Origin of the sequence: Leptolyngbya boryana PCC 6306, from assembly GCF_000353285.1 — a bacterium.
GTDB classification, from domain to species: Bacteria; Cyanobacteriota; Cyanobacteriia; order Leptolyngbyales; family Leptolyngbyaceae; genus Leptolyngbya; species Leptolyngbya boryana.
Map to the genome: position 1 here is coordinate 2,694,109 of NZ_KB731324.1, position 57,328 is coordinate 2,751,436.

Consider the following 57,328-nt stretch of genomic DNA (forward strand, 5'->3'; position numbering starts at 1 on the left):
AGCAACGAATTCACTTCCCACCGCCCCCTTCGTCCTCCGACTCGTCGGCATCATTATGATTGTGTCGTCGATGGTGGACTATATTTCGGTTCTAATTCCGCCGAATTTCTCTGATAAAGCCTGGTTCGCGAACGTTGTCACACAAATCGTCGATCGTGGAATCATCCCACTCGTCGGTTTTGCCTTCCTCTTCGCCGGTGCATTCCTAGAAAGCGGTTCTTTCAATCTCGGAGAGCGCGTTAAACCTGTGATGTCGTTCCGGTTCTGGGCGATGCTGCTGTCTTTGCTCCTCGGGTTGGTGTTCCTCATTGCTTTCCCGCTGCACTTAAACAATACCCGTCAGGTTTCGGATCAGGCGCTAGAGCGCATCGATCGAGAAGCAAAAGACGCAGAAAATCAACTCAATACCCAAGTTCAACAGCGTCAAGATCAGATCACTGCTGCGCTGCGTGACCCGAATCAGAGCAAACAATTGGATGATCAACTCAAACAAATTGATGCAGCGATCGCCAGTGGTCAATTAAAAGGAGATCAACTCACTCAAGCCCAACGAGCGCAGAAAGAACTGCAAGCGCTAAAAGCGAATCCCAATTCGGTTGCCGATCGTGCAAAAGAATTCCGCAACACACAATTGACTTCAATTCGCGAACGGCGCACTCAAGCCGAGAATCAAGCGAGAAACGAATTCTGGAAAACTGGAATTCGAGTCGGGATTAGCAGCTTACTGCTTTCGCTGGCGTACTTCGTGATCGGGTGGTCAGGATTACGCGAGTTGGGTGTAATTGGTGGGAAGCGCAAGCCTGTAATGCGATAAAAATCTGAGACTGCTTGCAAGATTAAAAAGGCAAATGGGGAGAACTAGAAGGTGATCCCCTTTGCCTTTTTTTACGGTTATGTTTTCTATTTTCATCCTGACGCACAACGAAGAAGTCGAAATCGCTGCATGTATCGAATCAGCGTTGTTGTCAGATGATGTAATCGTTGTCGATTCTTGTAGCGATGATCAAACGATCGCGATCGCAAATTCTTATCCCGTTCGCGTGATTCAACATCCGTTTGAAAGTCACGGCAAACAGCGCACCTGGATGCTGCAATCTGTCCCTGTGAAACACGAATGGGTATACATCCTCGAAGCCGATGAGCGGATGACGCCGGAACTGTTTCAAGAATGCCTCGACACAATTCAAACAGCCGAGCATATCGGCTATTACGTGGCAGAGCGCGTGATGTTTATGGGCAAATGGATTCGCCGCAGCACGCAATATCCGAGATATCAGTTGAGACTCTTTCAGAAAGAAAAAGTTTGGTTTACCGATTACGGACATACTGAACGCGAAGTCGTAGACGGAACCACTGGATTTCTCAAAGAAACTTATCCGCATTACACCTCTGGTAAAGGCTTCAGCCGCTGGATTGATAAACATAATCGCTATTCGACAAATGAAGCGATCGAAACGATCCATCAACTTGAAACCGGAGGCTTAAATTGGAGCGCGCTATTTTTTGGCAAATCTGAAGTCGAACGGCGACGGGCATTAAAGGATCTGTCGCTGCGACTGCCTTTTCGACCGTTGATTCGATTTTTCTATATGTATCTGCTCTTAGGTGGGATGTTTGACGGCTATCCAGGATTTACCTGGTGTATGCTGCAAGCGTTTTACGAATATTTAATTACGCTGAAGGTTTGGGAACTCCAGCATCAGCCTGTAGACTCTCCCAAACTCGTCACACCGATCCTAGAAAATGTTAAATAATATACAGATCGTGTTCGGATATGTCGAGCGGGGATCAATGATTAAATAAGAAAGCTTAGAAATTCCTCAAATTCTCAACCTTTCTTTACAATATTAATAAACAGAGTAGATGCTGATTGCAAGATTTTTTGAGGAGCGTTCCTAATTGCGATTCAAGAATCGAAATCTACTTTTAAGGTAACGTCTACACTGAATGGCATAGCTGCCGTTAGATGAAGGAGATATCTGTGATCCATCGTCTTAAGCAAGATCTAAAAAACGACCTGATCGCCGGATTACTGGTTGTAATTCCGTTGGCAACGACGATTTGGCTGACGTATACGATCGCGAATTGGGTGATCAATTTCCTGACGCGCGTTCCGAAACAATTGAATCCTTTTGACGGCTTACATCCGCTCTTAGTGAATCTGCTCAATTTTATCGTAGGGCTAGCGGTTCCTCTGTTCAGTATTCTGTTTATCGGTTTGATGGCACGGAATATCGCGGGGCGTTGGCTCTTGGATGTCGGTGAGCAAGTTTTGCAGGCAATTCCGCTAGCGGGTGCGATTTATAAAACGCTGAAACAATTGCTCGAAACGGTATTACGCGATTCGAGTGGAAAGTTTCGCCGCGTCGTTTTGGTGGAATATCCGCGTGAGGGAGTTTGGTCACTAGGATTTGTCACGGGTGCGATCGGAGCCGAGGTGCAATCGCATTTCAAAACGGATATGCTGAGCGTCTTTATTCCCACGACTCCCAATCCGACCACGGGCTGGTATGCCGTTGTGCCTGAGAATTCGGTGATTAATTTGTCGCTGCCGATCGAAGATGCGTTCAAGGTAATTATCTCAGGTGGGATTGTCAGCCCAGACTCAATGAATGTGATTACGACTTCGACAACTACGAAACCTCCTTTAGTTGAAGCAACGGCGGACGAGTAGTACGCTTGAGGGGAATTTGAGGAGGTTGTATGCCGGGTTCCCCTAGTGTGTTGGCGTTAGATTTTGATGGTGTAATTTGTGATGGTCTGAAAGAATATTTCCAGACCTCTTGGCAGGCTTACGCGCAAATTTGGCAGACGGATACGACGCCGAATGAGCAGATCGCACCTGCTTTTTATCGATTGCGTCCGGTGATTGAGACGGGCTGGGAAATGCCTATTTTGATCCGATCGCTGGTAGTCGGTGTGCAAGAAGAAGAGATTTTGCAGAATTGGCTGACGATCGCGACTCAAACGATTGAGAAAGAGCAATTAAAACCGTTAGAGATCAGTGCAGCGGTCGATGGAATTCGCGATCGCAAAATTGCAACCGATTTAGACAACTGGCTGGCAGAGCATGAATTTTATCCGGGCGTGATCGATCGACTGAATACAATTTTGAATAGCTCAACTGATTTTTTCATCATCAGTACAAAAGAAGGACGATTTATCAAGCAGCTTCTGAAACAGGAAGGGATTGAGTTAGCAGATTCGCAAGTGTACGGCAAAGAATCGAAGCGACCGAAACCACAGGTTTTGAAAGAACTCCAACAGGTTTATCAGGGTGCGATCTGGTTTGTTGAGGATCGATTGAAAACCTTACAGGCAGTTGAGCAGCAGGAATCGTTGCAAGAGGTCGAATTATTTCTAGCAGATTGGGGATATAACACGCGATCGGAGCGAGAAGAGGCGCAGAATAGCGATCGAGTTCATCTAATTTCTTTGCAACAATTTGGACAAGACTTTCCGAATTGGCTGTGATGCTTATTCAGTTTGAAGCTGTTGTACCTCAGTTTCAGTTAGCCCTGTGATCTGACTGACTTGCTCGATCGACATTCCTGTTTGCAGGAGATTTCGAGCAACTTGCAGTAGTTGAGATTCTGCTTGATTGGCGCGTTGCCGTTCTTGCTCTGCATCAGTCAGTATCCAATTGCCTTGATCGTCGTACCACCGTAACCAAGACCGACAAATTCCCTCAAATTCGCCTTGCCACAAGCCCAGTCCGATTTCCAGTTCTGGAATCCAAATCCGAGAATTTTCAGGATCAAGGGGTTGTGCTTGATATTTTCCACCCACCAGTTTGAAGAAATGCACCTGATCGTCATAGCGACTAAACACAATGTAGTAAGGAACGCGCAAAATCTGCTCGTAAACCTTCCATTTTGAAGGAGGTTTCTCTGACTTTTGACCTTTCGCTGTCGGCGTTTCAGATGCTTCTCTCACAGGTTGAAGGGGTTCCAACTCGATCTCTGGAGTATCAGCATAGGAACCCAAATCTTCTTTTTCTGTCCCAGGTGACAACAGTTCAACGACCACAAAGGGCGCACGTCGTTCTTGCCAGATCACATAGCTATTGCGGAGATCTCGCCCTTGATACAGACGCGGAACTCCGATCGACAAAAACCAATCTGGGCGCTTGTACCATTGCGGATGTGCGCTGTCGTAATACAGGTTTAACTCTGCTCCCGTAAAAAATTGATCAGTTACGGATTGGCTTAGTCGCAAGGTGCGGCTGAGAAGTTGAGGTTGAAGATCGTGAAATTCGTCGGGCAAACCAGGCTCCTCTGGATTCTCGCTGGGCAAATCATACATCGTTGGGAGCGTTTGCCAGGGAGGAAGTGGTGGATCGGGCTGGGGAAATGGTGAAGTCATAATAGATCAGCGATCGATGAGACTCTACTCTCATATTGTGCCGGATTATTGGGGAAGGCACGAACGCGATCGCTCTCGAAAGATAAGTTGTTTTATCAACCTAATTACGAGATGGAATTACGTAAATTACGAATTTGTGTCATATAAAACAGGAATAACCGCTTCTACTCAGTAATATCCCTGATATTTTTTCATCACAATGATACTGTGTGCAATAGTCGATCGATTTCATTGCAAACGTTGCTTGATGTATAAGAGGGGCAAAAATGAGGAACATGGGTTCAGTCTTTTTAGCACTTGCCATAGGGACGACATTGACAGTTTCTGAGGGGGCTTCTGCACAATCTACACCACCAGCAGGGCAGCAAATTCAGTACACTGGTTCTTTTACAAATGCAACTCATAATCTGAGCGGTGAAGTCCTCATTAATCTGAGCTTTGGCTCCGATGATCAGGTCTCCGGCTATATCAACTTTACAAATTATCCTAACGCTCGTGCGCTATGCGGAGCAGGTAAGCTTACTGGGCGCAGACAAGGTAAAACATTGCAGTTTAGATTTGTCTCTGATGATCCAGATCCAGGTTGTGGTTTCGATCGAGGTTGGATATTTACAGGTAGCGCTACGCTTTCAAGCGATCGCAGTGCGATCGAAAATGGAACTTACCAGGTTATCCTTAGAGGGCGACGTGTTGAGAGTACTGGCATCTTTAGAGCCACTGCTCAGAATGTTGATCCGGTTGCGACTCGGATGCGGCAACTATCTTTACGGGAACAAGTTGGCTATCTGACCCAACTTATCAAAACTGGTAGTGAATAAGACCAGGCTAAAGCAAGAGAGATTTTGAAAACAGCACCCCCCGATGCAATTCCCTACTTAATTCCCTATCTGAAAGAGTCATCACCAGAAGTTCGCAAGGTTGTTGTTCTCTCCTTTGTTGGGATGAAAAGGTCAGCAGAACCAGCAATTCCCCACATCATTCCGCTACTAGAGGACTCAGATGAATGGGTGCGGGCTTACTCCGTCATGGTTTTATTGAATATGGGAGAATCATCCAGTCCCTTCATTCCGCAACTGACGCGATCGCTGAAAGATCCATTTGTGACAGTTCGTTATTTATCGGCGCAGGTATTAGGAGAGATAGGAGTCGCCGCTAAGTCTGCAATTCCTCATCTCATTCCGCTGTTGAAAGAGTCCAATGTCTTTCCTCGTTCTGCGGCAGTAAATGCTTTAGGAAAGATGGGAGAGTCTGCACGAGTTGCGATTCCCCAAATCATTCCGTTGTTGAAAGACAAAATGATTCGGGAGGATGCTGCTCTTGCTCTAGGAAAGATAGGAGAGCTTGCACGAGTTGCGATTCCCCAAATCATTCCGTTATTGAAAGATCCAGACCCAAAAGTTGTGGATGCAGCGAGAGCTGCGCTAAGAAACTTGGGGTATCAGGAATAGTCTGAACGAATCGCATGCTGCAACAAGTAGGCAAATAAAACAAGAAGTCCAGCTTTTCAAATCGGCTGGACTTCTGAAAAATTGGGTCGATCGCGCTAAATTTTCGCGCCGCAATTTGGACAGAACTTATTCGTCGGAAGATTTTCAGTGCCACAACTTGCACATTGAACGGTTTCCGCCGCCCGTTCTAGCAATTTCCGCTCAGGGAGTCCGATCATTTGAGCATTGCTCTTACCGGATGGAACCATCGGATAACAGTTCTCATTCTTCTTGACGCGGACATCCATCAGAACGGGGCCTGGATGAGCGATCATTTCAGCGATCGCACTCTTCAACTCTTCGCGCGTTTCGACAATCATGCCTTTAATGCCAAACGCCTCTGCCAATTTGACAAAATCCGGCGTTCCCACTTGCATGTTGGAATTCGAGTAGCGCTCATCATAGAAGGCTTCTTGCCACTGCCGCACCATCCCTTGCCAACCGTTGTTGACAATCACGGTCTTCACATTGATGCCGTACTGTGCCAGAGTTCCTAATTCTTGAATGTTCATCTGAATACTGGCATCGCCACTGATACAGATCACTTCTTCATCGGGAACTGCCACTTTCGCACCCATTGCCGCAGGCATACCAAAGCCCATCGTGCCAAGCCCCGCACTGGAAATCCAACGACGTGGTCCATTTTTCAAGAACTGTGCTGCCCACATCTGGTGCTGTCCGACATCTGTCGTGTAGAAAGCATGAGGTGCTTGTCGTCCGACTTCTGCAATGACTTCTTGGGGAGAGAGAACACCTGGATATTCGGGAACCACGAGCGGATAATCTTCACGCCAACGATCGATTCGTGCAAGCCATGCCTCTGTCTGATTTGGATTCGCCGGATCATTCTCGTCTGCACTGCGCTCTAACAAGTCGGTTAAAACTTGTTTCACATCGCCCACGATTGGCACATCGGGCAAGCGAACTTTACCGACCTCTGCCGGATCGATATCAATGTGAATGACTTTTGCACGAGACGCAAATTCGTCGAGTTTTCCGGTCACACGATCGTCAAATCTCGCCCCAACTGCAATCAGCAAATCGCATTCCGTGACCGCAAAGTTTGCATAAGCTGTGCCATGCATCCCCAACATGCCGACCGAAAGCGGATGATGCTCATCAAATGCGCCAATGCCCATCAAAGTTGTCGTCACGGGCAGTTTGAAGCGTTCAGCCAGTTCTTTTACTTCTGCATGTGCGCCTGCTGCGATCGCGCCACCACCCACATAAAGCAGAGGTTTCTGAGCCTGACGAATCAATTTCAAAGCTTGTCCAATTTGGCGCGGATTGCCCTTCGTCGTCGGGCGATATCCCGTCAAGCGAACTGATCCGGGATCGATTGGCTCATACTCAAATTGCTCAACGCCGACATCTTTGGGCACGTCGATCAACACAGGACCAGGTCTGCCCGTGCTAGCGATAAAGAAGGCTTCTGCCACAATGCGCGCCATGTCGCGAGGGTCACGCACCACATAGGAATGCTTGACGATCGGTAAAGTAATGCCGTAGATATCTGTTTCCTGGAAAGCATCACTGCCGATCGCAGGTCGAGGCACCTGACCGGTAACGATAACCATCGGAATCGAATCCATGTGAGCCGTAGCGATTCCGGTGACGAGGTTCGTCGCTCCGGGACCTGAGGTTGCGAAACACACACCGACTTGACCCGTGGCACGGGCATAGCCATCTGCGGCATGTGCTGCACCTTGTTCGTGGCGCACAAGAATATGCTGTAGAATTCCGGCTTTTTCGGCACGGTAAAGCTCATCGTAGATCGGGAGAATTGCTCCGCCTGGGTAGCCAAAAATATGTTTAACACCGTGGCGACTGAGACTATCGATTAAAGCAAAAGCACCCGTCACCCGTTGGACTGCCGATCGTTGCTGCAATTGCACTGGGGGAACCTCGTCAAGTATTACGCGATTTGGATAAATTGGAAGAAATTTGTATCGTAGGATGCAAGCAATAAGAATATAGTGTAAAACTGATCCCTATTTGTGTCGAGAGAATTGACTCAAGATATTTTCAAAATGCCCGATGACTGGGGAGTTTGAGCAATCTGAGTGTGAAAAAGCGGTCAGAAAAGCCTGACAATACCGAATTTTTGGGTTGAATCTATTGTCGATCGCGGGCCAATCGGATTCGGCATCGAAATAGACAAAACTTCTAAAACCAACCTTAAGACTGAAACTGAGTGATACCTGCTTTCTCAAGGATAAAGGTTGCAGCCGTCGTGACACGATTTGGGGTTCGATTTGAAAAGTCAACGTAGCCACGAACCAGATGTGGAGAGTGCCACATGGTCAGATGGTCAACGGCTGGATCAGCATAAAAGCTTTCTCCGCCTCCAAGCAGCTTTGAACTCCAATGTGTGAATTGATCGTGGCTCACCCGGTAGATTGGAAAATCTCCAAATAATGGAACTCCCCAGCCATCGATCGCGATCAAGGCAGAAATTGGAATATTGCGATCATACCAAGTTCGAGTGGCAGCGATCGCGCCTACAACTCCTGCACTAAAAGCAATCATCACAACGGGGGCTTGCGGTTCAAAGAAGTCAAGTACATGCTGCGGAGAGTAAACGGGCTGATCTGCTGGAAAGATTAAAACTTCCTGTTGCGACAGTCCTAACGCTGTAACAAATTGCGTCGTTAATGTTGGCGAATGTATGCCCGGACAAATAAAAATCTGCATTGCTGAAGTTTCATCACAATCTACCGAGGGATAGCACCATCCCCCAGTAGGGGATGTTAGCCTAATGCCTAAACCTACTCGATACATTCTTTAGGCAAGGAGCTTTAATAGTGGTTGCAACTCCAGACAAGCTCGAACATTCTCATCATCTCGCATCTTCAGGCTCAGAACGAGTTGCGGTTTTATTGATGGGATATGGCGAAGTCGAAAGTTACGAAGATTTTGCAAATTATAATGAACAAGCCTTGAATCTGCTGACTGCTAAATTTGCACCCGTTCCAACTTGGGTCTATCCCCCTTTGGCAAAACTTTTAGCGGTGTTTGATCTGCATGAGTGGGGTCATCAGCATGGCAACTTTATTTCTCCACACAATGCGATTTTTGAGCGGCAACGCGCCGGGGTAGAAGAAATTCTGCAAGAGAAATGGGGCGATCGCATTCAAGTCTTTAAAGCGTTCAACTTCTGTAAGCCTTTTCTTCCAGAGCAAGTGCTTGCCGAAATCAAAGCGCAGGGGTTTTCAAAGATCTTGATTTATCCTTTGCTCGTTGTGGATTCGATTTTCACGAGTGGAATTGCAGTGGAGCAAGTCAATAAGGCTTTGGCGAATTCGGCAGACGAGGGAGAACATTGGCTGAAGGGAACGCGGTATATTCCTTCTTTCTTCGATCGTCCGGAATATCTCAATCTGATGGCGCGGATGGTTGAGAAGCAGATTCAATCAGATTTAGCGGAGCGCTATCTCCCGTCTCAAATTGGGATTGTGCTGATGAATCATGGCTGTCCTCATAAAGCGAAAGGCTTTACCTCTGGGATTACCGAGAGTCAGGCGCTTTATGATAAGGTTCGCGATCGCTTAATTGACAAGTATCCTTTGATCTCGGTCGGTTGGCTCAATCATCAAACTCCGTTGATTGAGTGGACGCAACCGAATGCGGATTTGGCCGCAAAGAATTTGATCGAATTGGGTGCGAAAGCGATCGTGTTTATGCCGATCGGATTTGCGACTGAAAATCATGAAACGCTGTTAGATGTTGAACACATCATTGAGAAGTTGCATCGCAAATATTCTGATGTGAAATACGTGCGGATGCCTTGTGTGAATGACGACGCAGACTTCTTGAAGATGGTGGCAGATTGGGCGAATCCACAGATTGATTCGCTGTTGACGGAAGAGGCGTTAGCGGTGACTCCAGTCCACGGTGAGGTACATCATCATCACCATCATGGGCACGATCATGACCATGATCACGCGCACGATCACGAGCATGCTCATCACCATTAATCACGGGTTCGCATTGTTTTGATAGATGAAATCCCGCTCAATCTCCCCAAATTTGGAGGATTGAGCGGGATTTCTGAATTAGAACCAGAGCGATTTATTGATCCTTGCGTTTCCAACCGGGTTTAACGACTTGGCGGGCACGCGCGATCGCTAAACAATCATTCGGCAAATCTTCGGTGATCGTCGAACCTGCTGCGGTTGTGACATCTTCCCCGATCGTAATTGGCGCGACCAAACAATTATTTGAGCCGATTTTGGTACGATCGCCGATTGTAGTTGGATATTTCTTCACGCCGTCATAATTGACGGTAATCGTTCCGGCTCCAATATTGACGCGATTACCGATCGTGGCATTGCCCAAATACGACAAGTGCGCCGCATTCGTTTTCTCACCTAGTTTCGTATTTTTCAATTCCACAAAATTTCCGACTCGGCAACCCTGTCCGATCTCAACTGGCGCTCTCAAATGCGAATAAGGTCCAATCTGGGCATTGTCATGAATCACACTGCCCGCTACGACTGAAAACAGAACCGTTACGTTCTCTCCAATTTGGCTGTCTTCAATTAAGCTCCCAGGTCCGATGCGGCTTCCAGTCTTGATCGTTGTCTTGCCACGTAAATGGGTTTGTGGCTCGATCGTCACATTGGCTTCGAGTTCGACCGTATCGTCGATCGTGACGCTATTGGGGTCAATGATGGTCACGCCTTCTCGCATCCAGCGATCGCGAATTCGTTTCTGCAAAATCGCATAAGCATCAGCCAGTTGAGCGCGATCGTTAATCCCCAAAACCTCTTGATAATCCGGGACATCAACCACAGTCACTGCATCAAAGAAGTTAATCGCATCTGTGATGTAATACTCTTTCTGCTCATTATTAGAGTTCAGCTTGGGCAAAACCTGAACCAGATCTTTCCAGCGAAAACAATATGCGCCTGCATTCATGCGATCGTTTAATCGCTGCTCAGGGGTACAGTCTCGATCCTCGACAATTTCGGTCAAAATCTGATTCTCGTCACAGAAGACTCGTCCATATCCAGTCGGATCAGGAACATGGGCTGCAAGTAAGGTTGCTGGATTACCTTTTGCGCGATGGGTTTCAAGAAGCAGAGAAAGCGTTTCGGGGCGTAAAAGTGGGAGATCGCCATTTAAAACGATGAGATCATCGTCAAAGTTTTCTAGAGATGGAATCAATTGTTGAATTGCGTGACCTGTTCCTAACTGTTCGGTTTGGTCAACAAACTCGATCTCGTCTGGATAATCTGCTAATGCTTCTCGAACTGAATCTGCCTGATAGCCAACAATCACTAATCGACGAGAAGGCGCGATCGCAGTTGTGCTGCCCAAAACTCGTTCAACGAGCGATCGACTTCCCAACTGATGCAACACCTTGGGTAAATCCGATTTCATCCGTGTTCCGCGACCTGCTGCCAGAATTGCCACCGCTACCATACGTTTTCTACTTGCTCAATACGAGAGGGAGTATACCGTGAGTCGGTTATTCCTTCATCTTCTAATGAATCTTCACCGGGAAGTTTTAATTTTTAATCGGACATAATAGTACAATTGCTTTGATTTTCCCTCGTTTTCTATGCGTCGCGATTCGATCTTTTATGCGCTGTTTCGGCAATCTCCCTCGCTTCTGTTTGAGCTTCTAGACTCCCCACCCCTGAATGCAGAAGCTTATCGATTCGACTCGGTTGCAGTCAAAGAGCCAAAATTTGAGATCGATGGCGTATTTCTGCCGCCTGATTCTGAGGCTGCTGGAATTGTCTATTTCTGCGAAGTGCAATTTCAAAAAGATGAACTGCTGTATGAAAGGTTATTTAGTGAGTCGTCTTTTTACTTCTACCGAAATCGGACGAAGTTCTCAGATTGGCGAGGAGTCGTAATTTATCCTTCACGCAGCACTGAGCAATCAGATACTCTTCCGTTTGAGGATCTATTAGGAGGGCATCGGATTTGTCGAATTTACTTGAGTGAATTAGGCGAGATAGAACAGTTGCCGTTGGGAATTGCACTGATGGTGCTCACGACGATCGCTGAAAATCGCTCCTTTGAATCTGCTCGTGGCTTGCTCGATCGAGTGCAGCAGTCCGAATTTTCAACACAAAAAAGACGTGACATCATAGAGATGGTCACTACAATTCTCGTTTACAAATTCACAGACCTAGGTCGGCAGGAGATTGAACAGATGCTAGGAACTTCACTTCAACAGACACGGGTTTATCAAGAGGCAAAAGAAGAAGGTAGAGAAGAAGGCAGAGAAGAAGGTAGAGAGTATGAGTGTCGATCGCTTGTCTTACTTCAACTGAATCAGAAACTTGGGTCGCTTTCAGAAGAAACGATCGCTCAAATTTCCACCTTGACTCTTGACCAATTGGAATCCTTAGCGATCGCTCTACTCAACTTCACAACAATGCGCGACTTGACAGCCTGGTTAGAACAAATTTGTTAGTTTCTCAAAGTTCATACAAAAATTTAGGGATTGCACGAAAGTCTCGATCGAAGAGCGTTATGATCGGAAATCTTGGAAGCGCCCGATTCGTGATTGAGCCGTCTCAGATTGTTTTACCCCTTGATTCGCGTCTCGTTTCACTGCTCAATCGCGCGACTCGAAGGACGACTTCCGAATCGACGAATTAAAGGAATTAGCACTGTGACTCAATCAGACTTTCTCGCTAAGAGTGACCCCGCACTCGCCGAAATGCTTCAACAAGAACTCCAACGCCAACGCGATCACCTCGAACTGATCGCCAGCGAAAACTTCACATCGCCAGCGGTGATGGAAGCGCAAGGTTCAGTTTTGACCAATAAATATGCAGAAGGCTTGCCCAATAAGCGGTACTACGGTGGCTGCGAATTTGTCGATCGCGTCGAACAACTCGCGATTGATCGGGCAAAAGAACTCTTCGGAGCAGCTCACGCCAACGTTCAACCTCACTCTGGGGCACAGGCAAACTTCGCTGTTTTCCTCACGCTGCTCAAACCGGGTGACACGATCATGGGCATGGACTTGTCCCACGGCGGACACTTGACCCACGGATCGCCCGTCAACGTCTCAGGGAAATGGTTCAACGTTCAGCACTATGGCGTGAGTCAAGCGACCGAGCAATTGGATTATGACCAAATTCGGGATTTAGCCCTTCAGCATCGTCCGAAATTGCTGATTTGCGGCTATTCGGCTTATCCACGTGTGATTGACTTTGAAAAATTTAGAGCGATCGCAGATGAAATCGGCGCATACTTACTCGCTGACATTGCTCACATTGCTGGATTAGTCGCCACTGGACATCATCCAAACCCGATTCCGTTCTGTGACGTTGTAACGACAACAACTCACAAAACGCTACGTGGGCCGAGAGGCGGTCTGATCATGACTCGCGATGCTGAATTGGGTAAACAACTCGATAAAGCTGTCTTCCCTGGAACTCAAGGCGGACCTTTGGAGCATGTGATCGCTGGAAAAGCTGCAGCGTTTGGGGAAGCATTGAAGCCCGAATTCAAAACCTATTCGGGTCAGGTGATTGAGAATGCCGCAGCAATGGCATCTCAGTTGCAAAATCGCGGCTTCAAGATCGTTTCAGACGGAACTGACAATCATCTAATGTTGGTAGACTTACGATCGATCAAAATGACCGGAAAGATTGCCGATCAACTCGTCAGCGGTGTCAACATCACGGCAAACAAAAATACGGTTCCGTTTGACCCGGAATCGCCGTTTGTCACCAGTGGTCTAAGACTGGGATCGCCTGCCATGACGACCCGCGGTATGGGAACAGCAGAATTCACCGAGATCGCAAATATTATTGCCGATCGCTTACTCAGCCCAGAAGACGACACCGTCGCTCAAGATTGCCGTCGTCGAGTGGCTGCATTATGCGAACGCTTCCCGCTTTATCCGCATCTTGCGGCTCAAGTTCCAGCGCTGGTCTAGGGAAATGATAGGGAGTCGTAGTTCACTACCATCAATTGGATAGCGGGATAGGGAGTAATCTGTATCTGAGTTCTCCCTATCTCCCTACCTCCTCACAGGATTGCTTCCAATCCTTCCTGATTCGAGTCGAGTGCGCCGAATAATCGTGACAAAGGCATCCTGAAGGGGATGCCTTTCGTTGTGTTTGAGTGAACAAATCTTGCGATAGATGATAAATATCAAAATAAATTTATGAATTAAATAGTCAACCGTGGTTCATAATTCTTTGCGAAGGATTCGCGAATCCGTAGTACACTCTCCCTGAAGCTTCTGTTCTTCCTACCTACGATTTCTAATGCCGTCGTTTTTTGCCGCATTCCTGATTTCTTTCCTCGTTGTTATCGTGACAACCCCCATCATCAACCGCTATGGCAGGCGAATTGGCTTGGTCGATCAGCCCAACCATCGCAAAGTTCATCAACGTCCCATGGTGCGACTGGGTGGCGTTGCCATGTTTATTGGGGTCGTGATGGCGATGTTGGTCGCTTGGGGAATGGGAGGATTTGATTTCCTCAGACCTGGAAAAGAGTCAGAGGTCTTAGGAGTCGCGATCGGTGGAATCGCCTTCTTTTTGATCGGGCTGGCTGATGACTTGTTTAACCTCTCACCGAAAACCCGATTAATCCTGCAAGTGGTCGTGTCCGGGCTGGTTTGGCAATCCGGTGTTCAGATTGATTTCTTGACGAACCCGCTTGCCGGATTAGGATTGTCGGCATTGCCAGAATGGGCAAGTCTTGCCATTACCGTGGTCTGGTTGGTGGGAATGGCAAATGCAATTAACTGGATTGATGGGTTAGATGGCTTAGCAGCCGGAGTGTCAGGCATCGCAGCTTTTGTGATGTTTTGGACTTGTCTGTTTATGGGACAGCCTCATGCCGCATTATTTGCAGCGGCTTTGGCAGGAGCAGCGTTTGGATTTTTACGCTACAACTTCAACCCAGCTCAGATTTTTATGGGTGACGGTGGGGCGTATTTTATCGGGTTTACTCTCGCTGCTGTGAGTGTGATTGGTCTTGTGAAAAGTGTCACGACTGTCGCAGTCTTGTTGCCTTACGTAATTTTGGCGGTTCCGATTTTGGATATGTCTGCTGTGATTCTCGATCGCTTACGGCGCGGAAAATCTCCGTTTGTGGCGGATAAGCGACATTTACATCACCGCCTTCTTAAAGCAGGACTCTCGCAACGGTTGGCGGTTTTGTTTATCTACTCGCTGACGCTTTGGGCAGGGAGTTTGGCGATGGCAGTATCAGGAATGCCAAGCGGAGTGGGATATGCGATCGCGGCGACAGTGATCTTAAGCGTAACGAGTTGGCAAGTTTGGCGCACCGCACGATGAACGCAGAAATTATTAGCGTCGGCACAGAGATCTTGCTCGGCGATATTCTGAACTCGAATGCTCAGTTTTTAGCGCAGCAGTTTGCGGAATTGGGCATTCCCCATTACTTTCAAACTGTGGTGGGAGATAATCCTGAGCGGTTGAAACGGGCGATCGCGATTGCCAGCGATCGCGCAAATTTGATCGTTTTCACAGGCGGATTAGGACCGACTCCAGACGACTTGACGACCGAAACGATCGCCGATTTTTTCCAAACGCCTCTGGTTGAAAAGCCAGAAATCATCGAAGACATTCAGCAGAAATTTGCTCAACGCGGTCGGATGATGACCGATAACAACCGCAAGCAAGCCTTGATTCCGGAAGGTGCAAACATCTTGTGCAATGCGATCGGCAGTGCGCCCGGTATGATTTGGCAGCCGCGCGCTAATCTGACCATTCTGACGTTTCCAGGGGTTCCGACTGAGATGAAGTATATGTGGCGTGAAGTCGCTGTACCTTATCTCAAATCGCAAGGCTGGGGAAAAGACATCATCGTGAGTCGAACGCTGAGATTTTGGGGCATTTCAGAATCCGCACTGGCTGAAAAAGTTGCACCATTTTTTGATTTGCAAAATCCCACTGTTGCGCCGTATGCCAACTATGGAGAAGTAAAATTAAGAATTTCAGCGAAGGCTGCTTCTGCTGAAGCTGCCCAAGCGTTAATTACGCCGATCGAACAGCAATTGAGCGAGATTGCAGGCATTGATCAATATGGCGCGGATCAAGATACGTTAGCTTCTGTAGTCGGTGACTTGCTGAAATCGCGTCATGAAACCCTGAGCGTTGCTGAATCTTGTACAGGTGGCGGGTTAGGACAAATGCTGACTCGTGTTTCAGGAAGCTCAGCCTACTTTTGGGGCGGAATTATCTCTTATGACAATTCAGTTAAAGAAAAAATGTTAGGCGTTGATCCAAGTGCGATCGCCGAGCAAGGAGCCGTGAGCGCAATTGTTGCCGAACAGATGGCGATGGGAGTGCGTACTCAACTGAATACAACTTGGGGCGTGAGTATCACAGGTGTCGCAGGACCAGAGGGGGGTACGGACGCGAAGCCCGTGGGACTGGTTTATATTGGCTTAGCAAATGCTGAAGGCGCGACAAGCCAACCGTATCGATTTGGCGATCGCGGTCGAGAATGGGTTCGTCAAGTCAGTGCTTGCAGCGCCTTGGATCAACTCCGGCGGCGGTTGTTAAACAAGTCTTAAGTTTTATAACTTGCGTTTAATCTATCTTTCGGTATGATGTTTAAATAGCCGATCTTCCTACTCCGGGATCATTGGTTTTCCAAAATCCGCCTGATAAAATTAGGTTACGCTTCAATCGCTGATTGAGCAAAATTTAGACCCTATCAAAGGAGCCGTCTGACTGATGGATTACGTTGAAAAGGTATTAGAAAAGCTTAAAGAATGGGCACGTCGCTTGATCGAAACCCTCTTAGGTCCTGAAGAAGAACCTGAAGCAGAGTTGATCCCAATCCCCGTTCACGACCGCCCTCGTCATCGCTAGTTTGACGCTACTTACGAGGCAAGTGAGTTGGACAGCATTTTGGTTCTCCACGGACCAAACCTGAACCTCCTGGGTAAAAGAGAACCTGGAGTTTACGGGGTTGCTACGCTGGACGAAATTAATCAGGCTTTAGAAAAGGAAGCTCAGTCGCTCGGGTTTGAAATTGCCACAGCGCAATCGAATCACGAAGGCGCGCTTGTTGATCTTATCCACGATGCGATGGGTCGTCACGCTGGGATTTTAATTAATCCAGGTGCATATACGCATACGAGTGTTGCCATCCGAGATGCGATCGCGGGTGTGAATCTGCCAGCGGTTGAAGTGCATCTCAGCAATATTCATAAGCGCGAAGAATTTAGACATCATTCTTATATTGCTCCAGTCGCGATCGGACAAATTTGTGGATTTGGAGCCGAGAGCTACCGTTTAGGATTGCAAGCACTTGTACACTACTTAAGACAGAATATGTAGTCTCTATCAGTTTCAATGAATAGTGCGGTGCGCTTAGCGGTCAATGGTACATTGATGCGCGGGCTTGAACTCAATCAAAACTTATTAGCGATCGAGGCGAAATTTCTGCGAGAGACGCAGACTGAGCCAGCCTATCGAATTTGGTCAATTGGCGATCGTCATCCGGCAATGTTGAAAGTCAAAGAAAAGGGCGTTGCAGTGGCGGTCGAAGTGTGGGAAGTTCCCGCCAGTGGATTAGGAACGCTATTGATGCAGGAACCGCCTGGATTGTCGATCGGGAAAGTTCGGCTGATTGATGGCGAAGAAGTATTAGGCGTATTGGGCGAGCCTTTTCTGTGTGAAGGGCAGGTCGAGATTACTGAATACGGCGGGTGGCGAGCTTATACCGAGGCAAAAAAATGACGAATGACCCAGAGAAATTTGTCGAGGTGATGTCTGAAGTGGTTGCGATGCCGATTCCGGACGAGTATCGAGAGAGTGTCGTTGCCAACTTTCAGCGAATTCAGACTGTTGCGCAATTGGTGTTAGAGTTTCCGCTTCCCGAAGAGATTGAAATTGCCCCGGTGTTTGAACCATGACGATTCCTGATGCGACCCAAATTGCGACTGCCGTTGCAAACCGCGAAGTTACCGCAAAGTCTGTGACAGCAGCGGCGCTGGCTCGAATTGCCGAGGATAATCAAACTTATAACTGCTTTACAACGGTTTTGGCAGAGTCAGCGATCGCAGATGCCGATCGTATCGATCAAAAAATTGCGGCAGGAGAAGAAGTTGGAGCCTTAGCGGGGGTTCCTTTTGCCGTGAAAGACCTCTTCGATGTTGCAGGAATTCCAACGTTAGCAGGTTCTAAAATCAATGCTGACAATCCACCCGCGACAGAAGATGCAACGCTAGTGGCTCGATTGAAGCAGGCGGGTGCAATTTTAGTCGGCGCGCTCACAATGGATGAGTTTGCTTACGGGTTCACGACTGAGAATGCACACTATGGAGCAACCCGGAATCCGCATGATTTAGAGCGAGTTGCAGGAGGGTCATCCGGCGGCTCAGCGGCAGCCGTAGCAGCAGGGCTTGTCCCGTTTAGCTTAGGGTCTGATACGAATGGCTCGATTCGCGTTCCTTCCTCGTTCTGCGGGATTTTTGGACTCAAGCCAACTTATGGAAGGTTACCGCGATCGCGTACCTATCCGTTTGTGGGCAGTTTGGATCATCTCGGTCCGTTTGCGCGATCGACTCGTGACATTGCACTCCTGTTTGACCTGATGCAGGGGTACGATCCGAGCGATCCAGTGTGTACCCAAAGACCGCCCGAACTTTGTTTACCCGAACTGGCAAAAGGCAGTGAAGGATTGAGAATTGCGATCGCGGATGGTTACTTTGCCAAAGGTGCTGAGCCAGAAGTCTTTGAAGCTGTTCAGAAAGTGGCAGAAGCGTTGGGGGTGACTGAGCGCGTGATCTTGCCAGAGGCGCATCGGGCAAGGGCAGCCGCATTTGTGATGACGGGGGTAGAGGGAGCGAATTTGCATTTTGAGCATCTATGCACTCGTCCCCAGGATTTTGATCCGGCTGTGCGCGATCGCTTGTTGGCGGGAGCATTGATGCCAGCGCAATGGTACTTGCAAGCGCAGCGATTTCGGCAGTGGTTTCGCGATCAAGTCCGCGAAGTTTTTCAGTCAGTCGATATTATTTTGGCTCCAGCGACTCCTTGTGTCGCGCCTCGGATTGGACAGCAAACGATGGTTTTAGATGGGCAAGAGATGCTCGTGCGCCCGAATATTGGCATTTTTACACAACCGCTTTCATTCATTGGATTACCAATTATTTCGGTTCCAGTGAAACGAGAAGGATTGCCGTTAGGAGTGCAAATTATCGCTGCTCCTTATCAGGAAGCCTTAGTGTTGCGGGTTGCAGCAGAATTGGAAGCGAAGGGTGTTGTCTCACTGAGTTAACTTTTTCATGTGTTAACTCTTTCAACAAAAGCGACCAGAGAAATCCACAACCGGGTATCTATGATCTTGGTGAATGTGTCAATTTAGCAAGACATAGGAGAAAAACTTTGCTTTACTCATTACTTCTTACGGCTGCACCTCGGACGATCGAATGGTCACCGGGTGTCGGAATTACCATGACGCTGTGCTGTTTGTTTTCAGTTGCGATCGGACGTTTTGCGATCAAAAATCGCGGAGTTGGCGCGAAACTTCCCGTTAGCACTCCTGCATTGTTTGAAGGATTCGGAGTTCCTGAACTTTTAGGAACGATGAGCTTTGGACATGTTCTAGGTGCTGGTGTAATTCTCGGACTGAGCAACGCAGGCGTGCTGTAAGCGAGAAGATGACAAGCTTCCTCACCGATCGTTTTGACTCAAAAAGAGTTGACTCAAAGCGATGGGTGAGGAAGTTATTTTTAGGTTGAGATGCAGAGACAGAAGAACTACTTGTCAACACTCCCTACTCCCCACTCCCCACTCCAGTTTCAATACTTCACCGCCATAGACACATGCGAGAATACCTGCCATCCGCTAAGATTGCTGCATCCGTTCCCTTACCTTGACGTTTATCATGGCTCATCGTGCGCTACTTCTGGTTAATCGCAATGCTCGCAAAGGTCAGCAACAACTCGAAGCAGCGATCGCTCAACTGCAATCGGTTGGCTTTGAACTGATCGAAGCGCCGATTGATCGTCCTAGCTTACTGCCACAAGTGATTCGAGACCATCGCGATCAGGTTGATTTAGTGATTGTGGGTGGAGGAGACGGAACGTTGAATGCAGCCGTACCGGGTATTGTGGAAACGCAACTCCCACTGGGAATTTTGCCGCTTGGAACTGCAAATGATTTGGCTCGAACTTTGGGCATTCCGTCCACTTTAGCGGAAGCGTGTCAGGTCGTTGCAGGTCGGAAAGTGGAGCATATTGATCTAGGTTGGGTAAATGGTCACTATTTTTTCAATGTGGCAAGTTTGGGATTGAGTGTGCAGATTACGCGCGGTTTGACGAAATCAGTCAAACGGCGCTGGGGTGTGCTGGCTTATGCAGCGACCGCGTTGAAAGTGCTTTGGAAATCGCGGAGATTTAAAGCGGAAATTGTCATCAATGGTCAGTCTCAGAAAGTGAAAACCATTCAAATTGCCGTGGGGAATGGGCGTTACTATGGCGGGGGAATGACTGTCGCAGAAGATGCTGCCATCACTGATGGTCGTCTAGATCTGTATAGTCTTGAGATTGATCATTGGTGGCAAATGCTGGCTGTCTTGCCTGCATTGAGACGAGGAACACAAACCCGATCGCCTTGGGTGCAGACTTGGGCGGGAGAAGAGTTTTTTGTGTACTGTCCTACCCCAAAATCGATCAATACGGATGGGGAAATTACAACTTCAACGCCTGCTCACTTCAAGGTGATTCCAAAGGCACTGCCTGTTTTGGTTCCGTAAGGCTTCTGAGGTAGAGGGTTCCAACTGTTGCTAAGAAGGTGAAGTATGCGATCGCTTCTGCCCAGTAAAAGCGATCGACATAACCAAACAAGGTATGCAAAATCACGCCCGGAAATTGTTTTTGAGGTAGGACTTGCGAAGTATCCCAAATCAAGCCGCCTAAAATGCAAGAATCTTGATTACAGGGGAAGTTTGGATTGAGCACTAAACTTTTATTCAGATGTGCGAGTACTCCAATCACTAAGCCCGAAACAATCAAGAGTAAAAAGATTCCCATGACTTGGAAGAACTGCTTGAGATTGATTTTAATGCCGAGTTTGAACAATAAAATCCCGATGATCGTCGCCCCACAGAGTCCACCAATTGCACCAATCACAGGTGAGCCACCTTGCTGAAATTGGGCAGCGATAAACACAACAGTTTCAAAGCCTTCTCGCAGAACTGCAAAAAAGATAATGCCAAAAATGCCCCAAGCGGCATTGGTTTGAATGGCGCGATCGAGTTCGTGTTCGACTTCACCTTTTAAGGATTTTGCTTGTCGGGTCATCCAGATCAGCATCCAACTTAAAAGCGCGATCGCGATCAGTCCAAATATCGCTTCGAGCAATGGTTTTAAATACAGTTGATTAGTCGTGTCTAAACTCGATAACGTTCCAATAAATATGGTTCCAATTGCAACGCTTGCGAGAATTCCTGCTGCAATGCCAGCGTAAACCCAAGGATTCAGATACGAGCGATTCGCTTTGTTCAGATACGCCAACACAATTCCGACAACGAGAGCAGCTTCTACACCTTCTCGCAGGGTAATCACAAACGTCGAAAGCATACATTCAAACCTGAAGAACTATGACTTATTTTAGAAGCTCGATCGAAGCTATCATCGATTTAGGAGGAAAAAGCGATGACTCAAGCCAAGCCGAGATTTAGAACGATCGAGGAATATCTTGACTATGACGACGGGACAGACACCCGTTACGAGTTAGTGAATGGAGAATTAGTCGAGATGCCGCCGGAAATGCCGATTAACAATTTGATTGTTAGTTTTCTGTTTGCGACATTTTTACGGATCGGAATTCCTCATTATCGATTGGTGATTGGTCATCAGGTTGTAACAAGTTCAACTAAGGTCACAGCACGACAGCCCGATCTAGTTGTGCATACAGAAGAATCTGTCTCTGCGATTTTGAGCGGAAGTCGAGTGTTGCAAGCTGAGATGCCACCGCCCTTGCTAGTGGTTGAAGTTGTCTCTAACAGCGAAGGAGACAAACGATCGCGCGATCGCGATTACGTTGAGAAACGCAAAGAGTATGCGCTGCGGGGAATTGCTGAATATTGGATCATCGATCCGAATCGTAGTGCTGTGACCGTACTCGCGCTGAATGGGGATGAATATCAAGAAATGGGCTGTTTTCAAGATAATCATTGCATCGTTTCTCCGGTATTTCCAGCACTAGAAATCACTGCAAAACAAATCTTACAGGCTGGAATGTGAGATTCAGTCGAATCCTAACCTGCTGCTATTCTAGACACCAAACTTCACGGAAGTTGTGAGGCAATGCCTTTAAGTTATCATCGGCTTAGAAGGAGAGAAGCCATGACCCAAGCCAGGCCGAGGTTTAGAACGATCAAGGAATATCTTGACTATGACGACGGGACGGACACCCGTTACGAGTTAGTGAATGGAGAATTAGTCGAGATGCCGCCGGAGATGCCCATTAACAACACGATCGCAGTATTCCTGATTGTGACGTTTGTAAGATTGGGTATTCCTCATTATCGTTTGGCGACTGGGCATCAAATTGTTGTTAGTTCGTCGAGAGTAACAGCACGACAGCCCGATCTAGTTGTGCATACAGAAGAATCTGTCTCTGCAATTTTGAGCGGAAGTCGAGTGTTGCAAGCTGAGATGCCACCGCCCTTGCTAGTGGTTGAAGTTGTCTCCAACAGCGAAGAAGATCAACGATCGCGCGATCGCGATTACGTTGAGAAACGCAAAGAGTATGCGCTACGGGGAATTGCTGAATATTGGATCGTCGATCCGAATCGCAATACTGCAACTGTCCTGGCTCTGAATGGAAATGAATATCAAGAAATTGGCTGTTTTCAAGAAGCCGATCGCGTCGTTTCTCCTACCTTCTCAGAGCTAGATCTCACTGCAAAACAGGTTCTCAATGCAGGAATGTAAATTAGCAAACTATCCACTGCCAAATCGATACCCTTTGCCATATACGGTTGTAATTAACGATGTTTCTCCTTTGGCTTCGATCTTTCTGCGGAGCAAACGAATTTGGGCAACTAAAGCGTTGCTGGTTGGTTTCTCGCTGTCACTCCAGAGATGCTGGGAAATCTGTTCGTGGGTGAGAAGTTGATTCGGCTGTCGCATTAAATATGCCAACAGTTGGCTCTCTTTTTCAGAAAGCTCGATCGCTCTGCCATTGCGATAAGCGACTTGATTCTGAGTGTCTAATTCTAAATCGTCTACTTTCAATCGAGGCGTAGCAGTTGGCTCAATATTTGTCGGTCGGCGGAGCAGTGCTCGCACTCGTGCCAGTAATTCTCGCAGTTCAAACGGTTTGACAATGTAATCGTCGGCTCCTGCATCTAATCCTTGAACTCGATCGTCGATCGTATCTTTTGCCGTGAGAAACAAAACCGGAGTCATATCACCTTGCGATCGCAGATTTTGGCAAATCTCCAGTCCAGAATATCCAGGCAACATCCAATCGAGAATCAGCAAATCGTAAACTCCCTGACCCGCCAGTTGCCGACCGTGATCGCCATCATACGCGACATCCACTTCGTAGCCTTCGCGCAGCAGGGAACGGCTTAAGGGGTTTGCCATTTCGATTTCATCATCGACTAACAGAATTTTCATGCAGCTCCCCACTCCCTACTCCCCACCTCAGATGCCCCAACTCAAAACAGATTGCTCTAATATAAGATTCTGACATTCTTGCGGGTTGATTTCATGCTTACCGTCGCGTTGCCGAAAGGCGCACTCCTCAAAGACAGCATTCGATTGTTCAAAGCGATCGGGCTAGATTTTAGCGCATTCCTCGAATCCGGCAATCGACAACTTCAAATTACTGACCCCACAGGCACAGCTAAAGCGCTTTTGGTCAGAAATGGAGATGTGCCTGTTTATGTCGAATACGGGCAGGCGCAACTCGGAATTGTTGGCTATGACGTGCTGAAGGAAAAAGCGCCCAATGTTGCGCATCTGATTGATTTGGGATTTGGCGGCTGCCGAATGTCGGTGGCGGTGAAAGCGGAAAGTCCTTATCGATCGTCGTTAGAATTGCCCCTGCATGGTCGAGTCGCTTCTAAATTTGTCCATTGTGCGCGGGAATATTTTGAGAATTTAGATTTACCTGTTGAAATTGTGCCACTGTACGGATCTGTGGAATTAGGTCCAATTACAGGCATGTCAGAAGCGATCATAGATTTAGTCGCAACCGGAAATACGCTGCGTGAGAATGGCTTAATTGAAATCGATGTCTTATTTCATAGCACGGCTCGTCTGATCGCTCATCCACTCAGCTATCGCCTGGATAGCGATAACATCAGTCAGCATATCCAGAATATTCGTCACCAAATTGCATCTCCTGTATGAATTCTTCTCGCTCTAAAGAGACTGATTGGCGCTTATTTCTGCGTCTCGCTCCGTATGCTCGTCGAAATCTGAAATTATTGCTGTTGTCGATGGTATTTCTTGTGCCATCTGCGATCGCAAGTACTGTGCAGCCGATTCTAATCGGGAAAGCTGTTTCTCTGCTCAAACGAGAACCTTCTGCATTTGATATGCCCTTTGGCTTTTTGCGCGATCTCTCGCTGAGCCAAGGGCTGAATGCACTGGCATTGTTGTTACTGACGACGATCGTATTTCGATTGATTTTCGATGCGTCTCAAGGCTTTCTTGTGCAGAATGTGGGTCAGCGAATTACCGCCAACATTCGCAATGATTTGTTTGATCATGTGACCTCTTTAGCGGTGCGATTTTTCGATCGCACTCCTGTGGGCAAGTTGATCACCCGCTTAACCAGCGATGTCGAAGCGTTGGGCGAAGTATTTTCGACTGGAGCGATCGGGGTTGTCGGTGACTTGTTCACGATGCTGACGATCACGGTGACGATGTTTCTGATTCAGTGGCAGCTTGCGTTACTGCTCATTTTCATGCTGATTCCGGTCACAGGATTGATCGTTTACTTTCAGCAGCAGTATCGCAAATCGAACTATCGCGCCCGCGAGGAACTCTCTGATCTCAACTCGATGCTCCAAGAGAACATTACGGGGATTGGAGTCGTTCAGTTGTTCAGACGAGAGCAGTTTAATAGCCAACTGTTCCGGGAAGTCAATCAGCGCTACATCAAAGAAGTCGATCGCACTATCTTTTTCGATTCTGCGGTATCGGCGACTTTGGAATGGATTTCACTTGTGGCGATCGCAGGTGTGCTCGGTGTTGGGGGATGGCTGGTCACAGGCGGGAATTTGAACTTTGGCGTGTTGTCTACGTTCATCTTGTTTGCTCAACGCTTGTTTGACCCGTTGCGGCAGTTTGCGGAGAAATTTACCGCGATTCAGGCTGGCTTTACCGCAGTCGAGCGAGTCAGCGAAATTCTCAATGAGCCGATCGAGATTCGTGATCCAGCAAATGGTCAGATTCCTCCTTCCTCGCAAGCTGGCGAGATTCGCTTCGAGAATGTCTCGTTTGCTTACAAAGCAGATGAATTCGTTTTACACAATCTCGACTTTACAATTCGTCCGGGTGAACAAGTTGCTTTAGTCGGTCCAACTGGAGCCGGAAAGAGTTCGATCATTCGGTTACTCAGTCGTCTATACGAACCGACGAGCGGCAGAATTCTACTCGATGGGGTGGATATTCGAGACTTGCCTCAAGCCGAACTGCGTCGTCGTATGGCGATTATTTTGCAAGATGGTTTCATCTTTGCTGGCGATGTCAAAAGCAACATTACTTTGGGTGAGTCGTATAGCTTTGAGCAAATTCGCTCTGCTGCTGAACGAACAAATGTCGATCGCTTAATTGAGCAATTGCCGCAAGGCTACAATACTGCGCTGCGAGAACGCGGCACAAACCTTTCTGGTGGACAGAAACAACTGCTAGCTTTTGCGCGCGCAGCGATTCGCGATCCGAAAATTCTGGTTTTAGACGAAGCTACCGCCAGCTTAGATGTGGGCACAGAAGCTTTGATTCAAGAGGCATTAGAACATCTGCTCGAAAATCGGACTGCGATTATTATTGCCCACAGGCTCTCAACGATTCGCAATGTCGATCGTATTCTCGTGCTCAAGCGAGGACAGTTGATCGAATCTGGAACCCACGAGGAACTGCTGAATCTCGGCGGACTCTACGCCAGTCTCTATCATTTGCAAATGCTTGAGAGTTAGTATTCCTCTTTTTTAGAACAGCAACAGTTTTAGCGGAGAACATGGTTAGCTCTGCTAGAACTGCTGCACGATCGCTTTTTTCCAAAAAGGGTTTACAAACCGAAATTTATGGGGCAGAATTTATAACAAGCGTTCGATATAAATCCATGACTCAGTTTCCATCAAGGTTCCTCTTACGGTTAGACGATAGAATATATCGATCATTCGATATCCCAATTCGCCTGTATGCCGAAAATTGTTGACCACGATCGCTATCGCAAGGAACTGATTTTTAAATCGTTTGATCTGTTTGCTGAGAAAGGATACGCCGCGATTACGATGCGGCAGATTGCCCAAGGCTTAGGAGTTTCGACTGGAACGCTGTATCACTACTTTCCGAGTAAGGAGGCATTGTTTGAGCAATTAATCCAAGAACTGACTGAGGTGGATATTCTCAATTTTTCGACTCGATTAAAAGGCAAAAACCTAGTCGAACAGACTCAAGCAGGTTTTGCACTGTTTGAGGAGCATCGAGACTACTTTCTGAAACAGACATTGCTGATGACAGATTTTTACCAACATCAGAAACGAGAGGGAAAAGAAGTCAGTGAAGTCTTCAGAAGAATCTGTGATCAAGCTGAAAAAACGATGTCTGCAATGCTTGGAATTGATGATCCACAGATTCTGATTTTTATGATGAGCTTAGTCGATGGATTATTGCTCCAAGACCTTTACGGGCATCGCAAGATTGATTACCAAGCTCAAGCAAAATTACTTGCTGAAATGCTAACGCTGTACTTAGAGAAACACAAACCGAAAACATCATGAGTCTGGATCTCTTTCTGAAACCGAAAAATCGTCTCTGGAGCGGCATTGCGATCGCAACCTTGATCACAGGTGGAACATCGTTTTATGTCGTCTCTCAATTCAGTCCTAAGCCTGCGATACAATCTGCTGAAACTGCTCCGACTGTGACCCGAATTGCTGCGTTGGGACGACTAGAACCTGGCTCTGAAGTGATTCGATTGTCGGCTCCGATCTCGTTAGATGGCGATCGCATCTCGGAGCTACTCGTGAAGCAAGGCGACCGTGTTCAGAAAGGTCAAGTAATCGCTGTTTTAGACTCGCGGGATCGATTGCAGGATGCACTCTTACAAGCTCGCGAACAAGTTCAAGTCGCACAGGCGAAACTTGCTCAAGTTCGAGCAGGCGCAAAGACTGGAGAGATTGAAGCGCAGCAAGCAACGATTGAACGACTCCAAGCCGATCGACAAGGTGAAATCGCAGCTCAGACCGCAGAAATTAATCGCTGGCAATCTGAGGTGAGGACAGCTCAAGCAGAATTCGATCGCTTTAATTCACTCTACAAGCAAGGTGCGATCGCAGCTTCTAACTTAGATAGTAAACGCCTTGCACTCGATACTGCTCAATCGCAACTCAGACAAGCTCAAGTCAAACAGAATCAAACTGCGAATTCGCTCGAAGCACAGTTAAGTGAAGCAAGAGCAACGTTGAATCGGATTGCAGAAGTTCGTCCGGTCGATGTTCAGACAGTTGCAACTGAAGTGAATAGCGCGATCGCTGCTGTCAAACGGGCTGAAACTGAACTCGAACAAGCTTACATTCGCGCACCGATGGCAGGACAGATTCTCAAAATTCATACTCGTGCAGGTGAAAAAATTAGCGAATCTGGGATTGCAGATTTAGCTCAGAATGATCAAATGGTGGCTGTAGCTGAAGTGTATCAAAGTGACATTGCCAATGTGAAAGTTGGACAGACTGCGATGATTACTGGACAAGCGTTTGAAGGAGAGCTACAGGGAACAGTTTCAGAGATTGGATTGCAGGTGAATCAGCAGCAAGTCTTTAGTAACCAGCCAGGAGAAAACCTCGATCGCCGAGTGATTGATGTGAAAATTCGCCTAAATCCAGTAGCAAGCCGAAAAGTTTCCAGCCTGACGAATTTACAAGTTCAGACTTCGATTCTGCTGAACTAATGGATAACGAACGTTCGATTTAAGGAGTGAGAGATGGACATTGTTAAACTAAAGCCTTCAGATTTTGCGATCGCATCGGATCAGCTTTCAGCAGCATTTAATCAAGATCCGCTCATCGGTTACTTCTTACCCGAAGAAGCATCTGCTAGGTTAAATGCCCTCAAGCACATGGCTCGCGCTTTGTTGAACTATGGTCAGCCTTACAATCAAATTTATACAACTGCTGAAACGCCAAAAGGGGCTGCAGTTTGGCTGCCCCCAGAAGCTTCTCAGTTTACTTTGTCGAAGGGGTGGCAGGCAGTGGTATCAGGATTGATCACTGTTCCGTTCTATATCCGTTGGGATCGAATTGGGGATTTACTTTCTTTTGTGGGAACAGAGATCCAATTACAGACCAAGAATGCTTCAGAGCCACACTGGCACTTAACTCTGCTCGGAGTATCGCCAGCATATCAGGGGCAAGGAATTGGTGGAAAGCTACTCCAACCCGTACTTCAAGAAGCCGATCGTACAAAATTGCCTTGCTATTTGGAAACTTCGACAACAGGCGCAGTGCGATTCTATCAGCGGCATGGATTTGAGATTGTTCATCAGGGAACCTTTGCGGGTCGTGAATACTGGGCAATGAAACGTAGCCCACAAGGAGGCTAGAGCGATGGACATGATCAAACTTTACTTCGAGGAGATTGGGCGAATTCCGCGTCTGACTCCAGCACAAGAAATCGAACTCGGTCGGCAGGTTCAACGCCTACAAAAGCTCTATGAGATTCGACAGCCGACGCTTGAACAATGGCAACAAGCAGCAAACCTATCCTCTGAGGAGTTACAACGTGAGATTGCGCTTGGAGAACGAGCAAAGCGCAAAATGATCGAAGCGAATCTACGCTTAGTGGTTTCAATTGCGCAGCAATATCAGAACCGGAATCTAGAGCTTTCAGATTTGATCCAGGAGGGAAATCTCGGCTTACAGCGCAGTGTCGAGAAGTTTGATCCCGCGAAAGGCTATCGATTTTCGACCTATGCGTATTGGTGGATTCGCCAAGCGATGAGTCGAGCGATCGCACTCAAAAGCCGTTCAATTCGGATTCCAACTCACCTAAGCGAGAAGCTGAATCTGATTCGTAAAACTCAAAGATCGCTTTCACAGACTCTAGGTAGAACTGCAACCATTCCAGAAATTGCTCAGGCGCTTTCTTTTACTCCAACAGAGATTCGAGATGCGTTGCTTGCCGTGCGAAGATCGATGTCTTTGGATGTGCCAATCGGACAGGATCAGGAGACAAAGCTAGGTGAGCTATTGCCCGATGCAGGAGAAATGCCAGAGGAGAGCGTAACGAGATCGTTGCTTCGAGAAGATTTGCTCAATTTAATCGGGTTGCTACCGTCTAATCAGCGTCAGGTACTGACCTTGAGATTTGGATTAGAAGATGGGGAAGCTCTGAGTTTATCTCAAGCGAGCCGGAAGATGAATTGTAGTCGAGAAACGGTTCGCTTGTTAGAGAAAGCAGCAATGAAGACTTTGCAGCAGTATAAGGTGCGATTGCAGGAATATGTTGCGGTCTAAAAGTTCAACGTGAATTCAAATCTGGAGTATTTCTGATGCAATTTCTAGGGATTGGAGTTTTCATCTGGTTGACTGCCACGATCGCGTTTCGTCTAATCGGTCAATTTCTACTCGATCCGACGAATCTTGTACTCTCGATCGGTTTATTTCTCGCTACCAGTCTAGTAATGCTGATTGTTGTTACTAGCGTTTATCTCTGGCAGCAAGTCAAATCCATTGATCGACCGAAAACTGCATTGCTGATTGCTCTACCGGGAATGCTACTAGATGTTGGAAGTATTTTATGGTTTCCAACGGTCTTCCCAAACATTGATCCAAATGCAAACATTCTATTTGCAGGACTGATGCTATGGGGATATACATCCATTCTAGTTACTGGTTTTTTACCTGAGCAATGAACAGCAAATTTCTTTTAGTCTGGGGACGTTTTTTGCGCTTGAAGCTTTCGCCGTGGTTGACTTTGATGCGATCGAGTTACCGAGCAATTCGAGGCTGCCCCCGAGGACAATCCCGCTGGATGATGGCGATCGCAAAACTCAATCTACTCCCTATCTATGATTTGCTGGACGATTTGATTCGTTATCCACCGTACTAAGGAAGCTTGATATGGCTCGTAAAACACCGCTGGCATGGTTCCAGTTGATGAAAGAGAAAGCCCGCTTAGTCGTCGCGATCGCGGGAATCGGGTTTGCTGACATGCTGATGTTTATGCAACTCGGCTTTCAAGATTCGCTCTACGATAGCGCTACTGTGCCGCATCGCATGTTGCAAGCAGATTTGGTGATCATTGATCCAAGATTCAAGAGCTTAGCAGCATTTACACCTTTTTCTCGCGAACGCCTTTATCAGACGAAAAGTAGCGATCGCGTTCAATCAGTGAGTTCTATCCGAATTGCGATGGGACAGTGGAAAAATCCTGAAACTCGCTTAACTCGAAGCATTCTCATTTGGGGAATTGAACCGGATGCGCCGAGTTTTAAGCTCTCCGGATTGCAAGAGAATTTAGAACCGCTGAAGTTACTCAACAATGTGGTCTTTGATCGAGTGGGTCGTCCTGAATTTGGCGCGATCGCAGATACGTTTCAAAAACAAGGTAGTGTCTCAACGGAATTGAATCAACAATTGATCAATGTCAGTGGACTGGTCACGATGGGCGCATCTTTTACTGCTGATGGCAATGTGTTCATGAGCGATTCAACTTTCTTGAGACTGTACCGCGATCGCCAAGCAAGCGACATCGACATTGGGCTGATTCAACTCAAACCGAACTCAGATGTCAAAGCCGTTCAAGCTCAACTCAGTGCAAGTCTGCCAGATGTAAAAGTTCTCACGCCTGAAGAGTTTGCAGGCATTGAACGCAATTACTGGGAAAGCCAAGGAACAATTGGCTTTATTTTTGGAATTGGTGTGATTGTTGGATTCATTGTTGGCACTGTGATTGTTTATCAGATTCTCTACACAGATGTTGCAAATCACCTGCCTGAGTATGCCACGTTAAAAGCAATGGGATATAGCGATCGCTTTCTTCTGAATATTCTGCTGCAAGAAGCTCTAATTTTAGCAGTTCTTGGCTTTATTCCAGGCTTTGCGGTTGCAGTTGGACTTTATCAAATTACTTATGCTGCAACGTTGTTACCGATCGCAATGACAGCAAATCGAGCCATTACGGTCTTTGTTCTAACTGTTGTGATGTGCTCGATTTCGGGCGCGATCGCCATGCGAAAACTTCAAGCTGCTGATCCTGCGGATATTTTCTAATGATGCAACCTATTATTTCTGTTCAAAATCTCAACCATTACTTTGGTCAAGGTCAATTGAGAAAACAAGTCTTATTCGATGTCAGTCTGAATATTCATGCAGGCGAGATCGTGATTATGACGGGACCTTCTGGCTCTGGGAAAACAACGCTACTAACGCTCTTAGGTGGATTGCGATCGGCTCAGGAAGGAAGCTTAACGATTCTGGATCAAGAAATTCGAGGCGCGACCAAGCAACACCTGACCCAACTTCGTAAAAATATCGGCTATATCTTCCAGGCACACAATTTAATGACATTCTTAACCGCAAAGCAGAATGTCAGAATGTCGCTGGAACTGCACGCTCGCTATCTCAATCAAGATCTAGATGCAATGGCAGTGTCAATGCTCGAAGCTGTTGGACTTGGGCATCGAGCAGATTACTATCCAGATGGACTCTCTGGAGGTCAGAAACAGCGAGTTGCGATCGCGCGAGCTTTAATTAGTCACCCTAAAATTGTTCTCGCAGACGAACCGACTGCTGCACTCGATAAACAATCGGGTCGAGATGTCGTTGAACTCATGCAGAAGCTCGCAAAAGAGCAGCATTGCACGATTTTATTAGTAACCCATGACAATCGGATTTTAGATATCGCGGATCGCATTGTTTATATGGAAGACGGGCGATTGGTCAGTGATGGAAAAAGTGCGATCGCTGCCGTAAAGTAACGTCAAGTGCGATCGCACCCCAACGGATCAAGTATCTTATGACTTTGGTGGTCCGGCGGTCACAATGATCAATTGCTCTGGTCGAATCAGTTCTTGAGCAGCCTGATTGACCTGAGCTTGCGTCACCGATTCGATTTGATTCGGAAATTGACGCAACTCAGCCGGGTTTAAGCCATAAGTCTCATTCATCAAAATTTCACTGGCAAGCTGATCCGGATTCGCTAAATCAACCGGATAGCTACTGGTGATCGATCGCTGAGCAGTCAATACCTCAACTGTACTGACTCCCTTTTCTCGAACTTGCTCTAAGAGCTTCACCGTACTTGCGATCGCTTTATCTGCATCTTCTGGAGCAGTCTGCATCGAAATCACAAATGGACCCGGACGATTTCCAGCTTGGAAGTAACTGTAAATTCCATAAGTTAATCCTTGTCGATCGCGCACCTCAGCCCCTAAACGGCTCGATAGCGTATCGCCTCCTAGTACCTGATTCACAATCGAGGCATTGTAGAATCGTGCATCTCGTCGATCGATTCCGGCTGATCCAATCAGCGTGACAGATTGTGTCTTACCCGGAATCGGCGCATAACGGCGCACGACAGAGCTAGGAGTAGGCAAGGGTGGATAGGTCAAAGCTGGTGCGGCTCCAGAAGCTTTCCATCCGCCCAGTTCTTTCTCAACTAGGGTTTTCACATCCGCGAGATCGAAGTCACCCACTAAAGACAGAATCATTCGATCGGGTCGATAGTGTGTTTGGTAGAAGTTCAAGACATCTTGGCGCTGAATTGCTTTTAGACTCGTTTCGGTTGGGAAACTGTGGAACGGATGATTTTCGGGATAGACTGTCTGCTGAAAGACGCGACGAGCTAGAACTGCTGGATTGTCCAGTTGCACTTTGAGCGCCGAGAGCGCGCGATTTCGAGCCAGTTCAAGTTCTCGATCGGGAAATGTTGCATTTTGGGCAACGTCTGCCAACGTTTGAACTAAAACCGGGAGATGTTCGCTGAGTGCGCTTGCGTTGACTAACACACTCTCACGATTGGTTTCAATTCCAAGCTCAATGCCTCGATCTTCTAGCGTTTTCGCTAACGTTAGCGCATCTTTGGTCTGGGTTCCATTCGTTAAGTTATCAGCAGTCAGCTTAGCGATTCCCGCTTTTGCACTTGAGTCAAATTCGGAACCTGCTTGCATAGAAGCAGCGAGCGAAACGGTTGGAGTACTGCTATCTCGCATCAAGAGCACGCGCAATCCATTCGGCAAGACATAGCGTTCTGGTAGCGCTTGCGTGGTGCGATCACTCTTTTGCACGGCAGGCAAATACTTGGCAACTTGAGCCGGATCAACAGGCGCACCTAGGTTAAATTTCTCAGTCGTCTGACCTGAATTCACTGCATTTCCTGCTTTTGCATCAATCGTTGTCGGTTGGAAAAAGCCAATCGTCGATTTTTCAGGGGCGAAATATGTTTTAGCAACACGTTGCAGATCAGCTGCAGATACACGATCGACGGCGGCTAAAAAGCGATCGGTATATTTGTAATCGCCTGTCGTCGTCTGATCATCCCCAAGCTGAAAGGCTTGGCGAGTAATATCGCGATTTTTGAGCAGAATTGAAGACTTTAACTGCGTCTTAGCGCGGGTCAGTTCTTCTTGGGTGACTCCTTGCGATCGCACATTAGATAGTACTTTCTCGATCGCGGCGCTGATTTTATTCAAATCTTGATCCGGCGCAGCAGTTGCAGAAAGGTCGTACCATCCCCCCGAAATCATATTCGCTGGATAACCGCTAAACCCGCTGACCAAGCCCGTTTCAACCAATGCCTGATACAGTCGAGAACTCCGACCCTGAGTCAAGACTAAATCCAACACATGCAATGCAGGTACATCGGGATGGGTTGCTTTGGGTAAAGGATAGACTGAGTTCAACAAGGGCGCGCTACCCGGTTCGCGAAGCACAATCGGTTGGGCTGGTTTTACAGGTTTTGCAACAGGCTGAACAGGTTGCTGAACAGGTTGCTTTTCTTTTTTCGGAACTTTGCCAAAGGAGTCTTTGACCGCTTGCAAAGTCGGCTCTGTTTTGAAGTCCCCGACAATGATTACAGTTGCATTCTCAGGGCTGTAGTAATTGCTGTAGTAGCTACGAACTTGTTCGATGCTAAACTTTTCGACATCTGCTTTTGTACCACCCACAGGTAGTCCATAAGGAGAATTTGGGAAAGCAGCCCGCATCACCGCTCGACTTAATCGATAGTTCGGGCTATTCTCGTTACCTTGCAATTCTGAAATGACCACTCGCTTTTCACTGGTCAGCGAATCTGCGGTGATCAAAGCATTCTGCATCCGGTCAGCTTCGAGCACTAGCAGCGATCGCAATTTGTCCCGCTCAACGGTTCCGAAATATGCAGTCTGATCGTAGCTCGTAAACGCATTCGATTGACTGCCCAAGGCATTGAACAGGCGACCGAATTGAATTGGTCGCTCGCTCGTTCCTTTAAACATCAAATGTTCTAATTGATGTGCAATCCCATTTACACCTGTTGCTTCATCTCGTGAGCCAATGCGATACCAAACTTGCACGGTTACCACTGGAGCCGTCGGAACTTCTTTCATCAACACGGTCAAGCCATTGTCGAGGACTGTCTTACGAACTTCATCGGTCGTCGTCATGGCAACGATCGCAGGAGAACTCGCCCACGCCTCTAATTTGCCAAAGTAGACTGAATTAGAAAGCAGAACGATGCCGAGGCAAAGTGTAAACAGCCCACTAAAAAGGCGATGATGTCGAAAGAATTTCAGAAAAGACATAAGTTAATGAGTAAAGCGCCGACAGAAAAAATTCGGCTTGTGAAATTTAGACCTGATCTGACCAGGTAAGTTCCACTTACTTTAGCGTGTCTTTATTTAGATCGACTGATGCAATTTGTGAATGGCGATCGTGTTCTGGCTTACATTTGGGAGATACATAGTTTAGGGTAGGATGAAATGATGTCTACCAAACTTATTTCTGGAGTGTCGCATGTCTATGACTTGACGGCTCCGACTTCCCATCCCGAAACGCTAGTTTTTATTCACGGCTGGATGCTCAGCCGAAATTATTGGCAACCCTTGATTGATCAACTGTCAGTCGATTATCAATGTCTGTCTTATGATTTGCGGGGTTTCGGTGAGTCTCAGCCTGGTCGAGATCGCGTCATCTTGCCAGAGGCTCAATCGTCTGGAAACCTGGCTGTTGCAGTACAGGCGAGGGTGACCCAATACAGCCTCTTATCGTATGCCAGAGATCTGGGCATGTTGCTCAGAGAGCTGCAGATTTCCAAGGCATGGTTGATCGGGCATTCGTTAGGAGGATGTGTGGCACTGTGGGCAGCGGATCAAATGCCGGAACAGGTTCAAGGCGTGATTTGCTTGAATTCAGGGGGCGGAATTTATTTGAAAGAAGCCTTTGAGCGGTTTCGATCCGCCGGGCAGCAAATGGTCAAATTTCGTCCAAAATGGTTGCCACAGTTACCGGGATTAGATTTAGTATTCACGCGCGCAAATGTGGTGCAGGCGATTGATCGATCGTGGGGTCGCCAGCGGTTGATTGATTTTGTCAAGGCTGATCCAGACGCTGCTGTTGGCACGTTGCTCGATTCGACGACAGAAGCCGAGGTGCATCGATTGCCGCAAGTTGTAGCACGCTTATCACAGCCTGTCTATTTTGTGGCAGGGACGAAGGATACGGTGATGGAGCCGAAATATGTTCGTCATCTTGCTAGTTTTCATCCGCGATTTGGCAGCGATGCGGACAATGTGCTAGAGATTGCCGATTGTGGACATTTATCGATGTTGGAAAAAACGGATGTTGTCGAGGCTCATATTCGTCGTATTTTGCGATCGTAAGTTCAACCAAGCAGAAATAGTTCTCAACTGTCTGCTCAAGGCTCAGATTCTCGCAAGCTAGGCGAAATGGGCAACGTTTATTCTTTGATCAAAGTGATAGTAGCTGCGATTCTTGTGATATATTGCTCCGCGGTGGGAGTGATTTTGTTACGAAGAATTTAAGTAAAAGCTACGTGAGCAAGATGCAAAGATCCGAAGAAAAAGCCCTGACTCGAATTCAAAAAGTAATCAAAAACACTGCTTTAGCTGTCAGTATTAGTCTGGGAGTCTGGAGCCAGTCTGAAGTTGCCACTGCCCAAACTTCGTTGTCCGATGCGCCATTAAATTTTGCGGTGCGATCAACTTCTAGATTCTGCCGAAGCAATTTAGAATCTGCGATCGACGCTATTGTGAAAAATCCAAGATTTCGCAATGCTCGCTGGGGCATTCTGATTAAGCCGATCGAAACGCCTGCAATTCTCTACCAGTACAATCCGAATAGTTCACTTATTCCTGCCTCGAATGTCAAATTGCTGACGACCGCTGCCGCGCTGAAAATTGCTAGCACCAACAATCCTCAAACGATACCGTCTTTTAGTAACTGGGTGACTGAGGTCAATCGCTATAGCGATAACAATCGAGCAGATGCGCTGCGCCGTCGTATTGGAGGACAAGCTGCCATCAGAAATGCATTAGAACTGCTAGGAGTGAATGCCCAGAGCTATGCGCAAGTTGATGGTTCGGGACTCTCTCGCAATAATCGGGCAACGCCATCTGCTCTTGTTGCCCTCTTGGAAGGGATGTTTACGAATGATTCAAGTGGACTATTTTATCGATCTTTAGCCGTTGCCGGAGTGAATGGAACACTCCAAAATCGCTTTCGCAATACTCCTGTTCAAGGTCAATTTCATGGCAAGACTGGAACCTTGCGGGGAGTCAGGGCATTGTCTGGATATTTAGACAACCCGAACTATGGCACGATCGCGCTGAGTATTGTGGTCAATCAACCTGGGCAGTCAGGACAAGTCCTCGTCCAAGCAATCGACCAAATCGTGCTGAAAACGGCTCAAGTCGATCGCTGTGATTAGCCTGCGAATTCCGTGCTGAGGTGTATTGTGTGAGATCCTATTGATCAGGTGCTCGCACAAACTTCTCTTAAACTATGCCGCATACGATCGCTAAAATCTTGAAATTCTCCTTGATTGTTCTCCTCATTGCTGGAATGATTTGGGGAATCAATCAAATTGGTGTCGATCAACTCCGAACAGAAGTTCAACGCTTTGGCGTATGGAGTCCGATTGTTTTACTCGGACTGCGATTTGTCAGTATCGTGATTCCGATTCTTCCAGGGACGTTGTATGCGCTGCTCGCTGGCGGTCTGTTTGGATTTGGAGTGGGGTTAGCGACGATCTTTGTCGCCGATCTCCTTGCTTGTGTAATGAATTTTTACCTAGCACGTCGCTATGGTCGATCTCTTGTCCAAAAGCTGGTGGGCGCAAAATTTATGGAGCGCGTCGATCGGTTTAGCCAAAAGCATCTAGAGAAGAATTTCTTCTTAGCCACGGGCTTTATGATGGGCGGTGGTTTTGATTTTGTCGCGTATGGGATTGGCTTAACTCAGATGCGATGGAAAAAATTCCTAGCATCTTTGGGGCTGAGCTTGATTGTTGCCAAGCCTCCAACAGTTGCTTTGGGTGCAGGATTATTTGATGGCGGTCAAGCAGTAATCGGCATCGCAGTTATCAGTTGCTTTGCACTCGCGGTCGTCACTGCACTTTTGAATCGGCAAGCAGACAGTTCATCGGCAGAATAAAGACGTTGAATGATGAACATGGTGAAAAATCGAATATCTCAATCTTTGACGAATCAACAAGTTGAAGCACTACTATCAGACTCTAACTATAACCAGAATGTGGAACTCAGTGAGCGTTATGGTGGCGAAGTTTATCAATTGCAAGATAAACGAATTTTAGCAATTACAAATGGAGTATGCCGTAGTCGAATCTACCCTTCAATTGACATTTTTACTACTTCTCTAATCGATTTAGAAAGTGAGTGGCAAGGTGATGAAAAAAAGCCAGCCTTTCTGCCCCTTAAGAAGGCTCGTAAACTTCTAGAACGCAACTCAGGATGGAGCCAGAATCAAGATTTAGAAGAGCAGGCTAGAATAAAATTCTCTGAAATTTATGAACATGATGATGGGCAAATTCTTACATTTCCTAGTGCACAAATTCTTAAGCAACCGTTCTCCAAACTGAAGGGAGCACTGCTGTATTCCTCTTTAGAATGCTACCAAGCACAGTACGAATTCCGGTCTAAACATATGCTTGCAGGTCTACTGCCACAGCAAAACAAATTCATTGAAGCTATTCCTAAACTTTGTACTAAACTCGGCACTCAGCTAGCAATTCCAGAGCAATATCTCGATAAGAGCGAAGCAAGTCTTAAGCACGTTGAATGGGCAATCAAACGGCATGGTAAGCGGAATTGCTTAAACTCTGAAGTTTTTCCATCTCTTCTTGCGTACATTGGAGAAGTTATCTGTCATGAAACCCATATAAGTTGGAAAATGAACCTACGAGAGGGGGAAATCTGGGAACCCTGGCTAGTTGCTTCTGATGGTTGTAAGTATGAGTTTTTTGTGGATTTGTACAAACAATTAGACAGTGAAGCTCTGCAAATCCGCACAACTGTAGAATGTCTTATTGATGCAATTAGAAGCAATAGTCGTTTTGACAACTTAGACTACCCATCTGATGATTACCAATTTCTTGATGGTGATGACGATGATTTAGGCATTGGTCTAGATTAACGATAAGAAAAGAACTCCAGGCTTGATTAAAACTTGGAGTTCTGTAGCTGCTCGAAACTTTAAAGATTCAGGTCAGGAGAATAGGGTGAAGATCTGAAATGATAGTTGCTACTCCCCACTCCCCACCCCGCAACATGAATGCGATCGACGATTACTCATCCGACTCAAAATGCGAGTCCAAGAAATTCAACGCATGATTCCGCAGTTCATAGTAAGCAGGAGAATTGCGAATCTTCGCTCGATCGCGGGGATGCTCAAACGGGACTTCTAGAATCTCTCCGATCGTAGCTTCAGGCCCATTCGTCATCAGCACAATGCGATCGCTCATATAAATCGCCTCATCGACATCATGCGTAATCATCATCACGGCTTGCCGATGCTGCTCCCAAATTTCTAGTACCTGTCGCTGTAATTTACTCTTGGTCAACGCATCCAAGGCTCCAAACGGCTCATCCATCAGCAGCATTTTTGGGCGGATTGCTAATGCTCTCGCAATTCCAACTCGCTGCTTCATGCCGCCTGAAATCTCATCCGGATACTTATCAGCCGCAGCATTGAGATTCACCATGGCAATGTGTTCATTGACAACCTGTTTTTTCTCAGCCGCAGACAAGCCTCTCGACACTTCATCGACAGCTAAGCGAATGTTCTGGCGCACCGTGAGCCAAGGCAGCAATGAATAGTTCTGAAACACCATCATTCTTTCTGCTCCGGGTTTGCGAATTTCTCGCCCTTCGAGTAAAACGGAACCTGAAGTCGATCGCTCTAGTCCCGCCACAATTTTTAGCAACGTAGACTTCCCACAGCCCGAATGCCCAATAATCGAGATATATTCGCGCTCCCCGATCGTTAAATTGACATCTTTGAGAATCACAGTTTCGCGATCGCCGTTTTTATACGATTTAGAAAGCTGCTGAATTTCAAGAAATGCTGGTGCATATGACATCCCAAACTCAGGCTTTGGCGCATTGAGCATGTTGAATTTTGTCATGAAGAACTCCTTCTAAAATACTCGTTAACTACGAAAAATAAACCTAGGAAAAATAGACTTTTGTAGCTTGACTCGCCCGAATCTCGAAACTGTTGAGATACCCGACTGGATCGCTTGGGTCAAACGCTTTCTTGTCGATAAATGCTGCTGATGGCTCAACTTTGTAATCCTCAGTTGGACAAGCAATTCCCAACTCTGCTGCGACTTCGCGATAAATATCGGTGCGCCAAGATTTTGCTGCAATTTGATCCGCATCTTTCGGAATTTCTTTGATTTGTCCCCATCTCGCTGCTTGGGTCATCAGCCATAAACTGCGCGATTGCCACATAAATGTAGAATGCTCATCTTTGACGTGAGGCACATCTTTCGGCATGTCGAAGAACATGGTTGTCGAATCTGATTTCACGGTTCGATTTTTGCCATCAAATCCGCCGTAGTTGTAGTCTCCGACGATCGCTGGTCGAGTAAATTTCACATTTGCTCCGGTATACGATCGCGCTGAAATAATCTGAGCGACTTCTTCTCGATTTTGATCACAGTAGCGACAGGCTTCGATCATCGCTTTGAGTAATGCCCGATAAGTTTTGGGATTCTCATCAATAAAAGATTGCATGACCGCAAGTAAGCGATCGGGATGTCCATTCCAAATCTCTCGTCCTTGAGCAAAAGTAAACCCGATGCCTTCATTCCCTGAAATTGCCCGTGTATTCCAGGGTTCAGCGACCATGTAACCTTGCATTGCGCCAATCCGCACATTCGTCACCATCTGGGGCGGGGGCACAATAATCACTCGAAACTCTTTGAGTGGATTGACTCCTGCTGCTGCAGCAACGTAGCGCACAAAGTACTCGTAGATTGAAGAACTGAGGACGACTGCCCAGACTCGTTGCTCTGAAGGTAAGTTATCAAAGTACTGTCGAAAGTCTTGCCCAAATGTGTCTAAGTTGCCGTTGTATGCTGACCAAGGACGCAATCCTGACTCCCACATTGCGCGATTCATCGTCATCGCATTTCCGTGATGATGAATGGTCATGCCAGCACACATCGGAGCATGGCGCGCGCCTTCTGCTCCAACTCGCGCATTTGTAACTGCTCCGGCAACGACGGGAGCCGCATCTAAGCGACCGAAGATTAAGCCATCTCGTGAGGTCGCCCAACTGGCTTCACGGCTCAATTGTACATTCAAGCCATATTTGCGAAAAAAACCTTTTTCCCAAGCGATCGCAAATGGTGCACAGTCATTGACTGGAACATAGCCGAGCGTCAAATTCGGTTTTTCTAACTCGCTCGATTGAATCACAGGAGTAACTGACATTGCAGCCTCAGAGAGTCCTTGGGGTGCACGACTGGCATTGATCGCACATGAAGGCAGTGAAGCTGCCACAGTCGAGGTTCCCGCGCCGATTAAAAATGCTCGTCTTGTCCAATTTCTCATGCTCTACTCTCTGCATTCGGAGGATGTTCAGTTGAATGTCGGGTTCGGTTTAATGGTGCTACAGTAACTTCGGCTTTAGCGTCTAAAGCTCCTAGAATCAGGGACTTTAAGTTTTGAAACCTCTAAATTTTCAAGATCTGCTAAGCCTACAAATTGCTATCAATCGTTCCTGATAGCACGCAATTCTCTAGAGAGTTTCTCGAAGCTAAACCGATCGCCGACGATGTGTTACTAGAGCTTCAAGCTGGGCTAATCCAAAATCTAATAGCAATCCTGTTAAGCCAATGACAAACACGGCTAAAAACACAGAGCTAAGATTCAATCGACTCCATTCATCCCACACAAAGAATCCGATTCCCACTCCGCCAGTTAGCATTTCGACTGCCACAATCACCAGCCAAGCAATTCCCAGGCTAATTCTCAAACCTGTAAAAATGTACGGCAAGCTAGCAGGGAGCACAATCTTCAGAATCCGCCGCCACTGCGGCATTTCTAACACTCGCGACACATCAATATAATCTTTTGGGACACTCGATACGCCCAACGCAGTGTTGATAATCGTTGCCCAAAGTGAAGTAATGAAGATCACGAAAATTGCTGAAGGATCAGCCAGATTGAAAATAGAAAGCGCGATCGGTAACCAAGCCAGCGGTGAAACAGGCTTAAAAATCTGAATGACTGGATTAAGCGCCATCATTGCTTTTTCAGACATGCCAATCAAAAAGCCGACTGGAATCGCAACCAATGCCCCCAAGGTAAATCCAATCAATACTCGTCGCAAACTCGCAAGTAAGAGCCATCCTAATCCCAAGTCTCCGGGACCTCGACGATAAAACGGATGCAGAATGTAATCCAAATTCGCAACCAATGCTTCAGGAGGCGTTGGAATCAATTCAGGTTTGGCAAGTGCGATCGCCCACCACAGCACAATCACACCTAGAAAACCTAGGAACGGTAAAAAGACACGATCGCGACTAATAACTGGACGAACCCGCCGCCCCATCGCTTGAGAAACAACAGCAAACATTGCTGCCAAATTGATTTGCAGGATCATAAGTTTAGATTCTCCAGAGCCAAACTCTCGAATGCTGACGAAGTTAGCTGACGGGCGAGGGCTGCGAGATGCCCCCCATTGGGTTACTTAGAAATAACTAAGCTCACAACAGTAAGCCCCGAATAAACTGGTTCCTCCGCTTCAGAGATTACTCTCTGAATTAAGCTGACCGACTCGAATAGGAGATACTTTACCATCGAAGTATCAAAATGAACAATCTTTCTTTAGAAGTATTTCATGATCCTCTCACAACAGAATGCATAAAAATTCTCAATCGATTGGATAGTTTATCGATCGAACACTGTGCCCCTCTCCGATCTCTAGAACTAAATCTGCCTGCTTTAGTAGGGGCGGAATGAATAATTCAGGGTGTAAGGCTTGCCAAAAGTACTCGACAAATTCATCGATTTCAGCATCACTCATTCCAGCTTTACCTTGAGCAATCATTTTATGCTCAGCTTCTTTCCGCCATTGTTTGCTCAGTTGATACTCTGGAACATAGAGAATCACGAAGCGATCGAGTAATTCCCACAACGGTACATAGCTCTGTAATTGCTGATTCATGGCTTGTGCGAATTGCTGATCTGCAACGATCTCGAACTCAGAAACAATCGGGCGTACGCCCACAAACCATCCCTCAAAGAGAATAATATCTGCCTGTGTAATGAGTTCTGGCTCACTGCGATCGCCTTCGCCTCCATGAGCCGATTTATCAAATCTGGGCAGTGAGATCGGAAACTCTCCCCGCTGAAACTGCTGTAAAACCTCAATGCCTAATTGCACATCATGCGTTCCAGGTGGTCCTCGACGAATCATTCGCGGATCACGAGTTCGCAACCGAACTCGATCGACATACGGCGAATACAAATCATCAAGTGACCAACTCACAGTCGAGTAGCCGAGCTTGTTGAGAAGCAGCGCAAGGACTTTAGTTAAGGTGGTTTTTCCAGTGCCTTGCCCACCTAGAAAAGCCTGAATGAGAACACGAGATTGAGCGTTGCGCCAATGTGCAATCTGAAAGGCTAAAGGTACCCAGATCTTCTTAATGGTGTCAGGGTCGGGCACAATTTCGAGTTCGTTGCAGAGTTCTACGATCGCAGCTTCGTGGATTTTAAGAAACTCGGATCGATTCCTTTCAGACTCATAATCAATATCCATAGAATCAAGTCTTTATCCGTCGCAATTCTATTATTGAATCAAAAAAACCGGGAGAATCTATCCCCCGGTCTATAACCCCTGAAATCAAACCCTAGCTCGTGCAGCGATTATTTAGCAGCAGCTTTTTGTACTTCGCTCTTTCTCGCCTTGAACTGAGTTGCCAGATTTTCTAGTTCAGAACTGCTGAAGTTATCGCGCAATGCTGCAAAGAACGTGCTTTCTTCTTGACGAACGTGATCCATGATCTCATCCATCAACTTGTTCAATGCAGACATGAACTGATCCGACATCATGTCCATTTTTTCCATCGCTTCAAGTGCGGGGAACCAGGAATTTTGCTCATCGTAAAGTTCTTGCAAGTCGCTTTCAGCATACTTACCTCGAACTGCGGGATAAGCAATTTCGTTTTCAGCGATCGCATGAGCGCGTAAGTCACTCGCCAACTGAGTGAAGAACTCTTTGCGCTTCATTTGATCTTGCGTTCCTTTGATTTCAGCAAACAGAACATTCACTTTTTGGTGATCCATCCGAATCACATCTTGAATGTTCATATCAGACTTGCCACTCGCTTGCGTGACAACACTACCTGCTACACCAGACAGTGCCGCAACCGCATCTTGAACCCGGCTCCACAGTCCTTGGTCTGCATCCATTCCGGTCAATTCGCGCACGCCCAACGTTTCGAGAACGCCTTTGAGTTGCTCTTGGTGAGCACGGTTTTCAAAGTTGACAGTATTTAGTGGAGTAATCGCCGCTTCGATATCTGCACCCACGCGCTGAGCAGCTTTGTGAATCGTGATTCCGGTCATCACTTGCTGATGCTTCATCAATTCATGTTGAAACACCTTTTCATACATGGTCAATTCGGAACCAGACATCATCTGATCCATCTTGCTGACGAATTCGCTAATCGTCTGCTTCGGTTCAGATGGCACACCATATTGAACAATCACAGTGTCCAAGATTCCCAGATTCTTCTGGTCATCTTTCAGCATCTCTTGAAAGCGCTTGGCAATCTCAGAATCTGTCGTTGCTGAAATAAATTTCTGTTCATTAGAGATGATTAATTCTTGAACAGCTTTCATATCCGCAAGCTTCATCGCGATCGCTTTGCGTTTCGTGTCGTCTACTGTTGTAACCATAATGAGTGTTCTCCAAATTTGCTCTTATTGAGATTTCGGTATTCGTTCCAGCTTTGAGCTTCGCACAGGCATCTAGAAACAACATCATTCCCGTGGTTGACTAAAATGTTGGGTAAATCACCTTCGGGATCAGACTCTAGATACACGTAGAATCTAAAATTTCGTCTTTAGATAGTTGCCTTTTGCTCAGTTGTGCTAGACGCTTTTGAATAAGAATAAAAAATGGGATGCTTAGGCGAATCGTGCCGCTAGGACTGTTCGCACATCACGTGAGAGAAATGCTAGGAGCAAGTATCGATGTCTACTTATGATGTGGTCATAATTGGTGCAGGTCACAATGGATTAGTCTGTGCTGCCTACCTACTCAAAGCTGGGTACAAAGTGCTTTTGCTAGAAAAGCGATCGGTTCCAGGTGGAGCCGCGACAACCGAAGAACTTCTACCCGAAGAAGCACCTGGATTTCGCTTTAATCGATGTGCGATCGATCATGAATTTATCCATCTTGGTCCAGTGGTCGAAGAACTGGAGCTAGAAAAATACGGGTTGAAGTATCTTTACTGTGATCCGGTTGTCTTCTGTCCGCACCCGGATGGCACTTACTTTCTGGCGCATCAATCTGTTGAAAAAACTTGTGCTGGCATTGCTCAATATAGTGAGCGAGATGCGAGAAAGTATGCAGAGTTTGTGGATCTGTGGCAGCGCACGATCAACGCCATGATTCCCATGTTTAATGCTCCTCCTAAGTCAATTATTGATATTGCTGGAAACTATGATCTTAAGAAGATCAAAGATTTCCTCTCGGTGGTTGGTTCGACGAACAAAGCGCTCGATTTTGTGCGAACCATGCTTTCGAGTGCTGAAGATATTTTGCATGAGTACTTCGACACGGAAACCGTCAAAGCCCCTCTAGCTCGATTAGCAGCAGAAATGAGTGTGCCACCTTCTCAGAAGAATTTAGCGATCGGGGCAATGATGATGGCAATGCGGCATCATCCAGGGATGGCACGCCCGCAAGGTGGAACAGGTGCGCTGACTGCCGCCTTAGTAAAATTAGTACAAGCTTTGGGAGGAGAAATTCTTACGGATCAATCCGTGAAGCAAATTCTGATTGATGACGGAAAAGCAGTGGGTGTCAGAGTTGCAACAGGTCAAGAATATCGTGCGACTCGTGGCGTAGTTTCTAACATTGATGCGAGACGAGTATTTTTGCAGCTTGTTGATCCAAGCGATGTGGATTCAGCCGATGAGCATTTGCGAGAAAGGCTCGATCGTAGAATCGTGAACAATAATGAAACGATTCTAAAAATCGATCTGGCAATGTCTGAGCCCTTAAAATTTATTCATCACGATCACAAAGATGAGTATCTCATTGGTTCAGTGCTGATTGCGGATTCGGTTAAGCATGTAGAAATTGCTCATCACGATTCTTCGATCGGCAAAATTCCCGATGCTGATCCCTCGATGTACATTGTTCAACCGACGATGCTCGATCCGACGATGGCTCCTGAAGGTGGTCATACGGTGTGGATTGAATTCTTCGCGCCTTATTACGTTGAGAATGCTGAAGGAACAGGCTTGAATGGCACAGGCTGGACAGATGAATTGAAAAATAAAGTTGCCGATCGTGTCGTCGATAAGCTGGCTGACTATGCGCCTAATGTGAAAACAGCTACGATCGCACGTGCGGTTGAAAGTCCTGCCGAATTAGGGGAACGGCTTGGCTCGTACAAAGGTAATTACTATCACATTGATATGACCTTAGAGCAGATGGTGTTTTTCCGACCTTTGCCAGAGATTGCGAATTATAAAACCCCGATCGAGAATCTTTATCTCACAGGAGCAGGAACGCATCCGGGTGGGTCAATTTCGGGAATGCCGGGGCGGAATTGTGCGCGAGTGTTTCTCCATGCTCAGCAACCGTTTTTGCAGACGTTTCGGGATGCAGGCAGTTCGATCAAGTCTGTGTTTGATGGGTTGTTTCAGAAATAATCGCGATCGATGGTTTGATCATCATGGTTTTGACCATCGTGTGGTTGATTTGACAAAACAATCATCGTGCTGGTTACTGACAAATCAATTGAGCTTTGCTGCGTTGCTATCTCGCCCCGGATTAAAATCGCGGGGCTAACCGTGCGAACTCCCTGAAGGGACTGTTGGGGTTGAGTGGTGGGTTAGGAGATGGAGGGATTGGGTCATTCTAGGCAGGATGTTTTGTCAGATCGCGCTCATGTCACTTTGGAAGCTTTACTATCACTTCGTTTGGGCAACCCATCAGCGGCTTCCTCTGATCAAATCGAGCAGGGAAGCACCGCTCTATCAATTCATCCAGCACAAAACGAATGACTTGGGTGGCTATCTCCGCGCAATTGGTGGGATAGATGACCATGTTCATCTGATCGTCTCGATTCCACCCAGTCTTGCACTTGCTCAGTACGTTCATTTGGTTAAAGGCAGCAGTAGTCGCTATATGAATCGTTACTATGCTGACCCTGATGCGTTGTTCAAGTGGCAACAGGAATACAGTGTTTTCTCCATCAGCGAGAAAAATCTAACAATCGCCCTTCACTACGTCAATCACCAAAAACGCCATCATGCAAAGTCCAAACTTCTCCTCCACCTAGAACCCGACGCGCTCTTCAGTCGCCTTATTCCACCCTAGTCCCTTCAGGGAGTTCGCACGGTTAGCACCGGGTTTTTAATCCGGTGCGGGACTCAATTACAACTTCGGAACTCTTGTATGCCAATCCGTCGCCTGCTCATAAGCATACGCAACTTGGAAAACCTGATCCTCTCTCAACACATTGCCAACAATCTGAAGTCCGATCGGTAAACCTTGCGAATCAAATCCACAAGGCACACTCATTCCCGGCAATCCTGCCAAGTTCACTGGAATCGTCATCAAGTCAATCAGATACATACTCAATGGATCTTGCGACTTATCGCCGAGCTTAAATGCAGTCGTCGGAGCCGTCGGTGAAACTAAAACATCCACTTCCTCAAACGCTTTTTCAAAATCTTGTTTGATTAGCGTTCTCACCTTCTGAGCTTTCAAATAATACGCATCGTAATATCCAGCCGAGAGTGCATACGTCCCAATCATGATCCGGCGCTTCACCTCTGCACCAAATCCTTGCGATCGCGTTTTCGTATACATCTCCATCAAATTCTCAGCATCCTCAATCCGCGCCCCATATTTCACGCCGTCATATCGCGCCAAGTTCGCCGAAGCCTCAGACGGAGCAATAATGTAATACGCTGCAATTCCATAACGGAATCGAGGACAAGAAATCTCTTTAACTTCAGCACCTAAAGCTTTGAGTTGATCGATCGCAGCATTCACCGATTTCTCAACTTCGGGATCAAGCCCTTCGCCAAACGTTTCTTTAATGACTCCAACTTTTTTCCCTTTCAAATCAGTCGTTAAAAACTGCGTGTAATCAGGAACGTCTACTTTCAAACTCGTGGAATCTTTCGGATCGTATCCCGCGATCGCATTAAGCAAAATCGCCGCATCTTCCACCGATCGCGCAAACGGTCCAATCTGATCCAACGACGACGCAAATGCCACTAATCCATACCGTGAAACCAATCCATAAGTCGGCTTCATCCCCACAATTCCACAGAATGAAGCAGGCTGCCGAATCGATCCCCCGGTGTCTGATCCCAACGAAATCGGACATTCTCCGCCTGCAACCGCTGCTGCTGAACCACCCGATGATCCGCCCGGAACTCTTGAAATATCCCAGGGATTTGCTGTCTTGGCATAAGCTGAAGTCTCGGTCGATCCGCCCATTGCGAACTCGTCGAGATTCGTCTTGCCGACCATCACCGCGCCCGCATCGATCAATTTCTGCGTCACCGTCGATTCATAAGGCGGCACAAAATTCTGCAAAATCTTAGACGCGCAAGTGGTTGGAACCCCTTGTGTACAGAGATTATCCTTAATCGCGATCGGGATTCCTGCCAGCAGTCCGATTTCTTCTCCGGCGGCAATCTTTGCATCGATTTGCTTCGCCTGTTCTAATGCGCGATCGTTCGTGACCTGCAAAAAACTATGCAACTTCGGCTCCAATGCTTGAATCCGATCCAGCGACTCCTGCACAATCTCAACGCAAGACCGCTCTTTGCTAATCAGTTGCTGATGCAACTCACGAATCGATGCCATACGAACCTTCCTCAATAGACGTGCGCACTCAAAAATCTGCACAAGTTTACAGTATAGGGGAAGCCAGAGATCGAGCGTTAGAAAAAAAGACGTTATCCCACTAGCAAATTCTGGGAATTTTGAGAGCAAAGCAGAAACTTTAAACTTCTATGACTGTGTTGCGAATTCTATTCGCGCTTGGCTCAGTCAGTGGCTGGAATAATTTCTGCGTCAGTTCTAGGGGGCTAGGTTAAATTGTTTACATCAATTTCCTACGCGCTTTATGATTTCAAATTCCTGAAATTCGCGATATTTCTCAGTTTTTCGTCCAAGTTTTCTGTGGCGTGCATGTGATTACTCTAACTTTATTACACCCAGTTCAGCTAACGCCCGTTCAACACTGGACTTTTGAGGACTCCCCAGTGGTAAAAGTCGGTCGATCGACTGACAATCACGTTGTGCTGTATAGCGCAGTTGTGTCTCGTTACCACGTCGAACTTCGGCAAGTCAACTTAGCCTGGGAGTTGGTCAGTCTCGGTGCGAATGGGACTTATTTTGAAGGCAAACGAGTCTTACAATTGCCTGTGCGAGATGGCATGATTTTCCGACTCGCGCGATCGGGTCCGAATCTTCAAGTTCATTTTGGGCGACCTGAAACCCTGACCGTGAAGCGTTCTGTTGAGCCTGCGAAAATTCCCGTTGCGGCTCTCAATATACCGTTTACAAGTACCGAGGATGAGGATAGAACTCAACCTCTGCTCAATACTCAAACGATCGCGGTTTCAGATTCTAAGACAACGATGGATACAGATGTATCTTTCGGGCATCCCAGTGCGGAGTGGATTCGCAAGCAAGATGAAACGAGAATCGGCAAATATCAAGAGATTCAACTGCTCAGCCAAGGCAAAGTAGGGATGACCTATCTGGGAGAGCGAGACGGCGAATTGCTGCTGCTCAAAACGCTCAATCCTGATTGGATCAATCATCCCCAAGCGCTTGCCTTGTTTGAACGTCAGTCTAAGATGCTCAAGCAACTGAATCATCCTGGTCTTCCACGCTGGCGGGATTTTTTTCGGATTGACGGACAACCTTTTCTTGTGACAGAGCGGATTTCTGGGCAGACGCTCTGTCACTACATTGGCGATCGCGGCAAAGTCGAACTCAAGCAAGCGATCGCGTGGATGGTAGAAGTCTGCGAAATCTTGGAATATCTCCATGACCAATCTCCTCCTGTGTTGCACCAAGATCTTCGTCCTCATAATTTGATTTACCGTGCTCACGCTACGTCTTCCTATCAGCTTGCGTTGGTCGATTTTGGCAGTGTCCGGGGATTGGGTATGGATGAGACTTCTGCCGCTTATCTTGCCCCAGAGCAAAAAAATGGACAGGCAACATACCTTTCTGATCTCTATGCGCTCGGCACAACGTTAGCCTTTCTGATTTCAGGGCAACATCCGCATCTGTTTTACCGACAATGGCGGCAGGAATATCGCTTCAGTCCCGATTTGATTCCGGGATTACTACCGCAATTGATCGAAGTTTTATATCAATTAACCGAACCGAACCCGGCAGATCGCTACCAGTCTGCGCGTGAAGTTCTAACGGCATTGCGATCGCTGATTTAAGCCAAAATCTGAGCAACGTATGCGATGATGAAATCCGTTTGTTTCATCCTGGCTCATGAAGATTGCAACTTGGAATGTCAACTCGATTCGGACTCGTCTGACGCATGTCACAGACTGGCTGACGGCGAATCCAATCGAGCTATTGTGCGTACAAGAAACAAAAGTGGTCGATGAGTTATTCCCACATGAAGCGATTCAATCGATCGGCTATCATGCGGCGGCATTTGGACAAAAGAGCTATAACGGCGTTGCTTTGATTAGTCGATCGCCTTTAGAACACGTCGATCGCGGATTTGGAGCGATTCTGCCTGCGGAGCTTGTGGGCGATCTCGATGATCAAAAACGAGTCATTAGTACAGTCATTGATGGTGTTCGAGTGGTGAATCTCTATGTTCCCAATGGCTCGGCTGTGGATAGTGAAAAGTATATCTACAAGTTGCGCTGGCTGAAGGTTCTGCGAGAATATTTAGCAGTTTTGCTAGAACAATCGCCTTCTTTACTTGTCTGTGGAGATTTCAATGTTGCGTTAGAAGATATTGATATTCACAATCCCAAAGGTCGCGAAAAGCAGGTGATGGCAACCGATGTGGAGCGAGAGGCATTACGGCAGGTCTTGGAATTGGGCTTATCTGATGCGTTTCGGAAGTTCACAACCGAAAGCGGACATTTTAGCTGGTGGGATTATCGATCGGCTGGGTTCCGTCGGAATGCAGGTTGGAGAATTGATCATCATTACCTGACGCCAGATTTGTACGATCGAGCAATTTCCTGTGTCATCGATCGCGCTCCTCGTGAACTTGAACAACCCAGCGATCATACTCCCGTTGTCGTAGAATTCTGATCTCCTCCAAAGGCTTAGAACCTAAAGAACAACCGTGTGTTCTTGCAATTTAGCCCAATTCTTAGCTTCTGCGATAGTAAAAAAGTACTTGAAACAGCAATGCTGCTACGATCGGAACCACGATCGGAATGAGCACTACAAATCCCCAGCGATCGAACTGGAGTGGTTGATCTTTCGGTTTCAGGAGATATACACCTGCTGCAATCCCAGCGATCGTGCAGAGGATACCGAACCCTAGAAAAATAACAAATCCTGACTCTGGAATTCCCATACTGTTGATCACGCACTGCGATACTTGATCTTAGATGAATTGACGCAGTGTGCTGCTCTAGCCCGTGATAGGTCTTTAGGAGATTTATCTAAACGACACTTTTGAAATCAATTGGGATCACAGGATTTGAACCTGCGGTATCCTGCCCCCAAAGCAGATGTACTATTTCTCCAAAAATGGCGTTAGACTAGGCATATCAAGGAATTCAAGCGCTTTATGTAGCGTCGATAAACGTCCTACAATGTCCTGAATCATCCTTGATTAGCCGTGATTTTGGGGAAGATTTGGGGAAGATGGGGAATTTGTTGCAACAGTTGAATGATCGTCTGAAAGCCGCTTGTATTCCGGTTCGTGTCCGATCTAAGGGGAACGCTCTTTATCTTCGTGGGACATTCCCCACGAAACCAGGGGACGGCATTGGACGGAAACGATACGATATCCCCCTCAAAATTCCTGCTTCCAAGGATGGATTTAAACGAGCAGAGCGAGAAGCGCACAAGCTGGCTCAATCCCTCGCTGATGGATCGTTCGACTGGGCAACCTATCTAGCTCCGGGACATGATCCGGAGTCAAAGACGATCGCGCAGTGGACGGAAGAATTCAAAGCTGAATATTTCAGAACGCACCGCATTCAAGAGAAAACTTGGGATAACACTTGGGTTTCAACTTTGCGGAAACTGCCGCAGGACGAACCATTGAAGGATTCAGATTTACTCGCGATCGTGCTTTCCACCGAACCAAATACCCGAAATAGAGAGCTAACCTGCCAGCGATTGCAAAAGCTCGGGGATTTTGCAGGTTTGAAGATCGACCTATCCGTATACGCAGGTGATTATGCTCCGAAACCGCGTGAAATCCCAGATGATGCAACGATTGTGGAATGGCGCGATCGTATTCCTGCCCCTAAATGGCAGTGGGCGTATGGGGTGATGGCTGCATTTGGCATCCGTCCACATGAAGTCTACGCCTGCCAAATGGTTGATCCTTTAACGTTGCGAGTGCATGACAGCACAAAAACCGGGAGCCGCCTTGCAAGAGCGATTCACCCGGAATGGTCTGAACAATGGAATTTAATCGAGATGAACCCGCCGCAGACTACCAGGAAGGACAATCGTGAGCGAGGGCAACTGGTAAGCCGACAATTCGGAATCCAGCGATATAACCTACCCTTTGTGCCCTACGATCTGCGTCATGCCTATGCTGTCAGGGCTTCAGTGGTCAAAGGTTTACCCATCTCGACGGCAGCCGCATTGATGGGACACTCCCCAGATGTGCATTTGAGAACCTACCACCGATGGCTGAGCGATGCAGAGAATGAGCGAGTTTATCGATCGCTCATTCTTGGAGAGGGTTAAACCGCTCGAATCTGCCGAAACCGCCGCTCTAACGCCTTTCTACAGCTTGGAACGTGATAGAGCCATCTTGGAGTTTCCCCCTTGCTGGTGTTCTGAATTTCGCCTTTAGATTCGCTGAATGCACCATCTAACCGCAAATTTTGAAGCTGTTTCGGCGATGTGATGCCGTGAGATTTGAGCGCGATCGCAGCATTTTTCGCATTCATCCAGCCATCAGCGATCGCGGGATGTCCTTCGAGTTGCGCTCTCAACGCTCGAACCTCAGCCATAAGTTTCTGTTGGTCGAGGTACATTTGGGCAAGTAGCTTCTCAGAATCGGGTGTCATAGCTGCGATTCGCCTTGTAATTTACAAAATTGGTCAATGATTTCTCTGCCAGTTCTGAGGTTTTCTCGGTATTCAATTCGGAATTTCCAGTCATGCTGCCTCCGGTTTTTGAACCTCTAAGGCTGCTCGAATATCCTGCGACAATCGCCGCCGAATCTGATTCCCATAATCAATCGGCAAACTATCCAAAAAAGAGATCGCTGAATCAATTTCACCAGCCGCCACCAAAACCTCGATCGACTTCACAACGACTTCCAAATCGTCGAACTCTTCACAGTTCTGTGGCAGTGGCTCGTCAAGTTCCTTGCAACGCTGGATAAATCGACGCTGCAACGCCTCAATAATCAAATTTCTATCCGCGTCTTCTCGATCGACGATCGCATACTGGCGAGTCCGTTCCTTGCGTCTGCCTTTCTGTGAAACCTCTTCAGTTGCAAATCCGATATGGCGGAGCAGTGTGTTGACGATCGCTGCTGGCTTGCGTTTTGGGTGAATACTTAGCCGATTGTAGGTCGAGATAGTTTCACGTCGTTTCTTGGCAAGCTCGTCCCCTTCTGCGTTGAAATAATCCCAAATTGCTTTTGCTTCTGGCGTATTGTCGTCCCACTCTGCGATCGTGCCATCGATAAACGGGTTCAACAGTGACTCTAAGTTATTAAGCGTTTTCGACTGAGCATATCTATGCCTAATTCGGTGAATCGGCACAAACAGCTTGTTTTTCACAGCATTGGTGTATTTGCCATGCAACTCCCAACGGTCAAGAGTCTTGGCGATTTCAGGATGCTGCATTAGCCAATAGCGCTCGGCTCCACGGGAAAAGTTTCCGCGATCGCTAATAAAAGCCTTCAAAACAAACTCAACATCGTCTAACTTGTCTTCAAGTCCCGGCAGCGAATCCTTCCGGATACGCTTTTTTGCTGCTAGGCGTTGCTCAGGAGTTGAATTGTACGCTCTCAGCACTTCTCTAGCTTCGGAGACAGACAGATTCTCGTTATCACGATCGTTTGCTTCTCGTTCGGCTTGTTTGCGCTCAAGCCGCTGCTTTGCGTCCTCGAACAACAACGCCATCTGTTGATTCTCACTGCGATCAATTTGTCCGCCAAACTCAACCTGATAGCCTGCGTTTGCCCAATGCTGAATCAACTCATCCCGCATATTTTGCTTGGCGTAAGATTCACGCGCTTTCATGCGGCAGAAGTGCTTCAGCCAGAAGCCGTAAGGCGTTGTGATTTCTGAAGCTTGACATTCAATCTCAGATAACCCCTCAGCAAATTTATCCCCTCCCACTTCACCTTCAGATTTAGTAATTCGATCGGCTGCATATTGAGCAAACTGTGTGAATTTGGTAGTTCTAGCGGTATTTTTCAACAGCGATCGTTTAATCAGATCTGGGTGGGCGGAGCGGTAGAGCGGCTCAACGTTGGTTGATCGCTCATTCACCGCAAACACTCGCTCTACGTCAGTTCTCAATCGCTCAGGCATCTGTTTCGCCACACGAGGCTCAAGGTGCGTGAGTGTGCCTAAAACTAAATCAAAGTGGTTGTTGGTGTCCGTGTGGCTGAATCCGCTTTTTACTGTTGGCGAAACGCCCATAAGTCGAGGCTGTACACGCTCAGTAAATCTGTTCGGATTTTTGAGAACTTCTTTCACCCAAGCTTCATGAGAGTTTTCGGAGTCAATGATGGCGATCGCTTTACCTGCAATCTTTTCTGTATCGAGATAATTCGATTGATCGACTAGAACTAAGTCGAATTTTTCACTCAGAATCAGCGCAACTTGACGCAAGTGGTTTTGATTATCACTTGGATAAAAGACGTTGCCACCATCCTCGATCTCTTCGAGAAGCTGATGGAGGATTTGCTTCTTCCCAGGCTTGATCGTGATCGTGCGCTTTTTATGTTTTTTCGTTGCTTTGACGTATGAGACAAGCGGAAAATCTAGATCCTTGAAAATATCTAAGAGCAGATTTGTCAGCCCATCTTCGAGGCACACGATCCAGCCGTCGTGCTGTTTTACCCAAGCCACCAACCGCATAAACAGCGAAACGTGATAGGCATGGCGGTCGCCATAGGTTGAACCTTCGAGCAAGTCACAAACAACCTGCTCCGCCTCATCAATCATAATCAGAGGTCGTCCTTCTACCTCTCGTAACTCCAGGTTTGAGAGGATTGCTCCAGCAGATTGAAAACACGCTGTAATTTGCAAAAACTCATTGTTCAGAATCGCGCCTGATTTATGGTGCGGCAGTCCTACCTCGTAACCAGCCTGCAAGCCAGTATTATTTGTAGGTGCGAATAAAACGGCATCAGCTTTAGTGTTTTGAGAGCGATGCTGCTTTACTATTTCGCTCCCCGCCACTGAAGTTTTCCGAAGGCCCATCGTTCCGTCGATCAAAACTAATCCACCCTCTTGTGGAAGGGTTACTGCACCCGACGGAATTACGCCTTCGATTTCAAGTGTTGGCGTACTATCTAAACGTGACAAGTATTCGTAGTTCTGGACTACCTCAGTACTAAATCGTGCTTTGTTTGTGGCTCTACGATCGTGCTGCCACTCCTTTTCTTGCGCCTGCTCAATGCGATCACGCTCTGCATCCTGAGCCATCCGCTCTGCCCGTCCGATCGGATCTGGGTCAAACGGCTGAGATGGTTTGCGATCGACTTGTGGGAATTTAAATCCGTGCTGTTGTGCGATATGGAACAACGTTCCGGCAGTAATTTGATTTGCTCTGCCAAAGCTTCGAGCAAACGATCTCACTTTATAAGCAACGTCCCATTTTCCAGGGATTGAAGGCGAGTAACGCTCGATCAGTCGCTCCGCTTCAATCTCACCAACGCCGTCAATCACAGCAGGAATGATTTTTTGCCAATCGCCGTAGTTGCCAGAACCAGGTTGGCGAGGCGGAATACAAGCTAAAGCCTGCTCTATAAGTGCTGGCAGATCTTGAGAATTTGACGAGAATCCAAAATCCTCTTTCAATCTCTCGATCTTTGCTTGTTCCCGCTCTCGAATCTGCTCCTCAATGCGATCGCAGTATGCAAACAGATAATTCTCGAGCCATTGTGGCGCGTCTGCAATTTCACAATCTTGAAAGCTGCGAACCCATTTATATTCGCCTGTTTGCGGATGGCACGAAGGTGGAATAACTGATTGACAGCGATCGTATCTGAGATCTAGCTGCTCGTCTCCCAACCTTTCAACGCCAGCCGCCTCGTAAATTGCAAGGTGAGTGAACGAAATATCCTTCAAACGGCTTTGAAGTTGATCGCTAATTCGATAAATTAACCCCTTGCGTCCGGGTTTCCCGGAAGTCCACTCTACGGTTTTTGGATTGTCGCCTTGCGACAGGTTTTCAAGGATCGCGATCGCATTAAACCCGTCAACATCAACGCCGATATATTCGTTACCGAAGCGGATGCCGTAGCCGTCTGGGTGAGCCGTCCAATACTTCTGTTTTTTCTCGCTAAATTGTCGATCGCCGTTCCGAATCAGTCTGATTAATTCTTGACGTTCGATCGGCTCTTCTGACTGCCAGCCCTTACGATACGGTCTTTTCTCCCGCACCGGGGTTAGAGAGATCGTTTCGGGAACGGCGCGCAGTCCTTCAATTAGTCGATCTTTTAGCGACAACGTTGCAACAGATCCGCCGATCGCTTCTTCTTGGAATCTTAAGAAGTTCATACCGCACCTCCTTCGAGGTTGCGATCGCTTGTAGCGGAGGCTAAAATTGGATTGACGGAAAAAAGATTTTCAGGCATACTAATCGTGGTTCTATTTGGGGACACTCTCTAGCTCTATCCGGGAAGATCAGGCTAGGGTTTGACAATAAGAAATTCAGATCCCTTCGAGGCTTAAGCCGCTTCGGAGGGATTTTTGATAAGCGCTGGATCTCTACTGCTGAGATATCCAGCCTGCATAAGCAAATCTCGAATTACTGCCGATCTCTTTCTGCGTGGAACTGCCGATCGAAACTCAACTAGATCTTCCTTTGGAAGACGGACAGTGATCATTGGATTTTTTTGAAACGGTTTCGCCATTAGTAAAAAGCCCGAACACTAAATCTAGAATTGATGCAATCTACTTTAATCACTTAATTAGTAGCTGTCTAGGGCAAAATTTGCCGAAATGGGACAATAAAGCGATCGCTACATATAGCGTTTTTGTTGAAAATCCGCTCCAACAGCATTATTGATATGAGTGATCACGCTATAAATCACTTTCGTATGTCCCTATACGCCCCCAAGCGTTCCCATTATGATTTTGCTTATGATTTTGCTAAATCTTATAAAATCTTGACATTAGAGCGATCGTCTTTTGGTGCAAGAG

At 47.1% G+C, this 57,328-nt stretch carries 56 protein-coding genes and 1 riboswitch (1 of these 57 cut by a window edge); of the genes, 40 read left to right on the plus strand and 16 right to left on the minus strand.

The genetic code is table 11. The annotated features are described in order from the left end of the window. From hpsJ-B to LEPBO_RS0113540, 4 genes are all read left to right on the plus strand, one after another. Positions 1–814: the 3' portion of a hormogonium polysaccharide biosynthesis protein HpsJ gene (hpsJ-B, locus tag LEPBO_RS0113525; RefSeq protein WP_017288110.1), read on the plus strand. 5 nt of this gene lie to the left of the window's left edge; 814 of the gene's 819 nt are visible here — the last part of the coding sequence; the start codon falls outside the window, past its left edge; it ends in the stop codon at positions 812–814. A 79-nt stretch (positions 815–893) separates the two neighbouring features. Further along, the gene (locus LEPBO_RS0113530; protein WP_017288111.1) at positions 894–1,754 is read left to right on the plus strand and encodes a glycosyltransferase family 2 protein; all 861 of its coding nucleotides are present in this window, start codon (positions 894–896) and stop codon (positions 1,752–1,754) included. A 227-nt stretch (positions 1,755–1,981) separates the two neighbouring features. Next, positions 1,982–2,674, plus strand: a complete 693-nt coding sequence (locus LEPBO_RS0113535; protein ID WP_197693268.1) for a DUF502 domain-containing protein — start codon at positions 1,982–1,984, stop codon at positions 2,672–2,674. 29 nt (positions 2,675–2,703) lie between these two features. Then, positions 2,704–3,474 (plus strand): HAD family hydrolase, encoded by a 771-nt coding sequence (locus tag LEPBO_RS0113540; RefSeq protein WP_017288113.1) that lies wholly within the window; start codon positions 2,704–2,706, stop codon positions 3,472–3,474. Between the two features lie 3 nt (positions 3,475–3,477). On the opposite strand, the gene LEPBO_RS0113545 is transcribed toward LEPBO_RS0113540, so the two are convergent. Beyond that, positions 3,478–4,365 carry a Uma2 family endonuclease gene (locus LEPBO_RS0113545; protein WP_017288114.1) on the minus strand — a complete coding sequence of 296 codons (888 nt, stop codon included), beginning with the start codon at positions 4,363–4,365 and terminating at the stop codon, positions 3,478–3,480. Between the two features lie 275 nt (positions 4,366–4,640). Between LEPBO_RS0113545 and LEPBO_RS0113550 the strand changes: the two genes are divergently transcribed. Further along, positions 4,641–5,183 (plus strand): hypothetical protein, encoded by a 543-nt coding sequence (locus LEPBO_RS0113550; RefSeq protein ID WP_017288115.1) that lies wholly within the window; start codon positions 4,641–4,643, stop codon positions 5,181–5,183. A 24-nt stretch (positions 5,184–5,207) separates the two neighbouring features. Beyond that, complete coding sequence (locus LEPBO_RS0113555) at positions 5,208–5,813, plus strand: HEAT repeat domain-containing protein (protein ID WP_017288116.1); 606 nt, start codon at positions 5,208–5,210, stop codon at positions 5,811–5,813. Positions 5,814–5,908: 95 nt separating this feature from the next. Here LEPBO_RS0113555 and ilvB read toward each other — a convergent pair whose 3' ends face one another. Continuing rightward, positions 5,909–7,747: a biosynthetic-type acetolactate synthase large subunit gene (gene ilvB, locus LEPBO_RS0113560; RefSeq protein WP_017288117.1), complete on the minus strand. Its 1,839-nt coding sequence runs from the start codon at positions 7,745–7,747 to the stop codon at positions 5,909–5,911. A gap of 283 nt (positions 7,748–8,030) precedes the next feature. Then, the gene (locus LEPBO_RS0113565; RefSeq protein ID WP_017288118.1) at positions 8,031–8,546 is read right to left on the minus strand and encodes a hypothetical protein; all 516 of its coding nucleotides are present in this window, start codon (positions 8,544–8,546) and stop codon (positions 8,031–8,033) included. A 110-nt stretch (positions 8,547–8,656) separates the two neighbouring features. On the opposite strand from LEPBO_RS0113565, the gene LEPBO_RS0113570 reads away from it, so the two are divergent. After that, complete coding sequence (locus LEPBO_RS0113570; RefSeq protein WP_017288119.1) at positions 8,657–9,829, plus strand: ferrochelatase; 1,173 nt, start codon at positions 8,657–8,659, stop codon at positions 9,827–9,829. Positions 9,830–9,923: 94 nt separating this feature from the next. On the opposite strand, the gene glmU is transcribed toward LEPBO_RS0113570, so the two are convergent. Beyond that, complete coding sequence (gene glmU, locus LEPBO_RS0113575) at positions 9,924–11,279, minus strand: bifunctional UDP-N-acetylglucosamine diphosphorylase/glucosamine-1-phosphate N-acetyltransferase GlmU (protein ID WP_017288120.1); 1,356 nt, start codon at positions 11,277–11,279, stop codon at positions 9,924–9,926. Positions 11,280–11,418: 139 nt separating this feature from the next. Between glmU and LEPBO_RS0113580 the strand changes: the two genes are divergently transcribed. The 12 genes from LEPBO_RS0113580 to LEPBO_RS0113630 all read left to right on the plus strand — a co-directional run bounded on the left by LEPBO_RS0113580 (position 11,419) and on the right by LEPBO_RS0113630 (position 20,579). Then, positions 11,419–12,285, plus strand: a complete 867-nt coding sequence (locus tag LEPBO_RS0113580; protein ID WP_017288121.1) for an Rpn family recombination-promoting nuclease/putative transposase — start codon at positions 11,419–11,421, stop codon at positions 12,283–12,285. A 59-nt stretch (positions 12,286–12,344) separates the two neighbouring features. Continuing rightward, on the plus strand, positions 12,345–12,473 hold the full coding sequence (locus LEPBO_RS44430) for a hypothetical protein (RefSeq protein WP_263970826.1): 129 nt from the start codon (positions 12,345–12,347) through the stop codon (positions 12,471–12,473). A gap of 13 nt (positions 12,474–12,486) precedes the next feature. Then, positions 12,487–13,764: a serine hydroxymethyltransferase gene (glyA, locus tag LEPBO_RS0113585; protein WP_197693267.1), complete on the plus strand. Its 1,278-nt coding sequence runs from the start codon at positions 12,487–12,489 to the stop codon at positions 13,762–13,764. Positions 13,765–14,098: 334 nt separating this feature from the next. Beyond that, complete coding sequence (locus LEPBO_RS0113590; protein ID WP_017288123.1) at positions 14,099–15,139, plus strand: glycosyltransferase family 4 protein; 1,041 nt, start codon at positions 14,099–14,101, stop codon at positions 15,137–15,139. After that, the gene (locus tag LEPBO_RS0113595) at positions 15,136–16,383 is read left to right on the plus strand and encodes a competence/damage-inducible protein A (protein ID WP_017288124.1); all 1,248 of its coding nucleotides are present in this window, start codon (positions 15,136–15,138) and stop codon (positions 16,381–16,383) included. Before LEPBO_RS0113590 ends, LEPBO_RS0113595 begins: the two co-directional genes overlap by 4 nt. 163 nt (positions 16,384–16,546) lie before the next feature. Next, complete coding sequence (locus tag LEPBO_RS43320) at positions 16,547–16,684, plus strand: hypothetical protein (protein ID WP_017288125.1); 138 nt, start codon at positions 16,547–16,549, stop codon at positions 16,682–16,684. 27 nt (positions 16,685–16,711) lie between these two features. Continuing rightward, entirely contained in the window at positions 16,712–17,155 is a 444-nt protein-coding gene (gene aroQ / locus LEPBO_RS0113605) for a type II 3-dehydroquinate dehydratase (RefSeq protein ID WP_017288126.1), read from the plus strand. Between the two features lie 15 nt (positions 17,156–17,170). Beyond that, the gene (locus tag LEPBO_RS0113610) at positions 17,171–17,557 is read left to right on the plus strand and encodes an allophanate hydrolase-related protein (protein ID WP_017288127.1); all 387 of its coding nucleotides are present in this window, start codon (positions 17,171–17,173) and stop codon (positions 17,555–17,557) included. After that, the gene (locus LEPBO_RS0113615; RefSeq protein WP_017288128.1) at positions 17,554–17,733 is read left to right on the plus strand and encodes a DUF4089 domain-containing protein; all 180 of its coding nucleotides are present in this window, start codon (positions 17,554–17,556) and stop codon (positions 17,731–17,733) included. The genes LEPBO_RS0113610 and LEPBO_RS0113615 overlap by 4 nt, the downstream gene beginning before the upstream one ends. Then, positions 17,730–19,100, plus strand: coding sequence for an AtzE family amidohydrolase (locus LEPBO_RS0113620; protein WP_017288129.1), 1,371 nt, complete (start codon positions 17,730–17,732; stop codon positions 19,098–19,100). Before LEPBO_RS0113615 ends, LEPBO_RS0113620 begins: the two co-directional genes overlap by 4 nt. A 107-nt stretch (positions 19,101–19,207) precedes the next feature. Continuing rightward, a complete protein-coding gene (gene psaK, locus LEPBO_RS0113625; RefSeq protein ID WP_026148626.1) occupies positions 19,208–19,474 on the plus strand; it encodes a photosystem I reaction center subunit PsaK in 267 nt (88 codons plus the stop codon). 235 nt (positions 19,475–19,709) lie between these two features. Then, on the plus strand, positions 19,710–20,579 hold the full coding sequence (locus LEPBO_RS0113630; protein WP_017288131.1) for a lipid kinase: 870 nt from the start codon (positions 19,710–19,712) through the stop codon (positions 20,577–20,579). Here the strand turns inward: LEPBO_RS0113630 and LEPBO_RS0113635 are convergent. Next, complete coding sequence (locus LEPBO_RS0113635) at positions 20,539–21,405, minus strand: FTR1 family iron permease (RefSeq protein ID WP_017288132.1); 867 nt, start codon at positions 21,403–21,405, stop codon at positions 20,539–20,541. The two genes, LEPBO_RS0113630 and LEPBO_RS0113635, sit on opposite strands and share 41 nt — an antisense overlap. A 75-nt stretch (positions 21,406–21,480) precedes the next feature. On the opposite strand from LEPBO_RS0113635, the gene LEPBO_RS0113640 reads away from it, so the two are divergent. Continuing rightward, a complete protein-coding gene (locus tag LEPBO_RS0113640; RefSeq protein WP_017288133.1) occupies positions 21,481–22,071 on the plus strand; it encodes a Uma2 family endonuclease in 591 nt (196 codons plus the stop codon). A 102-nt stretch (positions 22,072–22,173) separates the two neighbouring features. Beyond that, positions 22,174–22,764: a Uma2 family endonuclease gene (locus LEPBO_RS0113645; protein WP_026148627.1), complete on the plus strand. Its 591-nt coding sequence runs from the start codon at positions 22,174–22,176 to the stop codon at positions 22,762–22,764. Positions 22,765–22,773: 9 nt separating this feature from the next. Here LEPBO_RS0113645 and rppA read toward each other — a convergent pair whose 3' ends face one another. Further along, positions 22,774–23,454: a two-component system response regulator RppA gene (gene rppA, locus LEPBO_RS0113650; protein WP_017288135.1), complete on the minus strand. Its 681-nt coding sequence runs from the start codon at positions 23,452–23,454 to the stop codon at positions 22,774–22,776. 93 nt (positions 23,455–23,547) lie between these two features. Here rppA and hisG point away from each other — a divergent pair, with 93 nt between their 5' ends. The 10 genes from hisG (at position 23,548) to LEPBO_RS37055 (ending at position 31,990) form a co-directional block, all read left to right on the plus strand. Further along, a complete protein-coding gene (hisG, locus tag LEPBO_RS0113655; protein ID WP_017288136.1) occupies positions 23,548–24,192 on the plus strand; it encodes an ATP phosphoribosyltransferase in 645 nt (214 codons plus the stop codon). Further along, entirely contained in the window at positions 24,189–25,985 is a 1,797-nt protein-coding gene (locus tag LEPBO_RS0113660) for an ABC transporter ATP-binding protein (protein WP_017288137.1), read from the plus strand. The genes hisG and LEPBO_RS0113660 overlap by 4 nt, the downstream gene beginning before the upstream one ends. Before the next feature lie 225 nt (positions 25,986–26,210). Further along, positions 26,211–26,792: a TetR/AcrR family transcriptional regulator gene (locus LEPBO_RS0113665; protein ID WP_017288138.1), complete on the plus strand. Its 582-nt coding sequence runs from the start codon at positions 26,211–26,213 to the stop codon at positions 26,790–26,792. After that, positions 26,789–27,961: an ABC exporter membrane fusion protein gene (locus tag LEPBO_RS0113670; protein WP_017288139.1), complete on the plus strand. Its 1,173-nt coding sequence runs from the start codon at positions 26,789–26,791 to the stop codon at positions 27,959–27,961. Before LEPBO_RS0113665 ends, LEPBO_RS0113670 begins: the two co-directional genes overlap by 4 nt. A gap of 33 nt (positions 27,962–27,994) precedes the next feature. After that, the gene (locus LEPBO_RS0113675; RefSeq protein WP_017288140.1) at positions 27,995–28,612 is read left to right on the plus strand and encodes a GNAT family N-acetyltransferase; all 618 of its coding nucleotides are present in this window, start codon (positions 27,995–27,997) and stop codon (positions 28,610–28,612) included. A gap of 4 nt (positions 28,613–28,616) precedes the next feature. After that, positions 28,617–29,525, plus strand: coding sequence for a sigma-70 family RNA polymerase sigma factor (locus LEPBO_RS0113680; protein WP_017288141.1), 909 nt, complete (start codon positions 28,617–28,619; stop codon positions 29,523–29,525). Positions 29,526–29,560: 35 nt separating this feature from the next. Next, on the plus strand, positions 29,561–29,923 hold the full coding sequence (locus tag LEPBO_RS0113685) for a DUF5367 family protein (RefSeq protein ID WP_017288142.1): 363 nt from the start codon (positions 29,561–29,563) through the stop codon (positions 29,921–29,923). Next, on the plus strand, positions 29,920–30,120 hold the full coding sequence (locus LEPBO_RS0113690; RefSeq protein WP_017288143.1) for a hypothetical protein: 201 nt from the start codon (positions 29,920–29,922) through the stop codon (positions 30,118–30,120). The genes LEPBO_RS0113685 and LEPBO_RS0113690 overlap by 4 nt, the downstream gene beginning before the upstream one ends. 11 nt (positions 30,121–30,131) lie before the next feature. Then, entirely contained in the window at positions 30,132–31,283 is a 1,152-nt protein-coding gene (gene devC / locus LEPBO_RS0113695; RefSeq protein WP_017288144.1) for an ABC transporter permease DevC, read from the plus strand. After that, positions 31,283–31,990: a DevA family ABC transporter ATP-binding protein gene (locus LEPBO_RS37055; RefSeq protein ID WP_017288145.1), complete on the plus strand. Its 708-nt coding sequence runs from the start codon at positions 31,283–31,285 to the stop codon at positions 31,988–31,990. Before devC ends, LEPBO_RS37055 begins: the two co-directional genes overlap by 1 nt. 36 nt (positions 31,991–32,026) lie before the next feature. On the opposite strand, the gene LEPBO_RS0113705 is transcribed toward LEPBO_RS37055, so the two are convergent. Then, on the minus strand, positions 32,027–34,792 hold the full coding sequence (locus LEPBO_RS0113705) for a M16 family metallopeptidase (protein ID WP_017288146.1): 2,766 nt from the start codon (positions 34,790–34,792) through the stop codon (positions 32,027–32,029). A gap of 177 nt (positions 34,793–34,969) precedes the next feature. On the opposite strand from LEPBO_RS0113705, the gene LEPBO_RS0113710 reads away from it, so the two are divergent. The 4 genes from LEPBO_RS0113710 (at position 34,970) to LEPBO_RS0113725 (ending at position 38,660) form a co-directional block, all read left to right on the plus strand. After that, positions 34,970–35,869: an alpha/beta fold hydrolase gene (locus LEPBO_RS0113710; RefSeq protein WP_317135182.1), complete on the plus strand. Its 900-nt coding sequence runs from the start codon at positions 34,970–34,972 to the stop codon at positions 35,867–35,869. A gap of 182 nt (positions 35,870–36,051) precedes the next feature. Further along, positions 36,052–36,936, plus strand: coding sequence for a D-alanyl-D-alanine carboxypeptidase (locus LEPBO_RS0113715; RefSeq protein ID WP_017288148.1), 885 nt, complete (start codon positions 36,052–36,054; stop codon positions 36,934–36,936). Positions 36,937–37,010: 74 nt separating this feature from the next. Then, positions 37,011–37,661, plus strand: coding sequence for a TVP38/TMEM64 family protein (locus LEPBO_RS0113720; protein ID WP_017288149.1), 651 nt, complete (start codon positions 37,011–37,013; stop codon positions 37,659–37,661). Between the two features lie 18 nt (positions 37,662–37,679). Beyond that, the gene (locus LEPBO_RS0113725) at positions 37,680–38,660 is read left to right on the plus strand and encodes a hypothetical protein (protein WP_026148628.1); all 981 of its coding nucleotides are present in this window, start codon (positions 37,680–37,682) and stop codon (positions 38,658–38,660) included. A gap of 151 nt (positions 38,661–38,811) precedes the next feature. Here the strand turns inward: LEPBO_RS0113725 and LEPBO_RS0113730 are convergent, their stop codons facing one another. The 5 genes from LEPBO_RS0113730 to LEPBO_RS0113750 all read right to left on the minus strand — a co-directional run bounded on the left by LEPBO_RS0113730 (position 38,812) and on the right by LEPBO_RS0113750 (position 44,440). Continuing rightward, positions 38,812–39,651: an ABC transporter ATP-binding protein gene (locus LEPBO_RS0113730; RefSeq protein ID WP_017288151.1), complete on the minus strand. Its 840-nt coding sequence runs from the start codon at positions 39,649–39,651 to the stop codon at positions 38,812–38,814. A 43-nt stretch (positions 39,652–39,694) separates the two neighbouring features. Further along, positions 39,695–41,086, minus strand: coding sequence for an ABC transporter substrate-binding protein (locus LEPBO_RS0113735; protein ID WP_017288152.1), 1,392 nt, complete (start codon positions 41,084–41,086; stop codon positions 39,695–39,697). Between the two features lie 205 nt (positions 41,087–41,291). Then, a complete protein-coding gene (gene ntrB / locus LEPBO_RS0113740) occupies positions 41,292–42,140 on the minus strand; it encodes a nitrate ABC transporter permease (RefSeq protein ID WP_017288153.1) in 849 nt (282 codons plus the stop codon). 17 nt (positions 42,141–42,157) lie between these two features. Beyond that, a riboswitch (cyclic di-AMP (ydaO/yuaA leader) is annotated at positions 42,158–42,317 on the minus strand. A 93-nt stretch (positions 42,318–42,410) separates the two neighbouring features. Next, the gene (locus LEPBO_RS0113745) at positions 42,411–43,298 is read right to left on the minus strand and encodes a hypothetical protein (protein WP_017288154.1); all 888 of its coding nucleotides are present in this window, start codon (positions 43,296–43,298) and stop codon (positions 42,411–42,413) included. Positions 43,299–43,405: 107 nt separating this feature from the next. After that, a complete protein-coding gene (locus LEPBO_RS0113750; protein ID WP_017288155.1) occupies positions 43,406–44,440 on the minus strand; it encodes a hemerythrin domain-containing protein in 1,035 nt (344 codons plus the stop codon). 297 nt (positions 44,441–44,737) lie between these two features. On the opposite strand from LEPBO_RS0113750, the gene crtO reads away from it, so the two are divergent. Next, positions 44,738–46,429 carry a beta-carotene ketolase CrtO gene (gene crtO / locus LEPBO_RS0113755; protein WP_017288156.1) on the plus strand — a complete coding sequence of 564 codons (1,692 nt, stop codon included), beginning with the start codon at positions 44,738–44,740 and terminating at the stop codon, positions 46,427–46,429. Positions 46,430–46,667: 238 nt separating this feature from the next. After that, on the plus strand, positions 46,668–47,099 hold the full coding sequence (tnpA, locus tag LEPBO_RS37060) for an IS200/IS605 family transposase (RefSeq protein ID WP_071596222.1): 432 nt from the start codon (positions 46,668–46,670) through the stop codon (positions 47,097–47,099). Between the two features lie 57 nt (positions 47,100–47,156). On the opposite strand, the gene gatA is transcribed toward tnpA, so the two are convergent. Next, on the minus strand, positions 47,157–48,605 hold the full coding sequence (gene gatA, locus LEPBO_RS0113770) for an Asp-tRNA(Asn)/Glu-tRNA(Gln) amidotransferase subunit GatA (RefSeq protein ID WP_017288159.1): 1,449 nt from the start codon (positions 48,603–48,605) through the stop codon (positions 47,157–47,159). A gap of 401 nt (positions 48,606–49,006) precedes the next feature. On the opposite strand from gatA, the gene LEPBO_RS43325 reads away from it, so the two are divergent. Next, positions 49,007–50,209 carry a protein kinase domain-containing protein gene (locus LEPBO_RS43325; protein WP_026148629.1) on the plus strand — a complete coding sequence of 401 codons (1,203 nt, stop codon included), beginning with the start codon at positions 49,007–49,009 and terminating at the stop codon, positions 50,207–50,209. A gap of 55 nt (positions 50,210–50,264) precedes the next feature. After that, positions 50,265–51,050: an exodeoxyribonuclease III gene (xth, locus tag LEPBO_RS0113780; RefSeq protein ID WP_017288161.1), complete on the plus strand. Its 786-nt coding sequence runs from the start codon at positions 50,265–50,267 to the stop codon at positions 51,048–51,050. A gap of 61 nt (positions 51,051–51,111) precedes the next feature. On the opposite strand, the gene LEPBO_RS0113785 is transcribed toward xth, so the two are convergent. Next, positions 51,112–51,321 carry a hypothetical protein gene (locus tag LEPBO_RS0113785; RefSeq protein ID WP_017288162.1) on the minus strand — a complete coding sequence of 70 codons (210 nt, stop codon included), beginning with the start codon at positions 51,319–51,321 and terminating at the stop codon, positions 51,112–51,114. A 293-nt stretch (positions 51,322–51,614) separates the two neighbouring features. On the opposite strand from LEPBO_RS0113785, the gene LEPBO_RS0113790 reads away from it, so the two are divergent. Then, the gene (locus LEPBO_RS0113790) at positions 51,615–52,676 is read left to right on the plus strand and encodes a site-specific integrase (RefSeq protein ID WP_017288163.1); all 1,062 of its coding nucleotides are present in this window, start codon (positions 51,615–51,617) and stop codon (positions 52,674–52,676) included. Here the strand turns inward: LEPBO_RS0113790 and LEPBO_RS0113795 are convergent. Together LEPBO_RS0113795 and LEPBO_RS0113805 are read right to left on the minus strand one after the other, a co-directional pair. Then, positions 52,673–53,002 (minus strand): hypothetical protein, encoded by a 330-nt coding sequence (locus tag LEPBO_RS0113795; protein WP_086371022.1) that lies wholly within the window; start codon positions 53,000–53,002, stop codon positions 52,673–52,675. The genes LEPBO_RS0113790 and LEPBO_RS0113795 overlap by 4 nt on opposite strands. 90 nt (positions 53,003–53,092) lie before the next feature. Next, positions 53,093–56,683, minus strand: a complete 3,591-nt coding sequence (locus LEPBO_RS0113805) for a bifunctional DNA primase/polymerase (protein WP_017288166.1) — start codon at positions 56,681–56,683, stop codon at positions 53,093–53,095. Between the last annotated feature and the right edge of the window lie 645 nt (positions 56,684–57,328).

Bases quoted from the DNA above. Each gene is read 5' to 3' on its own strand.
- LEPBO_RS0113795 (WP_086371022.1), bottom strand. From the start codon at position 53,002: ATGACACCCGATTCTGAGAAGCTACTTGCCCAAATGTACCTCGACCAA.
- LEPBO_RS0113790 (WP_017288163.1), top strand. From the start codon at position 51,615: ATGGGGAATTTGTTGCAACAGTTGAATGATCGTCTGAAAGCCGCTTGT.
- LEPBO_RS0113550 (WP_017288115.1), top strand. From the start codon at position 4,641: ATGGGTTCAGTCTTTTTAGCACTTGCCATAGGGACGACATTGACAGTT.
- xth (WP_017288161.1), top strand. From the start codon at position 50,265: ATGAAGATTGCAACTTGGAATGTCAACTCGATTCGGACTCGTCTGACG.
- ntrB (WP_017288153.1), bottom strand. From the start codon at position 42,140: ATGATCCTGCAAATCAATTTGGCAGCAATGTTTGCTGTTGTTTCTCAA.
- LEPBO_RS0113690 (WP_017288143.1), top strand. From the start codon at position 29,920: ATGAACAGCAAATTTCTTTTAGTCTGGGGACGTTTTTTGCGCTTGAAG.
- LEPBO_RS0113725 (WP_026148628.1), top strand. From the start codon at position 37,680: ATGGTGAAAAATCGAATATCTCAATCTTTGACGAATCAACAAGTTGAA.
- LEPBO_RS0113630 (WP_017288131.1), top strand. From the start codon at position 19,710: ATGGCTCATCGTGCGCTACTTCTGGTTAATCGCAATGCTCGCAAAGGT.
- LEPBO_RS0113590 (WP_017288123.1), top strand. From the start codon at position 14,099: ATGCCGTCGTTTTTTGCCGCATTCCTGATTTCTTTCCTCGTTGTTATC.
- LEPBO_RS37055 (WP_017288145.1), top strand. From the start codon at position 31,283: ATGATGCAACCTATTATTTCTGTTCAAAATCTCAACCATTACTTTGGT.
- LEPBO_RS0113720 (WP_017288149.1), top strand. From the start codon at position 37,011: ATGCCGCATACGATCGCTAAAATCTTGAAATTCTCCTTGATTGTTCTC.
- LEPBO_RS0113715 (WP_017288148.1), top strand. From the start codon at position 36,052: ATGCAAAGATCCGAAGAAAAAGCCCTGACTCGAATTCAAAAAGTAATC.
- LEPBO_RS44430 (WP_263970826.1), top strand. From the start codon at position 12,345: ATGATCGGAAATCTTGGAAGCGCCCGATTCGTGATTGAGCCGTCTCAG.
- LEPBO_RS0113675 (WP_017288140.1), top strand. From the start codon at position 27,995: ATGGACATTGTTAAACTAAAGCCTTCAGATTTTGCGATCGCATCGGAT.
- rppA (WP_017288135.1), bottom strand. From the start codon at position 23,454: ATGAAAATTCTGTTAGTCGATGATGAAATCGAAATGGCAAACCCCTTA.
- LEPBO_RS0113615 (WP_017288128.1), top strand. From the start codon at position 17,554: ATGACGAATGACCCAGAGAAATTTGTCGAGGTGATGTCTGAAGTGGTT.
- LEPBO_RS0113610 (WP_017288127.1), top strand. From the start codon at position 17,171: ATGAATAGTGCGGTGCGCTTAGCGGTCAATGGTACATTGATGCGCGGG.
- LEPBO_RS43320 (WP_017288125.1), top strand. From the start codon at position 16,547: ATGGATTACGTTGAAAAGGTATTAGAAAAGCTTAAAGAATGGGCACGT.
- LEPBO_RS0113665 (WP_017288138.1), top strand. From the start codon at position 26,211: ATGCCGAAAATTGTTGACCACGATCGCTATCGCAAGGAACTGATTTTT.
- gatA (WP_017288159.1), bottom strand. From the start codon at position 48,605: ATGGCATCGATTCGTGAGTTGCATCAGCAACTGATTAGCAAAGAGCGG.
- LEPBO_RS0113540 (WP_017288113.1), top strand. From the start codon at position 2,704: ATGCCGGGTTCCCCTAGTGTGTTGGCGTTAGATTTTGATGGTGTAATT.
- LEPBO_RS0113730 (WP_017288151.1), bottom strand. From the start codon at position 39,651: ATGACAAAATTCAACATGCTCAATGCGCCAAAGCCTGAGTTTGGGATG.
- LEPBO_RS0113545 (WP_017288114.1), bottom strand. From the start codon at position 4,365: ATGACTTCACCATTTCCCCAGCCCGATCCACCACTTCCTCCCTGGCAA.
- LEPBO_RS0113805 (WP_017288166.1), bottom strand. From the start codon at position 56,683: ATGAACTTCTTAAGATTCCAAGAAGAAGCGATCGGCGGATCTGTTGCA.
- glmU (WP_017288120.1), bottom strand. From the start codon at position 11,279: ATGGTAGCGGTGGCAATTCTGGCAGCAGGTCGCGGAACACGGATGAAA.
- LEPBO_RS0113685 (WP_017288142.1), top strand. From the start codon at position 29,561: ATGCAATTTCTAGGGATTGGAGTTTTCATCTGGTTGACTGCCACGATC.
- LEPBO_RS0113750 (WP_017288155.1), bottom strand. From the start codon at position 44,440: ATGGTTACAACAGTAGACGACACGAAACGCAAAGCGATCGCGATGAAG.
- LEPBO_RS0113595 (WP_017288124.1), top strand. From the start codon at position 15,136: ATGAACGCAGAAATTATTAGCGTCGGCACAGAGATCTTGCTCGGCGAT.
- LEPBO_RS0113640 (WP_017288133.1), top strand. From the start codon at position 21,481: ATGACTCAAGCCAAGCCGAGATTTAGAACGATCGAGGAATATCTTGAC.
- LEPBO_RS0113620 (WP_017288129.1), top strand. From the start codon at position 17,730: ATGACGATTCCTGATGCGACCCAAATTGCGACTGCCGTTGCAAACCGC.
- LEPBO_RS0113660 (WP_017288137.1), top strand. From the start codon at position 24,189: ATGAATTCTTCTCGCTCTAAAGAGACTGATTGGCGCTTATTTCTGCGT.
- LEPBO_RS0113745 (WP_017288154.1), bottom strand. From the start codon at position 43,298: ATGGATATTGATTATGAGTCTGAAAGGAATCGATCCGAGTTTCTTAAA.
- LEPBO_RS0113670 (WP_017288139.1), top strand. From the start codon at position 26,789: ATGAGTCTGGATCTCTTTCTGAAACCGAAAAATCGTCTCTGGAGCGGC.
- LEPBO_RS0113645 (WP_026148627.1), top strand. From the start codon at position 22,174: ATGACCCAAGCCAGGCCGAGGTTTAGAACGATCAAGGAATATCTTGAC.
- LEPBO_RS0113635 (WP_017288132.1), bottom strand. From the start codon at position 21,405: ATGCTTTCGACGTTTGTGATTACCCTGCGAGAAGGTGTAGAAGCTGCT.
- LEPBO_RS0113680 (WP_017288141.1), top strand. From the start codon at position 28,617: ATGGACATGATCAAACTTTACTTCGAGGAGATTGGGCGAATTCCGCGT.
- LEPBO_RS0113735 (WP_017288152.1), bottom strand. From the start codon at position 41,086: ATGAGAAATTGGACAAGACGAGCATTTTTAATCGGCGCGGGAACCTCG.
- tnpA (WP_071596222.1), top strand. From the start codon at position 46,668: ATGTCACTTTGGAAGCTTTACTATCACTTCGTTTGGGCAACCCATCAG.
- crtO (WP_017288156.1), top strand. From the start codon at position 44,738: ATGTCTACTTATGATGTGGTCATAATTGGTGCAGGTCACAATGGATTA.
- LEPBO_RS0113710 (WP_317135182.1), top strand. From the start codon at position 34,970: ATGATGTCTACCAAACTTATTTCTGGAGTGTCGCATGTCTATGACTTG.
- hisG (WP_017288136.1), top strand. From the start codon at position 23,548: ATGCTTACCGTCGCGTTGCCGAAAGGCGCACTCCTCAAAGACAGCATT.
- devC (WP_017288144.1), top strand. From the start codon at position 30,132: ATGGCTCGTAAAACACCGCTGGCATGGTTCCAGTTGATGAAAGAGAAA.
- LEPBO_RS0113530 (WP_017288111.1), top strand. From the start codon at position 894: ATGTTTTCTATTTTCATCCTGACGCACAACGAAGAAGTCGAAATCGCT.
- LEPBO_RS0113705 (WP_017288146.1), bottom strand. From the start codon at position 34,792: ATGTCTTTTCTGAAATTCTTTCGACATCATCGCCTTTTTAGTGGGCTG.
- LEPBO_RS0113580 (WP_017288121.1), top strand. From the start codon at position 11,419: ATGCGTCGCGATTCGATCTTTTATGCGCTGTTTCGGCAATCTCCCTCG.
- LEPBO_RS0113785 (WP_017288162.1), bottom strand. From the start codon at position 51,321: ATGGGAATTCCAGAGTCAGGATTTGTTATTTTTCTAGGGTTCGGTATC.
- LEPBO_RS0113565 (WP_017288118.1), bottom strand. From the start codon at position 8,546: ATGCAGATTTTTATTTGTCCGGGCATACATTCGCCAACATTAACGACG.